This is a genomic window from Salinimicrobium oceani (assembly GCF_012037645.1).
Map to the genome: position 1 here is coordinate 403700 of NZ_JAAVJR010000003.1, position 57671 is coordinate 461370.

A 57671-nucleotide genomic window follows, 5' to 3' on the forward strand; every position below is an offset into this window, starting at 1 on the left:
ATGATCAAAGACAATCCAAATCTCGCCTATATTGGCGGCGGTGAGGAGAGCTTCGGCTTCATGGTGGGAGATTTTGTACGTGATAAGGACGCTACTACCTCTACCCTCCTCGCCTGTGAGATTGCAGCACAAATGAAGGCTAAAGGGATTTCCTTTTATGGCAAACTGCTTGAACTCTACTCACAATATGGTCTTTATAAGGAAGAGCTGGTCTCCCTTGTCAAAAAAGGCATTGATGGAGCTGAACAAATTAAGAACATGATGATAAGCCTGCGTGACAATCCGCTGGCCGAAATTGGAGGTGAAAAAGTGGTTCTTGTTGAAGATTATGAAAGCTCCAAAGCATTTCATTACGGCCTTACCGAAACCACTGTTGAAACTTTAGACATTCCAGGATCAAATGTTTTGATCTATTACACTGAAAATGGTACTAAAGTAGCTGCCAGGCCCAGCGGAACAGAACCAAAAATTAAATTTTACATCAGTGTAAATGCTCCATTAGAAGATGTGCAGAATTTTAAGGAAGTTGAACAGCAGCTTTCAGAAAAAATTGCAGGAATTAAATCTGAGCTAAAACTGGCATAAGCCGCCATTAATGAATTATTTTAAGAAGATCTTACAGTTCGCAATTCCTTATAAGCGTTTTGCGATCCTCAACATAATTTGTAACATTTTTTACGCGCTCTTCAGCACCCTGTCTTTTCTGGCGTTGATCCCCGTGATCCAGATCCTTTTTGACAAGACCAAAAGAGTTGCAGAAGAGCCGGTCTATATGGGTCTTGGCAGCCTAAAGGATTATGTTGTAGATGCCTTTAACTATGAGATCACACAACGCATTAATGCAGATGAGGTTTCTGCCCTCTTATTTGTATGTGCAGTTGTGGTGGTCCTGTTTTTTCTAAAGAACCTGTTCGGATATCTGGCAGCCTTTTTTATTACCTTTTTGAGAAATGGAGTGCTGCGGGATGTTCGTAATGCGATCTATGATAAGATCCTTGCCCTGCCGGTCTCCTATTTTTCTGAAAAGCGGAAAGGAGATACGATTTCAAGAATAACTGCCGATGTTAATGAAGTACAGACCTCCTTTTTATCCATCCTCGAACTGGTAGTAAAGGAACCACTAACGATTATTTTTACGATCACCTTCATGTTGATCATGAGTCCCACGCTCACACTGTTCGTTTTCGTATTTCTTCCCATATCAGGATTTATCATTTCACTAATTGGAAAAAAACTTAAAAGTCAGTCAAACCTGGCGCAGGAGGAGAATGGATATTTTCTGTCATTAGTGGAAGAAACCCTTTCGAGTTTAAAGATTGTCAAAGGTTTCAATGCTGAAGATAAGTTCCGTAAGAAATTTGGAGCATCCACGCACAGGTTAAAGAGAATTCTGGATAGTCTTCTCAACAGGCAAAACCTTGCCTCTCCTACCAGCGAATTTCTTGGCATCTTTGTGATTGTCATTATCCTATGGTTTGGCGGAAATATGGTTCTGGTTCAGGGAACACTGGATGGCGCTACCTTTATTGCTTTTATGGGCCTGGCGTACAATATACTTACTCCGGCGAAGCAAATAAGCAAGGCGACTTACAGTGTCAAAAAAGGAGATGCAGCTGCAGAAAGGATATTCCAGATCCTCGAAACTCAAAGTACTATTGTAGATGCTCCCAATGCCATTGAAAAGGAAAATTTTGAGGAAAAGATCGAAATAAAGAATATTTCCTTTAAATACGAGGAGGAAAATGTGCTTAAAAATTTTAGTATTGATGTCCCTAAAGGGGCAACTGTAGCTCTTGTGGGTCAATCTGGAAGCGGTAAATCGACAATCGCCAACCTGGTCACCAGGTTTTATGATGTCAATGAAGGCGCCATTTTGGTTGATGGAATTGACATAAGGAAGATCACCAAGAAATCTCTTCGTCATCTTATGGGGCTCGTGACTCAGGATTCAATTCTGTTCAATGACACTATAAGAAACAATGTTGGCCTCGGAAAAGATGGTGCTACAGATGCAGAGATCATTGATGCTTTAAAAATTGCCAACGCATGGGAATTTGTAAAGGACCTGCCCCTGGGGCTGGAGACAAATATTGGAGACAGCGGAAACAAGCTCAGCGGTGGCCAGAAGCAAAGACTTTCTATTGCCCGTGCCGTTCTTAAGAATCCGCCGATCATGATCCTTGACGAAGCCACTTCTGCCCTTGATACAGAAAGTGAAAGACTGGTGCAGAAAGCACTTGAGAATATGATGAAGAACAGAACCTCAATTGTAATTGCCCATAGACTATCTACTATTCAAAATGCCGATATGATCGTGGTGATGCAAAGAGGACAAATAGTAGAGCAAGGGAGACACGAGGAATTGCTGGCAAGAAAATCTACTTACCAGAAGCTCGTGGAAATGCAATCTTTCGAATAAAGATCCAGAGAACAAATTTCAAAGGGTTCCAAAAATGTCATTTTTGGAACCCTTTCTTATTACAAATAAAATCTTAATAAAGGAACAGGCTGCTTATAAATGAAAAAAATGGATGAAGTAGGTTCACCCATTTTTCCTAATCCTGACACCGTTTTTGGGGCCAACGGAGACAAGATCTCCAACATTTGGAGCAAAAAAGATAACTTTTTCACAATGTGAAGATACTACAAAAATCTTCATTTCCAAATTTTTTGTGCATTTTATCCTAAAAATATGTATTTCATCGATATTTCTCCTGAATATACCTTCTCCTTCGGCTTGTAATTTCTCCGTAAATCCTGCTATCTTTATCGGCTTTGAAAAATGAATTTCCAGTAGTGAATCCTTCCGAAGAGAAATTAGTGCAGCTTTTACAGGATCCAGCCTCACGCAATGAGGCTTTCAGGGAACTCCTGCACCTTTACCAGGAACGGCTATACTGGCAAATAAGAAATATTCTGAAAAATCACGAGGACAGTGATGATGTACTTCAGAATACCTTTATCAAGATCTTTAGGAATATCGAGAAATTCAAAGGTGAGAGCCAGCTTTTTTCCTGGATGTACCGCATTGCCACCAATGAAGCCATCACTTTCCTCAACAATAGATCGAAGAAATTACAAATAAGTTCAGAAGAACTGCAGCAGCAAATTATAGATAATCTGGAAAATGATGTTTACTTCGAGGGCAATGAAATTCAGCTAAAGCTGCAAAAAGCGATTGCCAGGCTTCCGCAAAAGCAACAGCAGGTTTTTAACATGAAGTACTTTCAGGAATTGAAATATAAAGAAATTTCAGATATCTTGGGAACTTCAGAAGGGGCATTGAAAGCTTCTTATCATCACGCGACTAAAAAAATTGAAGAATTTTTAAAACAGGGTTAAACCAATTATAGAAATTCCAGTCAAATAAATAAATGAAAAAGAACGGGTTACCATATAGATCAGATTCAGGAATGAAGGTTCCGGAAAATTATTTCCAGGACTTTGAATCCCGTATGATGACACGTCTCAACATTTCAAAAGGAGAGGCAGTAGAAAATCCGTTTAAGGTACCTGCGGCATATTTTGAAGACCTGGAGAAAAAGGTGTTCGTTAAACTGGAGCAGGAAGCTTCAGAAAAAGGAAAGGTCATTCCTCTCTTTAACCGTCGCCTGCTCTCATATGTTGCGAGCATTGCTGCGGTCCTGGCAATTTTACTGGCTTCAGTAGTTTTCAACAGCTCCAGGGAGATTGGTTTTGAGGATCTGGACATGGTTGCCGTCGAAAATTACCTTTTGGAGTCGCTTGACCTTGAAAATCCCAATGAGTCACCCATTGATGAATACAATTATACAGCTTCGGCTAACCCCAATATTGATAAAGAAGCCCTGCTCGAATATCTGAATGATCACATTGAAGAGCCGGCACTCCTACTTAATGAAGATTAAAATGAAAAATGTTTTTACGTTCCTTGTCCTGCTTCTGAGTTTAAATTTATTTGCACAGGACAGATCTGAACATCGTGAAAAAATACGGGCCCTTAAAACGGCTTATATTACTGAAGGTTTGAAGCTTACACCAAAGGAGGCCCAGCAATTTTGGCCTATTTACAACGAATACGATGATAAGCGAAGAAATCTCTATCGTCGGGAAAGAGCCAAATTAGAGAATATTGAGTGCATGACCGAAGATAAAGCAAACTCACAACTCGAGGAATACGTGGAAATAGAACGTGAGGATTATCTTCTGAAAAAGAGATATTTCCAGGATCTTAGAAAAATTTTTACAGCCCGAAGAATTATGCAGCTCAAAAAGGTAGAAGATGAATTTAATGAGAAAATGATGCGTGAATATAAGGCACGCCAGGCTTCAAACAAATAGAAATTGAGTTTTTGGTTGGTTAGTTAGTAGGGATCCGGCAGCAGCAATGCGCCGGATCTTCTATTTGAAATACAGTTTTGCCAGCTTGTTCTTTCCGGCAGCATAAGCAACCGTATCATTGACGAATCGCAGCGTATAGAATCCCTCATCTGAGATCTGTTTCCAGCTCGCTCCCGCATCGGCCGAATAGCTGATCCCTGTGAACCCAACAGCCAGGATCTTGTCTCCATTTCCATTTGGGAAATACCTGATACTGCTCTTATAACCAGGATTCTGGTTGTCGGCAATTAAGGTCCAGGTTCTTCCGCCATCTGTAGTTCGGGCTTTATTACCACTGTTTTCTACGGGTGCAGTATAATCTCCCCCAATAATTACTCCTTGCTGTTCATCGTAAAAATCCAGTGAGTAGCCACCCTGCGTACTCTTCCCCTGTACCACCGGAGTATTGAAAACCTCCCAGCTTCTGCCTTTGTTTGGCGTAAAGAAAATCCTGGATTTCACACCACCAGATAGTATCCAGGCCTTGTCACCCTCTACTGCAATGTTAGAATTGCTCGCAGCAAAAGCCGCTTCACCTTCAGCTGCTTTGGGCAGATCATTACAGGAGATCTTTTTCCAGCTCTTTCCTCCATCCCGCGTGATTATAATAGAAAGACAATCTTCCACGGGATCCCCCATGGCAATACCTTCCTGATCATTCCAGAAGGTCATGGCATCATAAAAAACCTTTTCATGCGCTTCGGTATAGACCAATTCCAGTCCGTCATTTCCCGTCTTGTACAACAGAGCCGGATTTCCTACGCTTAGCAGAAAAATGTCATTAGAGGTCGCTGCTACGGCCCTGAATTCGGGATAAACAGTATCGTACTGCTGCCTGTCGACCCGCATTTCATCATTAGCCGAATTATAAATTCCGTAAGCTCCGTTAGAGCCTGCGAAAACCACATCTTCACCAACCACCTCTATTGCACGAATGCTAATGGAGTCTTCCAGCAGCATATCTATTTCAACTGTAGAAATTGCCTTTGGAGCCAGGTTCCTTTCGGCCTCCTGTTTATCTTGTTTTGAATCTGATTTACAGCCCATTACCAGGCAGCAAAGTATAATAGCAAATCGTTTCATCTCTCTAATTTGGGTTTAAAGATAGAATTTTTGGAAGTTTAAAAACCGTACCTTTGCAGCTTTAAATAAATTATATGCGCTTACACAGAAATTTGGTTTTTGCAACCGTCGATGCCCTCGGAAAGATCTTTAATGAAGGAGAATACGCCGATAAGGTTATTGAGAAAACGCTGAAATTCGATAAACGCTGGGGAGCTCGCGATCGTAGTTTTATTGCTGAAACCACTTATGACATAGTACGTTGGAAGCGTCTTTATTCTGAAATTGCTGAAGTTAAGGCTCCATATTCCCGTGAAAATCTTTTTCGTCTGTTTGCCGTTTGGGCTACCCTTCGCGGCATTGAATTGCCCGACTGGAAACAGTTGGAACCCACTCCCACCCGCCGTATCAAAGGAAAGTTCGACGAATTGAGCAGGATAAGAAAGTACAGGGAATCTGTACCCGACTGGCTTGATGAGCTGGGGGTAAAGGAACTTGGAGAGGAGACCTGGGAAAAAGAGATTCACGCTCTTAACCAGCAGGCCCCGGTGATCTTAAGAACCAATACTTTAAAGACCAACAAAACAAAACTCCAGCAGGAGCTTCAAAAAGAGGGAATAGAAACCGAATTTTTAGATACCTATCCCGATGCTCTTCAGTTGAAGGAAAGAGCGAATGTCTTTAGAACAGAAGCCTTCAAAAATGGCTTTTTTGAAGTACAGGATGCCTCCTCTCAAAGAGTGGCCGAATTCCTAGAAGTAGAACCTGGAATGAGAGTCATTGACACCTGTGCCGGTGCCGGTGGTAAATCTCTCCATCTGGCTGCACTTATGGAGAATAAGGGCCAGTTAATTGCCACAGATATTTACGAAAATAAGCTTAAGGAATTGAAGCGCCGTGCCCGCCGTGCCGGGGCGCACAACATAGAACCGCGAGTGATCGATTCTTCTAAAGTAGTGAAGAAACTTTACAGTAGTGCCGACAGGGTATTGATCGATGCCCCTTGTAGCGGACTTGGAGTTCTAAGCCGAAATCCCGATGCAAAATGGAAACTGCAGCCAGAATTTTTGGAAACTATAAAACAGACTCAGCAGGAGATCCTGAAACAGTATTCAAAAATGGTAAAAGAAGGCGGAAAACTGGTGTATGCCACCTGTTCGGTCTTACCTTCAGAAAATGGGGAGCAGGTAAAGAATTTCCTGGAAACAGATGAAGGAAAAGAATTCAGCCTTGCAAAAGAACAGAAGATCCTTTCGAGCGAAACCGGATTTGATGGTTTTTACATGGCGCTGCTGGAAAAGAAAAAATAAGGATTGGGCTAAAGCCCCAGTCAAGATTCACCTGTTGCCTCCGGATAAATCCGGAGGCAATTCATTTTAATCCAATCTCAATATTCCTCACCTCCTCAAAAAAACCTTAGCTAAATTCCCTCCGCGTTCTACCCTTCCGAAGGAAAAAATCATGAATTCCCTCCGCCTTCAGGCGGAGGATTATAAACCAATTGCTCCGGGCTTTAGCCCAAAGGAACGTCCGCAGAAAAAGTGTCTCAAAAATGTCATTTCTGAATGGAAATATTCTCGAGTTGATTCAAAACTTGTTCTGCACTATTGAAGAAAACAGCATGAATTCCCTACGCCTTCAGGCGGAGGATTATGAAACCAATTTCTCCGGGCTTCAGCCCAAAGGAACGCCCGCAGAAAAAGAGTCTCAAAAATGTCATTTTTAAAAGGAAATATTCTCGCGTTATCTTAAAACCCGTTCTACCCTTCCGAAGGAAAAAATCATGAATTCCCTCCGCCTTCAGGCGGAGGATTATGAAACCAATTGCTCCGGGCTTCAGCCCAAAGGAACGTCCGCAGCGCAAGAGTCTCAAAAATGTCATTTTTAAAAGGAAATATTCTCGCGTTATCTTAAAACCCGTTCTACCCTTCCGAAGGAAAACAGCATAAATTCCCTCCGCCTTCAGGCAGAGGATTATGAAACCAATTGCTCAGGGCTTTAGCCCAAATAAACGTCCGTAGAAAAAGGGTCTCAAAAATGTCATTTTTGAAAGGAAATATTCTCGTGTTATCTTAAAACCCGTTCTACCCTTCCGAAGGAAAACAGCATAAATTCCCTCCGCCTTCAGGCGGAGGATTGAAAATCATTTGCTCCGGGCTTCAGCCCAATTGAACTTCCGCAGAAAAAGGGTCCCAAAAATGTCTTTTTTGGGAAGTAATTATTCTCCAGTTATCTAAAAATCTCCTTCTACCCTTCCGATGAAAAAATCATAAATTCCCTCCGCCTTCAGGCGGAGGATTATGAAACCAATTGCTCAGGGCTTCAGCCCAAAGGAACGTCCGCAGCAAAAGAGTCTCAAAAATGTCATTTTTGAGAAGTAATTATTCTCCAGTTATCCCGAAATCTCCTGCTGCACTTCCGAAGGAAAACAGCATAAATTCCCTCCGCCTTCAGGCGGAGGATTATGAAACCAATTTCTCCGGGCTTTAGCCCAATTGAACGTCCGCAGAAAAAGGGTCCCAAAAATGTCATTTTTGGGAAGTAATTATTCTCCAGTTATCTGAAAATCTCCTTCTACCCTTCCGAAGGAAAACAGCATGAATTCCCTCCGCCTTCAGGCGGAGGATTATGAAACCAATTTGCTCCGGACTTTAGCCCAAAGGAACGCCCGCAGCGAAAGAGTCTCAAAAGTGTCATTTTTGAAAGGAAATATTCTCGCGTTATTTTAAAACCCGTTCTGCACTATTAAAGAGAACAGCATAAATTCCCTCCGCCTTCAGGCGGAGGATTGAAAATCATTTGCTCCGGGCTTCAGCCCAATGGAACCTCCGCAGTAAACGGGCTTCAAAAATGTCATTTTTGAAGGAAATATTCTCGCGTTGTCTTGGAACCCGTTCTACCCTTCCGAAGGAAAAAATCATGAATTCCCTCAGCCTTCAGGCGGAGGATTATGAAACCAAGTGCTCCGGGCTTCAGCCCAAAGGAACGCCCGCAGAAAAAGAGTTTGAAAAATGTCATTTTTGAAAGGAAATATTCTCAAATTATCTCAAAACCCGTTCTGCTTTTTCGAAGAGAACATGAATTCCCTCCGCCTTCAGGCGGAGGATTATGAAACCAATTGCTCCGGGCTTCAGCCCAAAGGAACGTCTGTAGAAAAAGTGTCTCAAAAATGTCATTTAAAAGGAAATATTCTCGCGTTATCTTAAAACCCGTTCTGCACTATTGAAGAGAACAGCATAAATTCCCTCCGCCTTCAGGCAGAGGATTATGAAACCAATTGCTCCGGGCTTCAGCCCAAAGGAACGTCCGCAGCAAAAGGGTCTCAAAATGTCATTTTTGAAAGGAAATATTCTCGCGTTATCTTAAAACCCGTTCTACCCTTCCGAAGGAAAAAATCATGAATTCCCTCCGCCTTCAGGCGGTGGATTATGAAACCAATTGCTCCGGGCTTCAGCCCAAAGGAGCGCCCGCAGAAAAAGAGTCTCAAAAATGTCATTTTTAAAAGGAAATATTTTTCTTTCCTTTTTGGTTTGAGGCCAAAGGAGTTCTGTCAAAAAATGTAAATTTGTCTCCTACAGCAACACACTAAAACACAACGAATGATCCTGTTCTTCGGAAACAAGCCAAATAAGGTGTACGCGGTTCAAACCCACAAAACACTTTCGGCTGAAAACATCGTCAAATTAAACTGGCTTTTTGGAAACGCACAACACTTAGATAAATCTGCCCTGGCAGATTTTTTTGTTGGCCCCCGTGCCGCCATGATCACCCCCTGGAGCACCAATGCCGTAGAGATCACTCAGAACATGGGAATCGAGGGCATCATGCGAATCGAGGAATTCATTGAGGTGGATGAGCATTATGATGGCTTTGATCCTATGCTTCTCCAAAAGTACAACGGACTAAACCAGGACATTTTCACAATTAATATTGAACCCGAACCCATACTCGAGGTTGAGAACATTGCCGCTTTCAATGAAAAGGAAGGTCTTGCTCTTAACGATGAGGAAGTAAAATACCTTGAAGAGCTTTCGGAAAGGATTGAAAGAAAGCTGACAGATTCAGAAGTATTTGGGTTTTCGCAGGTAAATTCAGAACACTGTCGCCACAAGATCTTCAACGGGATCTTTGAAATAGATGGAAAAGAAAAACCTTTTTCCCTGTTCAAACTCATCAGAAAAACTTCCGAAGAAAATCCGAACGAAATAGTTTCGGCATATAAAGACAATGTTGCTTTTATAAAGGGACCACGGGTAGAGCAATTCGCACCAAAGTCGGCTGATAAACCAGATTATTATCAGAAAAAAGACTTCGAATCTGTTATTTCCTTAAAGGCCGAAACCCACAATTTCCCAACAACCGTAGAGCCATTTAATGGTGCTGCAACAGGAAGTGGCGGCGAAATTCGGGACAGGCTGGCTGGCGGTAAAGGCTCACTGCCTCTCGCTGGAACGGCCGTATATATGACCTCCTACTCAAGGCTGGAGAAGAACAGGCCCTGGGAAGATGCCTTTCCGGCCCGCCCATGGCTCTATCAAACGCCGATGGACATTCTTATCAAAGCGTCCAACGGGGCTTCTGACTTCGGAAATAAATTCGGGCAGCCGCTTATTGCAGGTTCGGTACTTACTTTTGAACATTCTGAAGATCGAAGAGCTTTGGGTTACGACAAGGTGATCATGCTCGCCGGCGGAATTGGATATGGCAAGGCAGACCAAGCCATCAAAGGAGCTCCAAAAAAGGGAGATCAGATCGTAGTTCTTGGAGGTGAAAATTACCGGATAGGAATGGGCGGTGCAGCTGTATCTTCGGCAGACACAGGAGAATTCAGCAGCGGAATAGAATTAAACGCGGTGCAAAGATCAAATCCCGAAATGCAGAAACGGGCCGCCAACACTATTCGTGCAATGGTGGAAGCAGAACATAATCCTATTGTTTCCATTCACGACCACGGCGCGGGCGGACATTTAAACTGCTTAAGTGAACTCGTGGAAGACACTGGCGGAAAAATTGATTTGGATAAACTACCTGTTGGCGACCCTACACTTTCCGCCAAGGAGATCATTGGAAATGAATCTCAGGAAAGAATGGGACTTATTATTTCTGAAGAAGATCTACAGCAAATGAAGAAGATCGCAGAGCGGGAAAGAACTCCGCTTTACGCAGTTGGTGAGGTCACAGAAGACAGAAAGTTTACTTTCCAAAGTGAAAAATCGGGTGCAAAACCTATGGATCTTGCTCTAGGTGATATGTTCGGAAGTTCTCCAAAAACGGTGATGAAAGACAGAACTGTGAACCGTACCTATGCAGACGTTGCCTATTCCCCAAAGCAGTTCCATAAATACCTGGAACAGGTGCTGCAGCTGGAAGCGGTAGGTTCAAAAGACTGGCTTACCAATAAAGTTGACCGCTGCGTAACAGGAAGAGTGGCGAAACAGCAAACCGCGGGGCCATTACAGCTGCCTCTTAACAACTGCGGGGTTATGGCACTGGATTTTAAAGGCAAGGAAGGAGTAGCGACATCCATTGGCCACTCCCCTGTCTCGGCTTTGATCGATCCAGTGGCTGGATCGCGGAATTCAATTGCAGAGGCACTTACCAACATCGTTTGGGCACCTCTTGAAAAAGGCTTAAGATCTGTGTCGCTTTCGGCTAACTGGATGTGGCCGTGTAATAATGACGGAGAAGATGCGAGGCTGTATGAGGCTGTGCAGGGAGTTTCAGATTTTGCTATTGCCCTGGGGATCAACGTTCCTACTGGGAAAGATTCCCTTTCCATGAAACAGCGGTATGAAGACGGCAATGTGCTTGCTCCGGGAACAGTGATCATTTCGGCAGCAGGACATTGTGATGACATTCGAAAAGTGGTGGAGCCGGTACTTCAAAAGAATGGCGGTGACATTTATTACCTCAACCTTTCCCAGGACGAGTTTAAACTTGGGGGTTCTTCCTTTGCACAGATCCACAATAAAGTTGGAGCTCAAGCCCCTACTATAAAAAATGATCAGCAATTTGCTGCAGCTTTTAATGCAGTTCAGAAATTGATAAGAAAAGATCTTATTCTTGCGGGCCATGACGTCGCTTCGGGCGGGCTTATCACCAGCCTTCTCGAAATGTGTTTCGCAGATGTTGATCTTTCGGCAAGTTTTGATCTTTCGGCTCTAGGAGAAAATGATACGATTAAACTGCTTTTTTCAGAGAACTGCGGAATTATCCTTCAGGCCAAGAATGATTCGATTGAGGAAATCTTAGAAGGAAAAGGAATAGAATTCTTTAAGATTGGACGTGTGACTGAAGGTAAAACGCTTCATATCAAAAATGGAGATGAAAACTTAGAACTGGATATTCCCGCCCTGCGTGATACCTGGTCAAGAACATCATTTTTGCTGGATCAAAAGCAAAGCGGAAGAGACAATGCTGCCGAACGGTTTAAAAATTACTCAAAACAACCGCTGCATTTCAAATTTCCTGAAGGATTCACCGGGAAATTACCAGGTTTCTCTGGTACCGGGAATAAACCAAAGATCAAGGCAGCGATCATAAGGGAAAAAGGATCAAATTCAGAAAGAGAAATGGCCTACGCTATGGATCTTGCAGGTTTTGATGTAAAGGACGTCCATATGACCGATCTTATTTCGGGTAGAGAAACTCTGGAAGACATACAATTCATAGCAGCAGTAGGAGGATTTTCAAATTCTGATGTTCTTGGTAGCGCCAAGGGTTGGGCCGGTGCTTTTCTGTACAATGAAAAAGCCAAGGCTGCATTAGACAACTTTTTTGCAAGAGAAGATACGCTCTCGCTTGGGGTTTGTAATGGCTGCCAATTGTTCATTGAGCTGGGTCTTTTACATGCAGACCATGAAGATAAGCCCAGGATGCTGCACAATGAATCGCACAAGTTCGAGTGCAATTTTACCTCAATGGAGATCGCAGAAAACAAGTCGGTCATGATGCATTCTCTTTCGGGAACACGACTTGGAATTTGGGCTGCTCACGGCGAAGGAAAGTTCAGTTTCCCATACGAATTGGAGCGATACAACATCATAGGCACCTACGGCTATGAGACCTATCCTTCCAATCCTAACGGCTCCCATTACAACACCGCCATGATAGTAAGTGACGATGGCCGTCACCTGGCAATGATGCCCCACCTTGAAAGATCTACTTTCCCGTGGAACTGGGCGCATTATCCTAAAGACCGAAGCGATGAGATCACTCCCTGGATCGAAGCCTTTGTCAATGCCAGGAAGTGGCTAGAGCAGCAGAAATAAGTAATACAAGTTGAGATTTAAGAGCTCCTGTTGAAAAACAGGAGCTTTTTTTTTCACTCTTTTCTAACAAGCTCTCCAGGTTTAATTTTTTATCTTCTGCAGAAAGTACGTTATGAACAACAAAGAAAGAGATGAAAAATTTTTTGGACGGGGAAATCCTTCCATGGACCTTGAAGTGGTCAAAGCAGAGGGCAGCTACGTCTATGGTGCAAATGGTAAAAAATATGTAGATTTTTTAGGAGGAGCCGGGGTGGGCAATCTTGGCTGGAATGTAAAGGAGATCGAAGATGCTATTAGAAAAAGTCAAAGACCAGCATACGTCTATCCCAACTTTTACTACGGAAAATGGGCAGAACTCGCCGAGATCCTGGCCGATCTCGCTCCAGGAAATCTTCAGAAATCCTACCGAATGACAGGGGGATCTGAAGCTGTAGAGGCAGCTTTGGAAATGGCCACCTTAAATACCGGAAGAAGTAAAATACTTTCTGTAGAAGGCAGCTACCACGGAAATACCTTAGGCGCCTTAAGCATAGGTGCTTCAAAAAAGAATAAAAAGTTTCCTAATCTTCTTCAGGGTTGCGAGAAAATAGATCTCCCGCTCAATAAAAGCAGACTACCAGAAGTAGAAAGGCTCTTATCAGGAAAAGATGTGGCTGCGATCATCATGGAGCCTGTGATCATCAATTTGGGCGTAGTGATCCCAGAAGCCGAATTTATGGCTGGATTAAGTGAGATCTGCAAAAAAACAGGCACGCTGCTTATCATGGATGAAGCCATTACAGGTTTTGGCCGCACTGGAAAAATGTTCGCTTCTGAGCATTTTAATATTCAATCCGATATTTTATGCATGGCAAAGGCAATTACAGCGGGGCATGCTCCAATGGGAGCTGTGATCACAACTAACGAGATCGATAAAAAAGTGGGAGAAGAAATTGGTTTGTATTCCTCCTATGGCTGGCATCCCATAGCTGTAGATGCTTCCCTTGCTGCACTTAATTTTCTAAAAACGAATCGGGAAATGTTATTTGGTAACATCGAAGCCATTGCAGAGTACTTCAAAAAGGCCATTTCTGAAGTCAATTTTAAAAAGGAGCCGGAGGTGAGGATCCTTGGAGCAGCCATTGGAATCGAGTTGCATGATGAGGATTACGCTTCCCAAATTAAAGACAAAGCCCTGAAAGAAGGCCTGTTAATGAATACAGAAGGCTCTGCCCTACTTTTTCTTCCTAATTTCCAGATGACGAAAGATACGATCCAGGAAGGGATTAATTTATTAAAGAAGGCGGTATAACTGACTATTTGTAAAAAAAATTTGAAATAGATGCTGCTTTTCCTATTTTGCATGGACTATTGTAACAATTCAATAAATGATTGAAATTAAAAGATTGTTTGATTTTCCATATTTCCAGTTGGAAAATGCACCACTTGAGAAATCTCTTGTTAGCAAACGTAATGGTAAATGGGAAGCCCTGTCAACACAGGAATATATAGACAAGGCAAACGCCGTGAGCAGGGGGCTGTTGCGTCTGGGCATTCAGCCTAATGACAAGATCGCGGTGATCTCTACAAACAATCGTACAGAATGGAATGTCCTCGACATAGGGATTTTACAGATCGGCGCGCAGAATGTGCCTATATACCCCACAGTCTCTGAGGAAGATTATGAATACGTGATCAACCACAGTGAATCCATTTATTGCTTTGTGTCTGACAAGGAAATTCTGGATAAGCTGAATACCGTACGCGGAAATACGAACCTTAAAGGCGTTTACACGTTCGATGAGATCGCAGGGGCCGATAATTGGAGTGAAGTTTTAAAATTAGGAAAGGATGAATCCAATCAAGATGAGGTAGAGGCCAGGAAAAATGCCGTCAAAGAGAACGACCTCGCCACGCTTATCTATACTTCTGGTACTACAGGAAGACCTAAAGGGGTGATGTTAAGTCATAAGAATATTGTGAGTGATGTGCTTTTAAGTTCTGAGCGAGTACCTTTTGACTTCGGAAGTTATGTGGCACTGAGCTTTCTGCCGGTTTGCCACATTTTTGAGCGAATGATCCTTTATCTCTACCAGTATTACAGTGTTTCCATCCATTTTGCCGAATCCATCGAAATGATAAGCGATAACCTGAAGGAGGTGAAACCTCATGTCATTTCGGCTGTACCCCGCTTACTCGAAAAAGTGTATGATAAGATCATCGCAAAGGGCTCTACAGTTGGAGGGATCAAACAAAAGCTTTTCTTCTGGGCTGTGGAACTTGGATTAAAATATGAGCCATATGGCGCGAATGGCTGGTGGTATGAAACCAGACTTAGCCTGGCCAGAAAAATAATCTTTTCAAAATGGAAAGAAGGTTTGGGCGGGCGCATTGAACTTATTGTGTCTGGAAGTGCCGCCTTGCAGCCAAGACTCGCAAGAGTGTTTGCTGCTGCAGGAATTCCGGTAATGGAAGGCTATGGATTAACAGAAACATCTCCGGTGATCTCGGTGAATGACCAGCGTAACGGCGGCTTTAAGATTGGCACAGTAGGCCGGGTGCTGAAGGATGTCGATGTAAAGATTGCTGAAGACGGTGAGATCTTGTGCAAAGGCCCTAACGTGATGCAGGGATATTTTAAAGAGCCAGAAAAAACTAAAGAAGTAATCAACGAAGATGGCTACTTCCACACAGGTGACATTGGGGAACTTGACAATGACGGATTTTTAAAGATCACCGACCGGAAAAAGGAAATGTTCAAAACCTCTGGCGGGAAATATGTAGCTCCTCAGATCATTGAAAACCAAATGAAGCAGTCTCGTTTCATTACCGAGATCATGGTCATTGGCGAAGGTGAAAAAATGCCAGCTGCCCTTATCCAGCCCGATTTCGAATTTGTGAGGGAATGGGCAAAGAGAAAGCACATTGAGGTTGGCCCGAGCAATGCAGATCTTATTGCAAATGAGCAGGTAAAGGCAAGGATCCAGGAAGAGGTTGATTTCTACAACCAGAAATTTGGAAGCTGGGAAAAGGTTAAAACCTTTGAACTAACGCCCGATGTTTGGAGCATCGAAGGGGAACATCTTACTCCTACCATGAAACTGAAACGTAGAAATATCATCAAATTGTATCAAAAGCTTTATGATGGTATTTACGAAAAATAGAATTCCATAAAATGCAGACAGGTCCGGCAAGAAATTGTCGGACTTTTTTTTTGCTGATAATTCTCAAAAATCTCTAAAAGCATCTAAGGGAAAGCTGTAAATTAGGGTCTCAAAAAGGCCAATCCATGCGTCCATTTTTTTTCCTAGCGCTGCTTTCTCTCTTGATAAGCTGCAAATCTGAACAAGCACCCCAGGATCAATTCTTTGAAGATGAGAATGACCAGTTTATTTATTCGGGTCGCATTCTGAAAACTGCAGAAGGTACTAAATTGATCACATCAGCTTCTTCTGTAAAAAGCAACGTTTATGGCGACACAGTTACCGTATTTCTTCAAAGCGATAACGAACAACAACATTACGTGGCTATAGAGCTAAATCAGGAGTATATAGGGCGCTTCAGGATCCTGAAAGACACTTTGAAATTTCCGCTTCCGAAGAAAGACTCGGCAAATACGCTTGTCATCTACAAGGAAACAGAGGCTGCCAATGGTGCCGTGATCTTTAATGGAATTCGGGCTGGTAAAATCGGAAATCTGACATTTCAAAAGCGTCAAAAGATCGAATTTATTGGAGATTCCATAACCTGTGGTATGGGAGCCGATACTACAGAAGTGGGGTGCGAAGATGGGGAATGGTTCGATCATCACAGCGCATACATGGCTTATGGACCCCGGGTGGCAAGAGCCCTCGAGGTAGACTTTGAAGTTAATTGCGTATCTGGAATGGGGATGTACCGCAACTGGAACGATGAGGACCAACCGGTGATGCCCGATGTTTATCCGTACTTACATCTAAACGGTAACCACGGAAAAAGAGCAGAAATCGACAAGAAAAATCCTCCAGATGTTGTAAGTATTGCCCTTGGCACCAATGATTTCTCGTTAGGCGATGGCGACAACATTCGACCTGACTTTGATGCTGAAAAATTTAAGGATAATTATGTCAAATTCGTGGAAGCAATCTTTAAGAAGTATCCAGAAACGCAGGTCGCCCTGCTCTCCAGCCCAATGACAGGCGAAGCTGAAGGCCTTGCCCTTTCTAAGATTCTCCACGAAGTAAAAGCAGAATTGCCGGAACGGGCAATTTCCATTTTTGAATTTGAAAAATTTAATGGGCGTGGATGTACTAACCATCCCAGTGTAGACGATCATAAAATCATGGCAGATAGACTCACTCCTTTTTACAAAGACCTGCTCCAAAAAAACCAATAAAATGAAATCATACGTCGCGGCTGAAGACCGCTATGAAAAGATCCAGTACCGCCGATGCGGAAAAAGTGGCTTACAACTTCCCCTGCTTTCCCTTGGCCTGTGGCACAACTTTGGAAATACCACCAGTTTTGAAAATTCCCGACAGCTCCTTCGAACTGCCTTTGATCATGGGATCACTCATTTTGACCTGGCGAATAACTACGGACCGCCATACGGTTCGGCAGAAAAGAATTTTGGAAAGATCTATAAAGAAGATTTCCAGTCCTATCGCGATGAACTTCTCATATCTACCAAGGCAGGATGGGACATGTGGCCTGGCCCTTATGGAAATTTTGGTTCCCGGAAATACCTTATCGCAAGTTTGGATCAATCCCTTAAAAGAATGGGATTGGAATATGTTGACATTTTTTACCACCACAGGCCAGATCCCGACACTCCTTTGGAAGAGACCATGGGTGCTTTAGACCAGATTGTAAGACAAGGAAAGGCACTGTATGTTGGGATTTCTCAATACACGGCCGATCAAACTGCAAGAGCTGCCCTCATCCTTAAAAAGTTGGGAACACCTTTTATCATTCACCAGCCTCGCTACAATATGTTCGACCGGTGGGTAGAAAATGGACTTCTGGATACACTTCAACAAGAAGGACTGGGAAGTATTGTGTTTTCACCTCTGGAGCAGGGAATTCTAACTTCCAAATACCTGCAGGGTATTCCTGCCGATTCTCGTGCCGCAATAGAAGGTGGCTACCTCGATAAGAATAAAATAACACCCCGGGTGCTCGAGCAGGTGAAAGCTTTGAACAAAATAGCGGAATCGCGCGGCCAAGCTCTTGCACAAATGGCCATTGCATGGCTGCTAAAAGACCAAAGAGTTACCTCAGTGCTAATTGGTGTAAGCAAGGTTTCTCAATTGCACGACAATATTGCTGCCTTAGACCATCTGGAATTTAGCAGGGAAGAACTTTTAGCAATAGCAGCAATTTTGAAGCAGGAAGAACAGTAATCTGGGAGAACGATGTCAAAATCACCTGTCAAAAATGACATTTTTGACAGGTATTTATACTTGGGATTTTTGAGAGAGCATTCAGGAAATCCTTATCTTTTGATCAAAATTGAACACCTATGAAGTTACCTGCTACCCTGTTTATATTCACTATTTTTTTTAACGCTTCAGCAAATGCGCAGGAGACGCCTTTAATTGCTGAAGGTGCTGAGCTGCAGTTGATTTCCGACGGTTTTGAATTTACCGAAGGCCCTGCTGCCGATGCAAATGGCAACGTATATTTCACCGATCAGCCAAACAACCGCATTCATAAATGGTCTGTGGAGACCAATGAAGTGTCGGTTTTTATGGAAGAAGCAGGAAGAGCAAACGGGCTCTATTTTGATGCCGAAGAAAATCTTTATGCCGCAGCCGATAAACATTCCGAACTCTGGAAAATCAGTCCGAAGCAGGAAGTTTCAGTGCTCCTGGATAATTTCAGAGGGCTGCGCTTCAACGGACCTAATGACCTGTGGATCGCTCCCGATGGTGGTATCTTTTTCACAGATCCATTCTACAAAAGACCCTATTGGAATCACAGCGAAAAACCCATTAAGGAGCAGCGGGTATATTACCTCACGCCAAATAGAAAAGGCCTTTTCATTGCTGCTGAAGGCCTGGTGAAACCCAATGGGATCATTGGAACGCCAGATGGAAAACACCTTTTTGTTGCCGATATTGAGGACAACAAAACCTGGAAATATGAGATTGGAAAAGATGGCAAGTTGGAAAATAAAACTCTTTTTACAGCAATGGGATCAGATGGGATGACTTTAGATGCAAAGGGAAATCTTTATCTCACTGGCAATGGTGTCACCGTTTTTAATAGCCTTGGAGAACAGGTACTTCATATTCCTGTAGATAAGGAATGGACTGCGAATGTCACCTTTGGAGGCAAAGATGGCAAGACTCTTTTCATTACGGCAATGGATTCTGTATTTGGACTTGAAATGAATGTAAGCGGAAAATAATACCTGAAAAAAGAGCAGCTTCAAAAATGCCATTTTTGAAGCTGCTCTTTTTTTGATATTGAAATCAGGATACGAAAATTTCAAGAAGTTCGGCTCCTTCAGAAGTTATTTGCACCTTTTTATTTTCTGCCGGGATCAGCAGCGTCTGCCCCACCGCTATTCTTTCAGAATTATGGTTGATCTCAATTTCAGCTTCACCGCTTACGCACATGTAAATCACAAAAGAATCTAAGGCGGAATGGTCCTGAATGACCTTCCCACTTACAGGAAGAAAACGGGTGGTAAAATATTCACAGCTAGCTATCGTATTCGCCCTATTTTCTGTGGTTGAATATTCCAGTTTAAAGTCGTCCTTCCTCTCAAAATCAATAGCGTCTAAAGCCAGCTCTGTGTGCAGCTCTCTGGAATTTCCTTCAGCATCAACCCTATCCCAATCATAAATGCGATAAGTAATATCGGAAGTCTGCTGAATCTCGGCCAATAATACTCCGGCACCAATGGCATGCACTTTTCCCGTGTTGATGAAAAAAGAATCTCCTTTCCTCACTTTTTCGAAATTAAGTAATTCGGTAATTTTTCCGGAATTCAGGTGTTCAAGATATTCGGCTTTAGAAATGCTGTTTTTGAACCCTACATTGATCTCTGCCCCCTCATCGGCTTGCATGATATACCACATTTCAGTCTTTCCGAAGGAATCATGGCGCTCCTTCGCAATACGATCATGCGGATGCAGCTGCACCGAAAGCTCGGTTTTCGCATCTATATATTTTATGAGCAAAGGGAATTCTGCTCCAAATTTTTGATAATTACCTCTTCCTAAAAGCTGCTCCCTATACGCTTCTAAAAGGTCATTTAAAGTGCTTCCTTTTAAGGAACCATTTTCAACAACAGAAATATCCCCTTTTACGCCTGAAATCTCCCAACTTTCCCCCAGATCCTCAGCATCTGAAGACTTTTGAAGGAGTTCTTTTAATTTCCGGCCACCCCAGATCTTTTGTTTTAAAATGGGTTCAAATCTTATTGGATAGTTCAGCATGTTGTAAAGTTAGCCCGCAAAGTTAAGAAATGACAGGGTTTCTGGGTACTGCAACTCCGGGCAGATCAAAAATATTCCAAATATTAACCCTTCAAAAATGTCATTTTTGAAACCTCTTAAACTTTAATGTTTTAAATTTCCTCAGAATTTTCTGTACTATGAAATACTTCCTCTTTGGCATTCTCTCTTTTTTCCTGGTTCAGCTTCAGGCTCAGGAAAGAACCTTGATTAAAGGCCTTGTGAGAAATGATTCCATAGGTTTAGATAACGTGCATGTAAGAAATATTTCGACAGGCAAATATTCTGTATCTGGTGAAAATGGAAATTTTCAGCTTAACTTAATGCTTGGAGACACTCTTCTCCTTACTCATGTTGGAATGCAGGATCTTATTGCGTATGTAAAACCAGAGGATCTAAAGGCTGGAAGGATGGTCTTTACCATGAGAGAAGTATCGAACGAACTGCGGGAGGTATTGGTCAATGAAACATCGGAGATCAATGCTGTGAGTCTTGGTATTATTCCGAAGAAGATCGAAAAACTTACCCTCAATGAACGCCGTTTAAGAACTGCTGGAGATTTCAAGCCAAAACACGTGCTGGGAATACTTGGTGGCGGTGTTTCCATTGATGCCATTCTGAATGCCATAAACGGCAGGACCAAAAGATTAAAGCGCAATATTACCTATGAAGAAAAGGAAAGGCATATTACCTATCTTGAGCTTCATTTTTGGGATTATATGCGGCAGGAGCTGGCGCTATCTGAACAAGAAGCGAGACTTTTGATCAATCTTGTTATTGAAGACGATGATTTGAAACTTGTCATCACCAGACGGAATGAAGCCGAAATGGAATTCTTCCTTCTTGATCGCTGGTTAAAGATCCAGAACGAACTTAAGGAGCAGCAGAAATAGCAACCTCCTTTTTCTAAATTTCTTGTTAAACTCCTCTCTTAAAGGGAGTTTTTTTATGTATTTCAAATAAATTTAAGAGTGGCTATTCAAAGTCGGAAGAATTTCTATATTTGCTATGCGTGCATAATAAATTTTTCTTAACTTTGAGATCCTATGAAAGAAAAGACCATTGATTACGTCCTTCGGGCCACCTGGATTTCAATTGCCAAAATGTATAATGAAGAGGCTAGTAAGGAAGGAAGTACAATGGCTACCGGCTTTGCCCTTTTAAGCATCGATCCTGAGAACGGCACCCCCTCCACTTCGCTGGGTCCTAAGATGGGCATGGAAGCCACGAGTTTATCCCGAACGTTAAAAACGATGGAGGACAAAGGACTCATTAAGAGAAAAAAGAATCCTGAAGACGGCCGGAGTGTTCTCATTTACCTTACAGATTTTGGAAAAGAGATGAGAGATTACTCCAAAAAAGTGGTGCTAACTTTTGACGAGGCGGTGAGGAAGAACATTCCTGAAAAAGACCTGGAAACTTTTATTGAGGTTGCACATAAGATCATGGATCTCGTGGCTTCAAGAAAAATATATAATGAATAGTAAAGATTGTTTTGCGATCATCAAAAATTAACAACATGAAAAGACGAATTAATAAAGTTGCAATAATAGGCTCGGGTATTATGGGCAGCGGGATTGCTTGCCACTTCGCAAACATTGGCGTAGAGGTTCTCTTGCTTGACATCGTCCCCAGAGAATTGAATGAAAAGGAAAAAAAACAGGGCCTTAGCCTGGAAGATAAGCAGGTGAGAAATCGCATTGTAAATTCTGCTTTACAGGATGCTTTAAGATCCAAACCTTCACCTATATACCACAAAGACTTTGCTAATCGCATCAAAACCGGAAACCTCGAGGATGACATTTCAAAGGTTTCTGAAGTTGACTGGATCATGGAGGTTGTGGTAGAGCGGCTTGACATCAAGAAACAGGTTTTTGATAACCTTGAAAAATATAGAAAACCGGGTACGCTTATTACCTCAAACACCTCCGGAATTCCAATTCAGCAAATGAGCGAAGGCCGCAGCGAAGATTTTCAGAAGCATTTCTGCGGAACCCACTTTTTCAATCCGCCGCGTTACCTGCGGTTGTTTGAGATCATTCCGGGGCCAAAAACCTCGCCTGAAGTTCTTGAATTTCTAAACGAATACGGAGAAAAATTCCTCGGCAAGAAATCTGTAGTCGCAAAGGATACGCCTGCATTTATTGGAAACCGAATTGGAACTTACAGTATTATGAGCCTGTTCCACATGGTTCGGGAACTGGACCTCACCGTTGAAGAAGTTGACAAACTTACGGGGCCGGTAATAGGAAGACAAAAATCTGCCACTTTTCGAACCGTAGATCTTGTTGGACTTGACACGTTAAACCACGTTGCCGAAGGTTTACACAAGGGAGTTCCTACAGATGAGGAGCATGACCTTTTCGCCATGCCCGATTATATTGGAACCATGGTAGAGAATGAATGGTTTGGAAGCAAAAGCGGACAGGGTTTTTACAAAAAGATCAAAAAAGACGATGGTTCCAGCGAGATCCATTCGCTTGATTTAAAGACTTTAGAATATAGACCTCAGAAAAAGGCAAATTTCGCTACTCTTGAATTAACGAAAACGATTGACAAGGTAGAAGAGCGATTTAAAGTTCTGGTCAACGGAAAGGACAAAGCCGGCGAGTTCTATCGAAAGAATTTTGCAGCTATTCTTGCCTATTCTTCCAACCGCATTCCTGAAATCACAGAAGAACTCTATAAGATCGATGATGCCATGAAGGCCGGTTATGGCTGGGAACATGGGCCTTTCCAGATCTGGGATGCCATAGGTGTAGAGAAAGGGCTGGAGATCATGAAAGCCGAAGGTCGTAAACCTGCCACCTGGGTCAACGAAATGCTTGAAAAAGGCAATACATCTTTTTATAAAGTAAAGGATGGGAACACCTGGTTCTATGACATTAATGCTAAGGAATACAAGAAAATTCCGGGGCAGGATGCATTTATCATCCTGGATAACATCAGGGAGTTCAAAAAAATTTTCAGCAACAGCGGCGTTGTGGTTGAAGATCTTGGCGACGGGATCCTGAATGTTGAATTCCGAAGCAAAATGAACTCTATTGGCGGTGATGTTCTTGATGGCCTAAACAAGGCCATTGATCTAGCTGAAAAAGAATATCAGGGACTGGTAGTTGCCAACACCGGAAAGAACTTTTCTGTAGGTGCCAATATTGGGATGATCTTTATGATGGCTGTTGAACAGGAATACGATGAGCTCAATATGGCCATCAAATATTTCCAGGATACCATGATGAGGATGCGTTATTCTTCAATTCCAACTGTGGCCGCCCCACATGCGATGACTTTAGGTGGCGGTTGTGAGCTTTCCTTACACGCAGATAAAGTCGTCGCTGCAGCAGAAACTTATATAGGACTTGTGGAATTTGGAGTTGGAGTAATTCCCGGCGGAGGTGGCTCTAAAGAAATGACCCTTCGTGCTGCGGAAACCTTCCAGAAAGATGATGTAGAACTGAACCGACTTCGCGAGCACTTCCTTACCATTGGAATGGCAAAAGTTTCGACCTCAGCCTATGAAGCTTATGACCTGAACATCCTTCAAAAAGGGAAAGATATCGTGGTAATAAATCCAGACCGGCAACTTGCCATCGCAAAACAACATGCTTTACTTATGGCCGAAAACGGTTACACCAAGCCCATCATGAAAACCGACATCAAGGTTCTCGGGCGTCAGGCGCTAGGAGCTTTCTATGTAGGAACAGACCAGATGGTTGCAGGAAAATACATCAGCGAACACGACAAAAAGATCGCCAATAAACTCGCCTATGTAATGGCCGGCGGTGATCTTTCAGAAAACTCGTATGTAAGCGAACAATACCTGCTGGATCTGGAAAGAGAAGCCTTCCTATCACTTACGGGCGAAAGAAAGACTTTGGAAAGACTGCAGCATATGCTGCAGAAGGGGAAGCCTCTAAGAAACTAGACGAGAGATCTGAGACTTGAGATTTAAGATAAACTAAAAGGAAGAATATGCACAACTTTCAAAATTTAAAGATTTGGCAAAAAGCAATGGACGTTGCAGAAGAGACATATCTAATTTCTTCTGAATTTCCGAAGGAGGAGAAGTATGGATTGATCAGTCAAATTAGAAGAAGTGCAGTTTCAATTCCATCTAATATTGCAGAAGGAGCCGGAAGAAATACTGACGGAGAATTTAAAAATTTTCTAGGTATTGCAAGTGGATCGTCTAACGAACTATTGACTCAACTAATCCTTTCTCATCGTCTTAACCTTATTGCAGAAGAAAAAATAACAACACTTTTAAAAGATTTGATTGAAGTTCAGAAAATGAACTACACGTTGATAAAGAAATTCACGAAGTGAAATCTTTGTCTCACATCTCAAATCTAATATCTAAAATCTAAGAAAATGAAAACAGCTTACATCGTAAAAGGATACCGAACTGCAGTGGGAAAAGCACCGCGGGGGGTATTCAGATTTAAAAGGCCAGATGAATTAGCGGCAGAGACTATAGAATATTTGATAGATAAGCTGCCCGATTTTGATAAAAAACGAATTGATGACGTCATTGTGGGTAATGCCATGCCTGAAGCCGAACAGGGCTTGAATGTGGGGAGATTTATTTCCCTTATGGGTCTAAAAACAGAAGACGTTCCAGGAATGACCGTTAACCGCTATTGTGCCTCTGGATTGGAAACTATTGCAATTGCGACAGCAAAGATACAGAGCGGAATGGCCAACTGTATCATTGCCGGAGGTGCCGAAAGCATGAGCTATATTCCAATGGGCGGTTACAAACCTGTCCCTAATTACGAACTGGCAAAAGCAGGACGGGAAGATTACTACTGGGGAATGGGCCTAACCGCCGAGGCAGTTGCGAAAAAGTATAAGGTATCCAGGGAAGCACAGGATGAATTTGCTTACAACTCACATCAAAAAGCACTTAAAGCACAACAGGAAGATCGTTTTCAGGAGCAGATAGTGCCTATCACGATCGATCAAACCTACGTTGATGAGAACGGCAAGAAAAAAACGCGATCCTATACCATCAATAAAGATGAAGGCCCTCGTGCAGATACTTCCAGGGAAGTTCTGGCGAAACTACGACCAGTGTTTGAAGAAGGTGGCAGTGTAACTGCCGGAAATTCTTCTCAAATGAGTGACGGAGCCGCTTTTGTGATGGTAATGAGCGAAGAAATGGTGAAGGAGCTGAATCTGGAACCTGTTGCCCGACTGGTAAGCTACGCCGCTGTTGGTGTAGAACCAAGGATCATGGGAATTGGGCCGGTTTATGCTATTCCCAAGGCAGCAAAACAAGCCGGAATTTCGATTCAGGATCTGGAGCTCATTGAACTGAATGAAGCTTTTGCTTCCCAATCTATAGCCGTGATCAATGAACTGGGTCTAGACATGCAAAGGATGAATCCTAATGGCGGTGCCATTTCTATGGGCCATCCGCTGGGATGTACCGGAGGAAAGCTTACCGTGCAGCTTCTTGATGAAATGAGAAAACGCAACCTGCAGAACAAATACGGTATGGTAACAATGTGTGTTGGAACTGGCCAGGGAGCTGCGGGAGTGTTTGAATTTCTTTCTTGATAGATTGGAGATATGAGATCTGAGATATCAGATATAAAAAATAAAAATAATGAGCTTGGGAAGATTCTAATATCTAATATCTCAAGTCTAATATCTATAAAACATGAGCATACAAACAGATAGCAACAAAAAAGACCTTCTTCGCGGAGGGCAGTTCCTGGTAAAGGAAACAAGTGCAGAAAACGTTTTTACTCCCGAAGACTTTTCGGAAGAACAGAAGATGATGCGTGAAAGCGTTCAGGAGTTCGTGGATCGTGAGATCATGCCAAAAAGGGAGGAGTTCGAAAAGAAGAATTATGAGCTCACTGAAGAACTCATGAGAAAAGCGGGAGAAATGGGCTTTTTGGGAGTCTCTGTACCCGAAGAATATGAAGGCCTGGGAATGGGGTTTGTGACCACCATGCTTGTGGTTGATTACATTTCGGGAGCTACGGGATCTTTCTCCACAGCCTTTGGAGCCCATTCAGGTATTGGAACGCTGCCAATTACCCTCTATGGAAATGAGGAACAAAAGAAAAAATACCTGCCGAAGCTGGCAACCGGAGAATGGTTTGGAGCTTACGCTCTTACAGAACCAGGCGCAGGTAGTGATGCAAATTCCGGAAAAACAAAAGCAGTACTCTCTGAAGACAAAAAATACTACAGCATCACCGGACAAAAGATGTGGATCTCTAACGCCGGATTCTGTAACATGATGATCGTCTTTGCGAGAATTGAAGATGACAAAAACATCACCGGCTTCATAGTTGAATACGATCCTGAAGATCCAAACGGCATCTCTCTTGGAGAGGAAGAAAAGAAGCTGGGGATCCACTCCTCCTCTACCCGTCAGGTTTTCTTTAACGATACCAAGGTGCCGGTTGAGAATATGCTCTCAGAAAGAGGGAATGGATTCAAGATCGCTATGAATGCGCTTAATGTGGGCCGTATTAAACTTGCGGGTGCCTGTCTTGATGCGCAGCGTCGCACTATCAATGCTGCAGTGAAATATGCAAATGACCGGGTTCAGTTTAAAACTCCTATTGCAAATTTTGGAGCGGTAAGATCAAAGCTTGCTGAGATGGCTACTTCGGCTTATGCCGGAGAATCTGCTTCCTATAGAGCTGCAAAAGACATTGAAGACAGAATTGCCATTCGGCAGGAAGAAGGAAATTCTCACCAGGAGGCCGAATTAAAAGGTGTGGAAGAATACGCTATAGAATGTTCCATTTTAAAGGTTGCGGCTTCCGAAGACCTTCAGAATTGTACAGATGAAGGCATTCAGATCTTTGGAGGAATGGGCTTCTCGGCAGATGCTCCTATGGAATCTGCCTGGAGAGATGCCAGGATCACTCGTATCTACGAAGGTACTAATGAGATCAATAGAATGTTGTGCGTGGGAATGCTCATCAAAAAAGCCATGAAAGGTCACGTAGACCTTTTAGGCCCTGCAACCAAAGTGGGAGAAGAACTCACTGGAATTCCTTCTTTTGACAAACCAGATTATTCAGATCTTTTTGCTGAAGAGAAAGAGATGATCAAAAAACTGAAAAAGGTATTCCTCATGGTTTCGGGGAGCGCTGTACAGAAATTTGGCCCTCAACTGGAAGACCATCAGCAGCTGCTTCTTGCTTCAGCAGATATTCTTATAGAAATATATATGGCTGAATCTGCCATTTTAAGAACCGAAAAGAATGCCAAGAGATTTGGAGCTAATACCCAGAAGGAACAGATAGCGATGGCGAAATTATATTTATATCACGCAGTTGATATCATCAACACTCGTGCAAAAGAGGGAATTGTTTCTTTTGCTGAAGGCGATGAGCAAAGAATGATGTTGATGGGACTAAAGAGGTTTACCAAATATGACAATCATCCAAATGTTGTGGAATTGAGAAATGTCATAGCCGAAAAGGTAGTTTCCGAAAATCGCTATCCTTTTTAGGAAACTACAATATTCAAGTTATTAAAGAGGCTGTCTGACAAGCAAATCATACGTCATCCTGATTTTTTTTCAGCATTCTTACCAATTATAGTCAAAAGAAGATTGGAAGCTGAAAACATGTTCAGCTTGACGGAATATGGTGCTTTCAGACCGCCTCTTTTTATTTTTTAAACTAATTTAACAGGCATTTTCCTTATCATTATTTAGTTTGTGAAAAAGCAAACGGAGATATGGAAGATAATACTACTTACATCCTCATTTTCCTGGTAGGGTTGGTCGCAGTATATTTTGCTGTACATTTTTTCCTTAGGAGACTGGGAAAAGATCCGGGAAATATCCTCCCTCATAACCTTGCGAGCCGCTTAAAAATTCCGATCATCATCCTCCTTCTGGCCGTTGGCATACAGGCGGGATTGATCAACCGGGAGATCATTACAGAACCCGGGCAGGTCGCATTTTTCCAACAGCTGCGGTCTCTACTTCTTATTTTAAGCTTTACCTGGTTCATAGTTGTGGGTATAAGAATTGCTAAAAACCAATTTTTAAAGCAGTTCGATGTCAACACCTCCAATAACCTGAGGGCCAGAAAAATTTACACGCAATTCAACATTATTGAGAGAATAGCGATTTTTGTAGTTGTTTTGTTTGGTGCCGGAATTGCCCTGCTCACATTTGATGGTATTGAAGAAATTGGGATGAGTATCCTCACCTCTGCCGGGATTGCCGGAATTGTTCTTGGTCTTTCAGCACAAAAGGTGTTCGGAACCATTTTCGCGGGAATACAGATCGCCATTGCCCAGCCCATACGGATAGATGATGTCGTCATTGTAGAAGGGGAATGGGGCCGTATAGAGGAGATCAAGCTTACTTATGTGGTAGTAAAAATATGGGACAAACGCAGGTTAGTTCTGCCCACCACCTATTTCATTGAGAAACCATTTCAAAACTGGACGCGCAATTCTTCAGATATTCTTGGGACCGTATACATCTATACCGATTATGATCTTCCCATCGATAAATTAAGAGCCGAACTAACGAGGCTTCTTAATGCCACCGACCTCTGGGACCGGAAGGTAAATGTCATACAGGTCACCGACGCCACAGAAAGGACCATGGAATTACGCGCCCTTATGAGCGCTAAAGATGCTCCCACTGCATGGGATCTTCGCGTGTACGCCAGGGAAAACCTCTTGAAGTACATCAGGGAAAACTATCCCCAGAGTTTGCCAAGAACCCGAGTTGAAGTTAAAGAAGGTCCTCCTCGCCCAGAAAAGCTTTGAGTTGCGCCTCGGAAGTCATTCCCTTTGAAAAATTCATCGCAGTTTCTATAAGTGCAAGATGAGAGTAGGCCTGCGGAAAATTTCCAAGCAGTCGTTTTGTCTCAAAATCAAGATCTTCACTAAAAAGGCCCAGGTGATTACTGTAAGACAACAGCTCATCGAATAAGCGGACTGCTTTTTCCCGCTCACCAATTTTAAATAAGCTGTTGATAAACCAAAAAGTACAAATAGTAAAAGAGGATGAGGGAAGTCCAAAATCATCTTTGTTTTTATACCTGAACAGGAGTCCGTTATAACAGAGTTCCTTTTCGGTAGCTTTAACCGTACTAATAAACCTGGGATCTTTGGCCTTTATAAAGCCATAAGTTTCCATTAACAAGGTAGAAGCGTCCAGATCTTTGGAACCATAAGATTGCGTGTAGGCCTGCATTTCTTCATTCCATCCTTTTTCATAGATGTCATCATAGATCTCCTGCCTCAGGTCCTTCCACTTTTTGTCGTTGATCCCGTTCCTTAAGATCTCTCCAATCTTTACAGCCCTGTCTACTGCTACCCAACAGAGAAGTTTGGAGAAGGTAAAATGACGCTCTTCTGTTCTAAATTCCCATATACCTTTGTCTGGCTGCTGCCAGTGTTCTTCCACGATCCTTACAATTCCGCGAACGATGGTCCATAGCTCTTAACTATTCTCAAGGGTTGTTTCGAACTGCAGGAATTGCTGATAGATGACCTCCATAAGAATGCCATAGATATCATTCTGCTTTTGTATATAAGCTGCATTTCCTATTCTTACAGGCTTGGAATCCTCGTAACCTGCAAGATGATCCAGAATGTGTTCGGTAAGTTCCTTTTCACCATTAATTCCATACATGATTTGCAGTTTTTCATCCTTATGCGGAATAAGATGGATGATGAACTGTAAAAAACTTTGAGCAGATTCCTTGTGGCCCAGGCTGTTCATTACTTTAATGACCATCGAAGCATCCCGAATCCAGCAAAAACGATAATCCCAGTTACGTACTTCTCCAATGGTCTCGGGCAAAGAAGTAGTCACTGCTGCCAGTACTGCACCCGTTTTTTGATAGCTCATCGCCTTGAGCACCAGGGCACTTCTGGCTATTTCCTCTCCATAATGAGGAAACTTGGTGGTTTGTTCACTCCAGTTCATCCAATAGGTCTTGGTGCGCTGAAATTTGAGATACGCCCGCTCAAGATTCTGTTCTCTTAATTTTTCATGGTAACCTAAAAGAAAATATTCATTTTGCGTAAGACTAATCTCCTTTCCTTCCAGCACAGTATCCAGATCCAGGCTGGTATAGAGATATAGGGAATCATATTTCCCCTTACGGGTGAAGCTTTTTAAATAATGCCGATGATTTTCAGTAAAGGTTTCCTCCCGGGCATAATCGAGTTTAGGCTGGTAGTTCACCCTTACCTTTGGCGTGCCTTTTAGAAGATAAACAAACCTCACAATATCTGGCGGGGCATAAAAACTTCCGTTTTCTTCCCTGTAACGCGGCATAAAATCTATAACCTGAAAAGCTGCATCTTCAGAAGTAAAGGTGGTGCACAGAATATTGGTCTTCCAGAGATATTTCTGGCTTATATTGTAGTGACTGGCAACTTCAAAGGAGAAGCTGCCACCAATGTTCTTATCGAGTAGTTTGGCAAAGACTGAAGCGGAGTTAAAATTGGGCAGACAACACCAGTCCAGCGAGCCCGTTTTAGAGATCAATGCGGCACTATTACAGTTCCCGATCAACCCGTAATCCAGTGTATTCATTAGTCTTAAAGTTCTTTTAAAATAGTAGGGTCCTTCTTTTAATTTTCGGAAATTTAAGCAAAATGAATTAGATAGAACGACCTGAAAAATTATTATGGGTAAAACAATTATTGTCTCTAACCGCCTACCCTTACAAATAAATATTACAGAAAATAATGAACTGGAAGTCACTCCTAGTGTGGGTGGCCTGGCAACAGGATTAAAAAGCTTTCACCAGGAAGGTGATAGTATTTGGATTGGTTGGACAGGAATCGCGGAGGAAGACATTCCAGATGCACTTGAGAAAGAAGTCATTCAGGAGGTGAAAAACCAGGATTGCATCCCTGTCTCTCTTACTTCCGATGAAATTGAGAAATTCTACTATGGGTTCAGTAACAGGACCATTTGGCCACTATTCCATTATTTCATGGAATTTACTGAATTTGATCCAGATCATTGGGAGGCCTACAAAGCGGTGAATAAAAAATATGCCGAAGCTGTTATAGAGCGCCTTGACGACGACGATGTAGTTTGGGTTCACGATTACCAGCTCCTCCTTTTACCTGAATATATTAGAAGAAAGAAACCCAATGTTACGATCGGGTTCTTTAATCATATCCCTTTTCCTTCTTCGGAAGTCTTTCGAACGCTTCCCTGGAGAGAGGAAGTGTTAAGAGGAATGCTGGGTGCAGACCTTATTGGGTTTCACACCTATGATTATGAACGACATTTTTTACGATCGGTTAATCGCATTCTGCGATATGATATCAACTTCAACAGCGTGAATATTGGTAATAGGATCGTAAGGTCTGATTCCTTCCCAATGGGAATAGATTATAAGAAATTCCATAAAGCTGCCAAGGAACATAAGGATCAGCCAAGAAGTGAGAATTCAGACATTCAGAAAAAACTGGATTACCATAAATACGTCACCCGTAATACGAAACTTATCCTCTCGATAGATCGTCTGGATTATACAAAGGGAATTGCCAACCGCATCAGAGCGTTTGGATACTTTTTAGAAAAATATCCTGAATATCAGGAAAAAGTGCGGCTTATTATGCTTGCTGTGCCTTCGCGCACCAATGTTCCGCAGTATCAGCTGCTTAAGAAGGAGATAGATGAGCTGGTAGGACGCATCAATGGAAAGTTCGCTACGATAAACTGGACCCCCATTTGGTATTTCTACAGAGCCATGCCTTTTGAAAATCTCATAGACCTATATGCTTCAAGCGATGTCGCGCTCATCACACCTACTCGTGACGGAATGAATCTGGTAGCAAAGGAATACATCGCCACCAGAACAGATCAAACCGGGGTATTAATTCTGAGTGAAATGGCAGGTGCAGCTCATGAGCTTAATGAAGCGCTGATCATTAATCCCAACAATTTTGAACAGATCGTCGACACCATGAAAATGGCCCTTGAAATGCCAGAGGAAGAACAAATAAGGCGTAACAAGATCCTTCAGAAGAGATTAAAAAGATATAATGTAGAGCGTTGGGCAAGTGATTTTATGAAGAGCCTGCGAGAGACTAAAGATTCCAGAAAAGCCTTTAAAAGTATTCAGCTTAACGACAATATTAAAAAAGACCTTTTTGACAAGTATAGCGCGGCACAGCATCGCATCCTGTTTTTAGACTACGATGGTACACTGCGAAAGTTTGTAGACAAGCCAGACGAAGCCCATCCCGATGCCGATTTACTAGACCTTATTGGCAGACTGGGAGAACAAAAGAACACCCGGGTGGTCATTATAAGTGGCCGGGACAAGGAAACCCTTGGTAACTGGTGGAAGAACCTGCCGATAGAACTCATTTCTGAACATGGTGTTTGGAACCGACCCGTAGACAAGGAGTGGCAATTGACCGAGAACCTCAACAATAGCTGGATGAGCACGGTAAGACCGGTACTTGAAACCTTTGTTGACCGCACTCCAGGTACCTTCATTGAGGAAAAGAATTTCTCGCTGGCCTGGCATTACAGAAAAGCAAATCCTGAACTGGGAGAGGTTCGGGCTAATGAACTTTCGGCCGTATTAAAAGATATGATCTCTAATCATGGGTTAAGTGTTTTGCAGGGAAATAAGGTGCTGGAGATCAAGAACAGTGGAGTGAACAAAGGAAAAGCAGCAAACAAGCTTCTCGTGGAAAAATATGATTTCATTTTTGCAATTGGTGATGACTGGACAGATGAATATCTCTTTACAGAACTACCCGATCATACTGTCTCTGTCAAGGTGGGCAGAAACAAGACCGAAGCTAAATATTTTATTGATGATGTAGACGAAGTAAGGGCCCTGCTCAGCGAGTTTGCCAGTCTTACGAGGTAGCACAAAATGAGTGTTAAATTATCGCTAAAAAATTTTGAAGTTTTAAAGCAACCTTAACTAGGTATTCTCTTACACCCCACCATTTTAGAAGTATATTAGCCAAAGTATTTAAAATAAATCAATCACAGTAAACTGTAAGACATGAAAGCAGGAAAATTTATAGCAGGAATAATTTCAGGTGCCGCAATTGGTGCAATTGCAGGAATTTTATTTGCACCTAAGAAAGGTACAGAAACACGTAAAAATATCACCGACAAGAGCAATGAATATATGTACGGTGCTAAAAACAAATACAATGATCTGGCCGATAATCTTTCTCACAGATATGACTCTGTAAAATCTAAGATTAGAGGAAAATCAAGACAGGTGGAAAACAGTATGGATGGTGATGACAAGATCATCTACTAGAAAAACCACTTCAATCTATAAAAGCTGCATTCGTGCAGCTTTTTTTATGTCCAAATTTTAGTATTTTGGGAAACGAAAATTAAAAAAATAATTATGTTTAAAAATGCCTTTTTTGCCACCTTAGTTTTCTGCGGCTTTATTGCAGGCGCGCAAACGAATTCAGCACCGCCACAAGTAGATTTGAGGATCTATGATATTATTGAAGCAGTCTCTGCCGACAGTATTGAACAAGATATTCGCACGCTGGCTAATTTTGGCACCCGTAATACTTTTAGCGACACCGTTTCCAACACCAGGGGTATTGGAGCAGCCCGAAGGTTTATTAAATCAGATTTTGAGAAAATTTCTAAAAAATGCGGAAATTGCCTGGAAGTCTTCTACCAGAAGGATTTTGTCACTAAAGATGAAGGAAACCGCGTACCTAAAGATGCCTGGGTAGTAAATGTAGTCGCAGTACAAAAAGGAACTAAGTATCCTAATCGCTACGTTATTATGACTGGCGACATTGATTCAAGAGCCAGCAACACGATGGATTTTACTACAGATGCTCCGGGAGCAAATGACAACGCCAGCGGAATGGCGGGAGTAATGGAGGCGGCCAGAGTGCTTTCCAGGTACAGTTTTGAGAGTAGTATTATCTACCTGGGTCTTTCGGGCGAAGAACAAGGACTTTTTGGCGGACAGGGCTTCGCAAAGATGGCTAAGGAAAAGGGCTGGAACATTATTGGTGTATTCAACAACGATATGATTGGAAACATTCAAGGAGTTGACGGAGTGATCGATAACCGAACTTTCAGAATATTTTCTGAACCTGTACCTCCTACAGAGACCGAACGCGAAAGAAATATGAGAAGGTTCTATGGCGGAGAAGTGGACGGAATTTCCAGGCAGCTGGCAAGGTATGTTCATAAAACCACAGAGACCTACATGCCTGAAATGAACCCTATGATGATTTACAGGCTTGATCGATTTGGGAGAGGAGGCCATCACAGACCGTTCAACGATCTAGGTTTCCCCGGAATCCGCATCATGGAGGCCCATGAAAATTACAATCAGCAACACCAGGATATACGTACTGAAAATGGCATAGCTTATGGAGATGTCATTGAGCACGTGAACTTTGATTATGCTGCTAAGCTAACTGCTGTTAATGCTATCAATCTTGCGAGCCTCGCCTGGGCTCCTCCTGCTCCAGAAGAGGTTGCCATTGGGGGCATTGTAGAACCTTCAGCAAAACTACGCTGGAAAAAAGTAAATGGTGATGAGGTAGCTGGCTACAAAATATATTGGAGATCTACTACGGCACCACAATGGGAACATTCAAGATTTGTTGGAGATGTAGATAGTTTCACCTTAGAAGGAATTGTGATCGACAATTTTTTCTTTGGTGTTGCTGCCGTAGGCAAAAACGGAAATGAAAGCGTAGTGGTTTTTCCATCTACTACATTCCGAGAATAGAATATTCTATATAGAACTTGAAGATAGGGATCTTTAAACGATCCCTATTTTTTTGGAATGCGCAATAGCAGTAGTACTATCTTTAAAATAGCAGGTTGCCACTCCCAGATCTTCAATATTTTCAAGGGTGCTTTTCACTTTTGGCTTTTGCTTCCGTGAGGTTTGCCTAATATAAATAGCTCTTACATTCATGGGGAAGATCTTTGCAACCCGCTCATACAGGTGAGGGTCCTGTTGTGAATCATCTCCAAGCAACACATATTGCAACTGAGGATAAAAGGAAATTATATCTTTTATTTTTATGAATTTATGATCGTGGCCACCGCGGCCAGTGAAGAGGAAGTCTCCCAAACCTGTTTTTATGCTCTTCAACTTTATTACTGCTTTCGGTAGTTTGTGCTTTCGGGTTAACTGCAAAATAAACTCATACAGGTTCCACTCGCTGCTCGACACGTAAAAAAAGGAATTGAACTGTCCGTTTTCCTCCTGCCCTGCCCTGCTCAAGGCCTGGTAATGGGGAACAACATCATTAAAGATTTCGCGGTTATTAATGTTTTGGGTGAGAATCACATAGAGCTTCTTAAAAAAGTTATTTGTGTGGGAGATTAGAAAAGTGTCGTCAATATCAGATATGATACCTAGTTTACTTTTAAAAGGCTTCAGCACTTCCCCTTTTTCTATGATACCCATTTCACCAATCTTACAGGAGACGGTATAGGGGTGCCATCCACTGTCCAGAAATTTGTTATAGGGCAAATTAAATCTGAAATATCCGTCATCTGTGGTCTTAGTTTCCACTTCGAGATCTTTGAACTTCAATTTTACTCTGGCATTGGTAATAGGATTGATGGTAAACATCTTATATACTGATTTAGCGTGCCTGTAGCCTTTCCTGTCAATCTCATATTTATCTGGTGCCCAGGAGTCGAAAACGTGACCAAACACTACCAGTTCCTGGTCATTAACATAGCCTCTGTACAATTTGATGTCCAATTTCATATTTAATATAATTTTACAGGCAATCCTTTCCAAATTAATTAATTTTAGCCACAAGCTCAATGAAAATGACCGAATTTAGCAGGGTTTTAATGGTTGTGAATCCTATTTCGGGAGGCCGGGAGAAATCGGGCCTTTTAGAAGAGGTAAAGGAAATTCTCGAGACCAGAGGTCTTGAAAGTCATACATTTTTCACTTCGGGAGAAGGAGACAAGCAGGCACTTCAGCAGGAGATCGCCAGCTTCGACCCTCAGCGCATAATTTCCATGGGAGGTGATGGCACCATCAAGCTTATTGCAGAGATCCTGCAAGACAATTCCATTCCCGTGGGGGTATTCCCTGCCGGTTCAGCTAATGGTTTGGCAGAAAACCTTGATCTCCCAACCGAAGTACCTGCCCTGGTAGATGTCTGCCTCGGAAATAAATTTATTGACCTGGACACCATTATCATCAATGGTGAGCTCTGTTTGCACATTAGTGACATAGGACTAAATGCAGCGCTTATAAAAAATTATCACGAAGGAAATATCCGCGGAAAGCTGGGTTACCTCATTCAATCTATTCCCACGCTCATTCAAAGTGATTTCCCCTTTCAGTTTGAAATTGAGATCAATGGAAAGACGATCTCCAGGAAGGCAGTTCTCATTGCCATAGCGAATGCGAAGAAATATGGAACAGGAGCGAACATTAATCCCAATGGTCGCTTCGATGATGGAAAGTTCGAGATCTTGATCTTCAAAGAATTCAACATTCCGCAAATACTTGAGACATTTAAGGAAAACGTGGAGCTCAATGAAGACTTTCTGGAGATCATTCCAGGAGTGGAAGCCAAAATTAGAAGTTACAAAAACATTCCCTTTCAGATAGATGGGGAATACAGAGGTGATATTAAAGAGGTAGTAGCCAGGATCGCCCCTGTAAAAATGAAAATTGCGGTTCCGTAAAAATTTCTGCGATTCTTTCTTAAACCACTAAGATTACTTCGATCGATTCCCCCTTTTAATGCTTAATTAACAATAATTTAGGCTGCTCTTAATTAAAAAGGGTCGCTAAATCTGTAATTTAGGGAATCAATAATCTAACTAAAAAAAAGAAAAATTATGGCAGAGATTAAGATCGAAAAAAAGAAACCAATTTGGCCGTGGATCATTCTGGCTCTGGTAATATTGGCGCTCTTATACTTTTTAGTATTTGCAGACGACGATAACGATGATATGGATGACGCAAACACCGAACAGGTTGAAGAAGGAACGGTATGGGAAGATGATACCGACACTACCACCTGGGACACTGAAACGGACACCACTAATTGGAATGCTCAGGGAGATTCATTATCTGCCACTGGCCAGGGAGTTGAAGGCTACCTAACCTATATTTCAGACAGCAATCGTATGGGTGTTGATCACCAGTACACCAACAACGCGATAATAAGCCTTATGAATGCGGTTCAGGCAAAGGCCAATGAACTTAATGTAGATGTAAGCGCAGACATGCAGGCTGTAAGACAGGATGCACAGCAAATTCAACGAGATCCTTCAGCAACTACACATGCAAACAAAATTAAAGACGCAGGTACTAAGCTGGCTAATGTCATTGAAAAAATGCAGAAGGAGAAATTTCCTAATCTGGCATCAGATGCTCAGGAAGTAAAAACTGCGGCTCAGAATATCAACGCTTCTACCCAGACCCTTCAGCAAAAAGATCAGATAAAGAAGTTCTTCGATGAGGCAGGGGATGTCTTAAAGAAAATGAGCTAATCAAATAATATTAAAACAAGAGAGAATTATGACAGATAGAAAAGAACATAGAAAACATTTGTACTATTTACACGAACTTTCAGATTTCAAAGTAGATAGTCATGACCCAGATGTAAGGGGATGGCCAGTGAAAGATGTGGACAACAGAGTCATTGGAAAGGTCGACAATCTTCTGGTAAATAAAGAAAAGAAACGCGTTGTCTACCTTGATGTAGAAGTAGAAAAATCTATTATTGATGCAAACCACGATCCATACGGTAGCTCGGCTTCTGGAGATGTGCATGAATTCATCAATAAAGATGGCGAGAATCACCTCATCTTGCCCATAGGCCTCGCAAGGCTTAATGAAGATGAAAAATTTGTCTATACAGACAGGATCAATCACCGAACTTTTGCCGAAACCAAAAGAATGGAAAAGGGATATGATGTTGACAGGGATTATGAGATCGTAGTTCTCGAATCTTATAACAGAGACCTGGACAGAGATTACAGCAGAGAAAGCGATATAGATGCTGAAAGAAGAAGAATGCAGGAGGCAGACAGGGATCAACTTACCGACAGAGACCGTACCTCAACCGATTTTGATCGTTCAGATCGCGACAGGGACAGCCTAACCGGCAGAGATACAGGTAGACCAAGCGACCGCAGAGATAGCGGTAGAATACCTGATGATGATTCCTTCTATGACAGAGGAGAATTTGACCGCTCAAAATTCCGCAATAACAGGTAAAACTGTTAATGCCCTTTACGGCCATTTAAGAAGCAGAACTTTTCTGAAATTTAAAGGGATCCATAACAGGATCTCCTCTGAATGAAGAATTCTCCTTCTTAAATGGCTTTTTTATTTCATCCTAAATATGGCCTAATGAATTATTCCAAGATCAGCTTTCCAAATGCCGAAGGACACGAACTTTCTGGCTATCTGGATCTACCGTTGAACGAGAAACCGCATAGTTTTGTGCTTTTTGCCCACTGCTTTACATGCAACAAAAATTACTTTGCAGTCAAGAATGTCTCACAGGCACTTTCTCAAAGAGGCTATGGAGTTCTTCGTTTTGATTTTTCTGGATTAGGCGATAGTGAAGGAGATTTCGCCGATACCACTTTTTCGGGTAACGTAGCAGATCTCTTAGCCGCCGCCGATTTCCTGGAGAAGAATTACGAAGCACCTGCCATGCTGGTGGGTCACTCCCTTGGCGGTGCTGCAGTGATCTTCGCCGCAAAAGAACTTCAATCGGTAAAAGCCATTGTTACCATAGGTGCACCTTCATCTCCGGTACATGTCAAGCACCTGCTTAAATCAAACATAGAGGAAATAAAGGAGAAAGGAATAGCTGAAGTGAATGTTGGCGGAAGAAATTTCAGTATAAAGGAAGATTTCCTTAATGACATCAATTCTCATGACATGGGATCATTTGCCAGAGATCTGAAAAAGGCCTTTTTGATCATGCATTCGCCGCAGGATACTGTAGTAGAGATTAGCAATGCAGAAGAACTTTATAAGGCTGTGAAACATCCTAAAAGTTTTATCTCTCTAGATGGAGCAGATCACCTGCTTACAGATCCAGATTATTCCAGATACACAGGTGATCTCATTGCAACCTGGGCTTCCCGCTATCTTTCCATTCCCGAAAAGGAGGAACTGGAAACAGAGCATATGGTGGTAGCTAATCTTGGTGCAACAGGATATACTACCCAAATGAAGGCGGGTCATCATTATTTCACAGTAGATGAACCAAAGAGTTTTGGAGGAGAAGACCTGGGACCCTCACCCTATGAATTACTGTCGGGAGCCCTGGCAGCCTGTACTTCCATGACCATACAAATGTATGCCCGCCGAAAGAAGTGGGTCCTCAAAAATGTAGAGACCCATGTTGATCATAAAAAGAGACATGCTGAAGATTGTGAGAACTGCGAAAAAAGTTCAGCTAAAATTGACATTTTTGAAAGGGAGATCGTTCTGGATGGAGATCTTGATGAACAACAGCGACAGAAGATCCTGGAAATAGCCGACAAATGTCCCGTTCATAAAACCCTTCACAACAAAATAACGATCAGCACTACCCTAAGAATTTAGGGGCCAGAAAATAGCTTTCCTTATGTACAGCAGGTGTTAAGCTCTCCTTAATTTTTTGCACAAAGAAGGCTTTTGGCATAATTTAGATTTTCTAATCACAAAATAACCATCAGAATGAAACGAATTGGACTTACTTTATTATTTTCTGCAGCCCTGGTCTTTACAGGTTGTAAAAATGAAAATCAAACTGCTGCAGATCGGGTAGATGAACAGACCAATATGACACAGGGAAAAGATGATGCAGGAGCTGACGATACAAGCATGGAAAACCGTGAACTTACGGTTAATATAGAACCCCGAAGTGGAAGCAACGTTTCCGGAACGGTGACTTTTCAGGAAGAAAATGGAGAAGTGACGATGACCGCAGAAGTTTCTGGTCTGGCTGAAGGAATGCACGCCATTCACCTTCATGAAAATGCAGACTGTTCTGCCGAAGACGGATCTTCAGCCGGAGGCCACTGGAATCCTACTTTTGAAGATCATGGAGAATGGGGCGATGCAAACGGTTACCACAGAGGAGACATTGGAAATTTTGATGTCAATTCCGAAGGAAAAGGAAGCATCACCTTCACAACCGATAAATGGTGTATAGGATGTGAGGATAAAACCAGGAATATTCTTAACAAGGCAGTGATCGTTCACGACGGAGTAGATGACTACACTTCTCAACCCAGTGGAAATGCGGGAACCAGAGTGGGATGTGCAGAGATCAAAGAATAATCAAGATTTTGAAATAAAATTTAATAGCGGCCTTTGAGCCGCTATTTTTTTTAGCCTAAGTGAATCTTCAGAGAGACCTGCGTTAGAATACCCTTCAAAAATGGCATTTTTGGAAGCTGATCCTTAGACCTTCTTCTGGTCTGCTTCCAGGTTTTTCTTATTGCTTTTAAAAGGCCGTATAATAAGGCGGGAAGCCTTGTCAAAATTTACGTAATTATAAACCCAGTTAAAGAAAGTGACCAGCCTGTTCCTAAATCCTACCAGGAAGTAAAGATGAATGAACATCCAAATAAACCAGGCAAAAAAACCGCCGAATTTTAACTTTCCCAGGTCGACCACAGCCTTGTTTCTTCCCACTGTGGCCATTGTTCCTTTATCATTATACTCAAAGGGAATCATTTTCTCTCCCTTTAAGATCCGTTTCAGGTTTTTAGCCAAATGTTTTCCTTGTTGAATGGCAGGTTGAGCCACCATAGGATGCCCCTTTGGAAAATCTTCAGTTTGCATTAGCGCAATATCTCCTATTGCAAAAACATTTTCATAACCCTTTACCTGGTTAAAAACATTGACCTCATACCTTGCAGCTTTTTCTATTAATGCCGAAGCATTCAGGCCTTTTACAGGAGCCCCCGAAACACCGGCTGCCCAAATAAAAGTGGAAGTGTGAAAAACAAGTTCATCCTTATTGGTAGTTACAGTTTCACCATCAAATTGCTGTACCATGGTATTCAGGTGGATCTTCACCCCCAGTTCCTTTAGAAACTTCTCTGCCTTACGGGAGGCCTTTTCGCTCATTGGAGGCAGTACCCGGTCCAAACCCTCCACAAGGTGAATTTCCATTTCTGAAGGGTCGAGGTCTCTAAAATCTTTTGGGACAATATGATTTCGCACTTCAGCAATTGCCCCGCATAGTTCCACTCCTGTGGGGCCTGCTCCTGCGATCACAAAATTGAGCAGCGCTTTTCGTTTTTCCGCATCTTCTGTTATTACCGCCTGTTCCAGATTTTCCAGGATGAGACTTCTTATATTCAATGCCTGCGGAATGGTCTTCATCCACATCGCATTTTCTTCAATGCTTTTATTTCCGAAGAAATTGGTTCGGGAACCTGTAGCGAGTACCAGATAATCAAAAGCTAACGCTCCAATGGAAGTTTCAAGTCTATTTTCTTCAGGCACGATCTGTTGTACCTCGGCCAGCCTGAAATAGCCGTCCTTGCTCTTGCGAGTGATCTTTCTAAGCGGATAAGCAATAGAATCGGGTTCAAGTCCAGAGGTGGAAACCTGATACAACAGAGGTTGAAAAGTGTGATAGTTGTGCCTGTCAAGAAGAACGACCTGCAGTTTTTCCTTTAATAGATGTTTTGCAATGGAAATACCAGCAAAACCTCCACCAACTATCACTATTCTTGGATAAGCAGAAATAGGAATGTTCATAAAACATCTCGGTTTCTTTCAAAGTTATAGCTTTCTTCAAAGAAACACGAACAGAAAGAAATTTTAAGCTAATTGTAACAAGAAGGCTAAATTCGTTACCTATAAGAGCATAAACATTATTGTGGAAAACCACCTGGAACATGAATTTGTAACGAATCTTGAGAAGCACCAAAATATTGTGCACAAGATTTGCCGTATGTATACCAATGACAGGGAGTCTCACAATGATCTCTTTCAGGAAATCACCATTCAGCTGTGGAAAGCATACCCCAAATTCAGGGGAGACGCGAAATTCAGTACCTGGATGTACAGAGTGGCCTTGAATACAGCAATTACCCTCTATAGAAAATCTAAGAAGGACATTCGCACTCAGGATTATGATGAAGTTAGCTTTAAAATAAAGGCCGATGTCTACAATGACGAGATAGAGCAGCAATTAATGCTCATGTATAAAGCAGTAAAAGAATTAAATGACATAGATAAAGCCCTGGTTTTTTTATACCTGGAAGATCAATCATATAAGGAAATTTCAGATACTCTGGGAATTTCTGAAGTTAATGCACGCGTAAAGATGAACAGGATAAAAAAGACCCTTAGAAACATTTTAAATCCGTAGTACCTACCCAATGGATGAACTTGAATTTTTAAAACAAAACTGGAAAAAGCAGGAAGAAAATCTTCCGAAGCTTTCCTATGACGAGATCTACAAAATGATCTGGAAGAGGTCTTCTTCTATCGTAAAATGGATCTTTGTCATAAGTGTGGTAGAGCTGCTGCTTTCTACCCTTCTGAGTATCTATATGGCCGATGCTAATTACTGGGAGCAAATGGATGAGCTGCACCTTAAGCAAACCACCATTTTTGTATATATAGTAAGCTATCTCATCACCTTCTACTTTATTTATTGTTTTTACAGAAATTACCAGAGAATTTCGAGTACCGACGATGCCGCTACCTTAATGAAGAACATCCTTAGAACAAGAAGGACGGTAAAAATCTATATCGCTTATATCCTTATTTCCACTGGCCTTTACTCTATCCTCATTGCTTATTTCTCTATTCAAAATCACCAAATGGTCCAGGATGTTCAGGATGTAGAGAAATATACTTTTGATGCCATGGACTGGGTGAAATTTACCGTTGCAGGAATCATTATTCTGGGAGTTTTCTTACTTGCCCTATGGCTTTTTTACAGACTTATTTATGGAATTCTCCTGCGAAGGCTTAAACGCAATTACAAAGAACTTAAACGACTGGACCTTTGATCATGCTGAAGAAAATTGAACACAGGGATATCTGGAAGGAAGATGAGGCAAATGAACTTAATTCCTTGCTCGAGCACCTAAAAAGTCGGGACTTACCAACTAGTACAATAGATTTTGTTAACACAAAAGTGGAGGTGTTCAATGAATTTTCCGGAACACCTGGCGCTGTAAAGAAAGAACTTAGCCGCACCAAAACTGACCTCCTGAAATTCCTTGAGAAGGAACATGAACTTGTTCCAGAGAAATATTACACTACGTACTGGATGACTCTGGGCATGAGCGCTTTTGGTCTTCCCTTTGGAGTTGTCCTTTACGCCATTACGAATAACCCGGCTTTTATTGCTTTAGGTCTTCCCATAGGTCTGGCAATTGGCAGCCAGTATGGTGCACGCCTGGATAAAAAAGCAGCTGAAACTGGGAAAGTACTTAAGTTTTAAAATTCTGTTGTGGGTGAATTGGAGAGATTATTAATGGTCTTCTTCCTTGTAATCCCAGCTTCGGGTTTTATTGAGCTCCTCAATGGCTTCAAGTTCTTCCTTGGAAAGCACTTTTAAAAAGGATGGATGCTGTTCAATGGCGTATTCCAGCTTTTCCACAATCTCTTCTATCGTATCGTTCTCATAATCAATAGCCAATGGCTTCTTGATCTGAAATGTTTGAAGGATTCCCTTTTTCCTGATCCTAAGTCCTTTTTTGTCAAAGGATCTTCTAAAGCCATCAATAACTATAGGAATGACTATAGGTTTGTATTGTTTGATGATATGCGCTGTTCCTTTTCTAATAGGTTTAAAAGGTTTGGTAGTGCCTTGTGGAAAAGTAATGACCCAGCCATCGTTGAGGGCGGTTCCAATATTCTTATGGTCATCTGGATTGACCTCTCTCTGTACCTCCTTACCCTTTTCTCTCCAGGTTCTTTCTACAGAAACTGCACCGGCATACGCCATGACTCGCGTTAAGAAACCTGCATTCATGGTTTCCTTAGCCGCAACATAGTAAATATTGAGTTTCGGCTGCCAAAGGTATCCCACATTTTTTATGGAATCTACCCGCCCGCTCAAGGCCGCATTAAAGACGTGGAACATGGCCGTGACATCGGCGAAATAAGTTTGATGGTTGGAGACGAACAGCACATTATTATCTGGCAGATTCTTAATGATCTCAGAGCCTTCGATCTTTAATTCATTAAAACCCCTGTAGCGTCGATGGGACAATAATCCAAAGATCCGGATAAGCCATTTTTTAATGAAAAGATAATGTCCAAAAGGATTCTTCTTCAATATCCCCATTTGTTCCCTCACATTTTAAGAACGACAAAGATACTTATTTAAATTCACAGCACCTGCTTGAGAATATCTTTCATTTCACTCAGCATCATCGCGGTAGCGCCCCACACGACGTGACCATTTAGAAAAAAAGCAGGCACTTCTATTTCTTTTGCGTAAGAGGTACTTAGAGTTTGTGTAGTTAGACAGGAGTCACTTAGAAATTCATTCAGCTCGATCTCCAGTACTGCTTCTACTTCCTCCTCCTGAGGAATGAGCACCGGAGTTCTTTTCATAATTCCCATAAATGGGTAAACCCAAAAATTGCTCGGTGGAATGTACAACCTGGAAAGTTCCCGAAGCACTTCCACCTCCTCCCGTGGTATGCCCACCTCCTCCTGAGTCTCCCTGAGAGCGGTATGCATAAGGTTCAGGTCTTCTGGTTCTACCCTGCCGCCTGGGAATCCAACCTGGTTTGAATGTACCCCTCTGTAGGTCTTTCTAAGGATTAACACAAACCTGGTTTCATTTGAAGGACCGGGGTAAAAGACAGCAAGAACTGCCGCTTCATTTGGTTTCTGTTCCTCAATATTTATACGCTCCAGGTCCTTTAACCTCATCATGGGTGCCAATTTAAAATGTGACTCTTCTCCCGGAAGCGTAATTTTCCTTAATTTCGGACTAACATTTAAAAAATCCTGGAAATTCATGAGATACTTTTTGCTGATATTCCTCGGTATGATCACCGTTTTTGCAAGTTGTGAAGATAAACAAACTTCAAGACAAAATAGCACAACCCCTACTCTCGAAAAGCCTGTGCAACCCGATACAAACGCAAGAGATAACACAGAAGTAGAAAAGGTGGTCGAAGCTGAAGAAGAGAAAAAAGAAAGACGGGAGGGACCTTTACTGGTCCAGGAAGAATTGATCCCATTTTATACGGCATATGCCCAGAAAAACAATTCAAACAGGGTTCGAATTAAAACTCGCTTTGGTAATATAGATGTGGAACTGTTTCGAGACACTCCCCTGCATCGGGCTAACTTCCTGTATCTTGTAAAACAGGATTATTTTGACAACACTTTTTTCCACAGAGTGACAGAAGGTTTTGTGATTCAGGGAGGAAATTCAGACAACCCCGATACCAACAAAAAACGGCATCGCATTGGAGACTTTTTAATTCCCAGCGAATTTGAAGCCGGCCATCGCCACGTTCGCGGGGCACTTGCTGCTGCCAAATATGCAGAGCAAAACGTGAGCAAGGCCTCTTCTCCCTTTGAATTTTATATTGTACAGGATCCTAATGGCGCTCATCACCTTGATAACGACCATACGGTATTTGGCCGGGTTATCTCCGGAATGGATGTTGTTGACAAGATCAACAAAGTCGAAACAGATCAAAGTGACTGGCCCTTAACCAATATTCACATCCTTGAAACTGAGATCCTTGACTAATTATTGCTGAGTATAAAAGCTATAATCTGTAAGCACAGTTTTTATAAACTGCATAGGTCTTTCCTTTGGAGTCACCTGTAATAATTCAGACACCTTGGTGGAAAGGCTGTCAATCACCCGGAAGTTGGAATTTTCCAGGGAGTTGCGGTAAATTTCCTTTATTTCCTGCACATCTTTATCAGAAAGCACAGTAACTTGTGGGTACACGGGCTTATAATGAGCAGGCACCGTTGTGAGGATAGATCGATCAAGGCCTACTTTTAGCTTTTCTGAAATAACGGTAGTTCCGGCAGCAAGATCTCCCAGTCGCTGCCCTTTTCCCGAAAGGAGAATACTAACTACTGCTACACTGCCACTGGTAATGGTAATATCCACAATTCGCAGCAACCAGCGGACAATGTAATTGGAGAAGGCTGGTTTGGAACCGTCTAATTTGACCACTCGTAGCTCTAAAGCAGCTTTTCCAGGAGAGCGGCCATTCCAGAAGGTTTCCCACAATAAGAAATACAGCATCAATGGAAGAATCAGCACAGATACAAATAAGAATTCCTGCCCTGTTCCCACACCTAGTCCTCCCAGCAGCATTAAAGAAATTACAATATAGGCCAGCATAATTAACCCATCAATGAGATAGGCCAGTATTCGCTCTCCAATTCCCGCCACATTTTGTGTAATGCTAACATTTTGGGCGGTTTCAATTTGAAAATTATCCATTTAATATGTTTCTTTGAGACAAACTAACAAAGAATGCGTGAGGCTGCTTTCGTAAAGCAAAATAAGGATAAATGGCAAAGATTTGAAAGCGCCCTGCAAAATAATGCCCTGGTTCCTCCCAAAGAACTTTCTGAACTTTACCTTGAGATCACAGATCATTTGAGCTACGCTCAAACCTTTTATGCTGGCAGCAACACCAGCATTTATCTTAATAACCTGGCTTCCAGAGCTCATCAAAGCATTTATCGCAACAAAAAAGAATCACGTAACAGGATCATCAGTTTTTTTACTGAAGAATTTCCGAAGGAATTTTACGCTTACCAGAAGCAGTTATTACTGGCATTCTTAGTTTTTGCACTATTTACAGCTGCAGGAAGTTTTTCAGCAGCAAGTGATGGGGCCTTTGTTCGTTCGATTCTTGGAGATGCTTATGTGAACATGACACTTGAGAACATTGAGAACAATGATCCTATGGCCGTTTATAAGAAAATGGGGGAAATGGAAATGTTCCTGGGAATTACGATCAACAACGTTCGGGTAGCACTCATGGCGTTTGTCTTCGGTATCTTTGCCGGTTTGGGTACTTTGTTCATCGTAATGCAAAATGCGATCATGCTCGGGTCCTTCCAGTATTTCTTTTATGAAAAAGGCCTGCTCTGGGAATCTGTGAGAACCATATGGATCCATGGAACCATTGAGATCTCGGTCATAATAGTTGCGGCATGCGCAGGCCTGGTTGTGGGGAAAGGCATCCTTTTTCCAGGCACCTACAGCCGGCTTACATCCTTTGTTAAAGGGATTAAAGCTGGTTTAAAAATCGTGATCAGTACTGTTCCATTCTTTATTCTCGCCGGCTTCCTGGAAGGTTTTGTTACCCGGCAAACTCAGATGCCCGACTGGCTGGCGGTGGTCATAATCGCCTCTTCCCTCGCACTTATTGTTTTTTACTACGTATATTATCCCATCTATTTAAACAGGCCATCCATAAATGTCAACACCACCAATTGAATTCCGTCGCCAAAGAGAACTGGGCGATATCATCACCGACACCTTTAAATTTCTAAGACAAAATTTTAAGCCTCTGTTTAAAACCATTTTTAAGATCACGGGACCTGTTTTTGTGATCCTGCTTTTTGCTATTGGCTACTATTCCTATCTGGGTATGGATTTCCTCGAAAATCCGCTGTTTTCCGATACTGCAGAAATTGAGATTGAAGTTTACCTCATTTCTATTTTCATACTTTTATGTTCTATGCTGGCTTTTTACGTTTTGCTCTACAACACCGTACTTCACTACATAAAAAGTTACATTAACAATGCAGGTGTGGTAAGCAATTCGGAAGTGGCAAAAGGAGTAAAAAGAGATTTTGCGCCCATGCTTGGAATCCTACTGCTAGCGGGACTTATTTCGGGATTTGGATTGATGCTGTGTGTGCTTCCGGGAATATATCTCTGGGTGCCCATGGCCCTTACCCCGGCTATTCTCATCTTTGGCCGCAGCTCGGTAATGGACAGTATTGGATATGCTTTCGATCTTATCAAGAATAACTGGTGGAGTACCTTTTTTACGCTTTTTGTAATGACTTTGCTCGTTTATATTATCAGCATGATCTTTCAGTTTCCGCTAATGATCTACTATTTTATCAAAACCCTTACCATGGCCAGAGAAGGTAGCGTGGCAAATCCTGCCGAACTTATAGACTGGGTATATGTGTTTTTCAACGTGCTGTCCTCTCTTTTTCAGTACCTGCTCACTGCCGTTGTTATTATAGCTACAGCTTTTATTTATTATAGCCTGGATGAGAGAAAAAACGCTACAGGATCTTATGATCGCATCTCTAACCTGGGGTCTTAAAAATGGCAAAACTGTTTCTCATTTTTTTTCTTGGCTTTAGCTTCTTCGGAATCTCTTCGGAAGCTTTTGCTGTGGCACAAACTGCGGAAACAGATCTTAAACCCCTCGAATTTTCTGAAAAAACGCTGAAGCGGTTTAAAGAAGATCCAGCTTTCAATTATACTGAAGTCACGGCTGAAGACAACTGGTGGACCAAGTTCAAACGTTATGTGCGATTACATTGGCAGCGGTTCCTAGACTGGATGTTTGGCGACTATGAAGCTCCGCTGCTCCTTGCGATCTTCCTTGATATCCTGCCTTACCTATTACTGGGTTTGCTGCTTGCATTGATATTGTACCTTTTTACAAAGATCAACCCCGGAAATCACTTTTTTGGAACCCCTGCAGAAGTGGAAGTACATTTTGAGGAAGAGGAAAAGATCATCAGGAACAGGAATATTAAAAAATTGATCGAAAATGCCCTGGCCAAAGAAAATTACAGGCTTGCCGTCCGGTATCATTTTCTCTACGCTTTACAGCAACTTTCCCGCCAGGAGATCGTGATCTACGACAGTTCAAAGACCGATGAGGAATACGTGAAGGAAATACAGCTTCCTGCCTTACAAGCTCAGTTCAAGAAGGTGAACAGGATCTATGATTTCGTGTGGTATGGAAATTTTGCTCCTACCTCCGAAAATTATCAGAAGATCAGGAAAGAATTTGAAAAAGCAGAACTACTAATACAGCCCCGGTATGAGCAAAGCTTATAAAATAACGCTCACATTACTGGTTCTGTTCCTGGCATTGCTTACCTGGCTGGAAGCAAATGAACCCCAGCCAGTAAACTGGACTCCGAGTTATGCAGCTTCAGATGAGATTCCGTTAGGCACAAAAGTTTTGTTCGAAAGCCTAAAAGAGCAGGAGATACAATTTGAGCAGGTGAATGTACCGCCGTATGAATTTCTTCAGGACAGTACCAGGACCGGCACTTATCTCTTTCTGAATGATCAACTTTCCATAGATCAGAATGAACTAAAAAAGTTGCTGGCATGGGTAGAAAAAGGAAATACCGTTTTCTTCATTGCCGAAAGCCTCAGTGAAAATCTTCTGGATACCTTCAATCTTAAGACCACAAGCCTGGTACCAGAGGCCGGGATCTCCTCCAGACCTTTGATCAATCTCACCCATCCAAATTTAAAAAGTAAGGAACCTTTCCTCTATGACAGGGAAACCTACCAGGTCGGGTTTATAAATAACGACAGTTTGTCTGGAGAGATCCTGGGAATGACGCAACTCCAGGAAAATCCTGAAGTAGTAAAAAGACCCGAAGCTAATTTTCTGAGAGATTCTCTTGGTAAGGGTGTGGTCTATATTCATTTAATGCCCAAAGCTTTCAGTAATTACTTCCTGCTGGATAAGAATAATCACGAGTATGCAGAAAGAGTTCTTGCATATATACCCTCTCAAAAAAGGCTTTTTTGGGACCACTATTATAAGACCGGAAAAACCTTCAACACCTCGCCTCTCTACATCATCCTAAACAGCAAACCTTTGAGATGGGCATATTATTTCGTCATTATAGGGAGCATTATTTTTATCATTTTTGAAGGGAAACGAAAGCAAAGAAGTATTCCTGTCATTACGCCCCTGCGCAATCATACGCTCGATTTTACCCGCACCATTGCAGGTTTGTACCTTGACCGCAAAGACTACAAAGCCATAAGTTCCAGGAAGATTGCCTTATTTTTGGATCATGTTCGCAACCATTTCAGGATTTCTACAGAGCAGATCAATGATGGTTTCTATCAACGGCTGGCCACAATTAGTGAAAACTCTGTTGAAGACGTTAAAGCATTATGGCAGCTTATGGAAAGGCTGGAAAAGAAGAATACAGTTACCCGCGAGGAGTTGCTGCAGTTAAACAAAGCCATTAAGGCTTTTAAAAAAACATAAATGGAAAACGAAGAACTACATAACGAGGAACTCACTTTTGAGAATCGAATTCCCTTAGAGGAACTAAAACTTGCTGTAGAAAACCTGAAGTCTCAACTCTCCAGGATCATCATTGGACAGGAAAAATTTATTGATCTTTTGATCATTGGTCTCTTAGCCGACGGGCATGTACTCATTGAAGGAGTACCAGGAGTCGCCAAGACCATCACCGCTAAGCTCTTTGCCAGAACTTTGAAAACAGATTTCAGCAGGATACAGTTCACACCAGATCTTATGCCTAGCGATGTGTTGGGTACATCTGTTCTCAACCCAAAGACCTCCGACTTTGAATTCAGACCCGGGCCGGTCTTTTCAAATATCGTGCTTATTGATGAGATCAATCGTGCTCCGGCTAAGACCCAGTCGGCGCTTTTTGAAGTGATGGAAGAAAGACAGATCACCATTGATGGCAAACAACATGTGATGCATCCGCCGTTCATGGTACTGGCTACTCAAAATCCCATTGAACAGGAAGGCACCTACGCACTACCCGAAGCCCAGCTGGACCGTTTTCTTTTTAAGATCAATGTAGGTTATCCCAATATGGACGAAGAAATCATGATCCTGCAAACTCACCATGACAGGCAAGGCGCTGCGCCACAAACACAGATTGAGGCGGTGCTTGACCCGGAAAAACTGCAGACCCTAAGAACACAGATCCAGGGAATAAGGATCGAGAAAAAATTGCTTATCTATATTGCCGAAATTGTAAGCAAAACAAGAAATCATCCCCACTTGTACCTTGGTGCTTCTCCCCGCGCTTCTATTGCCATCATGAACGCATCAAAAGCTGTAGCTGCAGTTGACGGCAGAGATTTTGTAATTCCCGAAGATATTAAAAAGGTGCTTGAGCCTGTTTTAGGGCATCGCATCATTCTGTCTCCCGAAAGAGAAATGGAAGGCAGCTCCACGGCCGGGGTAATTGAAATGATCACTCACTCTGTAGAAATTCCGAGATAAGGTGATCAATTTCTTCAAGTCTTTATACCTGCATCAGCGTTTCTTCGTTGCCATCTACTTTTTGGCGGCAGGTTTTCTTTTTTCCTATTGGCTTGAATGGTTGTATCCAATTCTCTGGCTCCTTGCCCTCCTGTTTTTTCTTGTTTTTCTTACCGATGTGATCATGCTCTTTAAAAGCAGAGGAATAACTGCGGAAAGAATCTTACCCGAAAAGTTTTCGAACAGTGATGAAAACAAGGTACATGTTCATCTTAATAATAACTATGGCTTCAAGATCACCTGTGAGATCATAGATGAGATTCCCGTACAGTTCCAAAAAAGGGATTTTTCGCACCTCCTTAAAATTGGAGCTCACAGCGCTTCTAACTTCAGCTATAGTTTAAGACCCGTGGAGCGCGGAGAATATTACTTCGGAAATCTGAACGTTTTTGCATCTACACCTTTACACCTCGCCCGCCGAAGAAAGAAATTTGGAAAGGAACAAATGCTGAAAGTTTATCCGTCGTTCATCCAGATGAAGAAGTACGACTTCATGGCCATAGATCGAAAGATCTCTCAACCCGGATTAAAAAAGATAAGGAAGATTGGCCATACCATGGAGTTTGAGCAAATTAAAGATTATGTGCCGGGAGATGATATTCGCAGCATCAACTGGAAGGCAACAGCCAAACAAGGCGGGCTTATGGTAAACCAGTATCAGGATGAGCGTTCGCAGCCGGTCTATTCTGTTCTTGACTGCGGCCGAACAATGAAAATGCCATTCAATCACCTCAAGTTGCTTGATTACGCTATTAATTCTGCCCTTGCATTTTCTAACATTGCCCTTAAAAAAAAGGATAAAGCCGGCCTTATCAGCTTTTCAAACAAACTGGAGCATCTGGTTCCTGCCAGTTCAAAAAAGACGCATTTAAACCTGTTGCTGGACAAGCTTTATAATATCAACACGCAGTTCAAAGATTCAGACTTCGGTTTGCTTTATGCCCATATCAACCGAAAACTACCGCAACGTAGCCTTTTACTGTTGTACACCAATTTTGAACATCTAAGTGCGTTACATCGGCAGCTGCCTTATCTGCTGGCGCTGTCCAGAAAACATCTGCTCGTGGTAATTTTCTTTCAGAATACAGAACTAGAGCATTTCATTGATCAGGAATCGAAGAAACCGGAAGAGATCTTTGAACAGACCATTGCAGAACAGTTTAGTTATGACAAACGTCTTATGGCCAAAGAACTTCAGAAGCATGGCATTCAAACCATTTTGACCAAACCAGAAGATCTAACGGTCAATACCATTAATAAATACCTGGAGATCAAAAAGCGCGGAATTCTCTAGTGCCAGAATTTTTCCGACGCCCACGTGGAATTTAGTTCAATGCTTTTTTATAGGTTTCGAGTGCCCGGGCTCTTGCGAATTTGTGATCAACAATAGGATTCAGATAGCCCGCTCTAAAATCCTTTATCCATGTCCTCACGTATTCCAGGTCTGGATCAAACTTCTTCAGCTGACTCTCAGGATTGAAGACCCTGAAGTACGGCGCCGCATCACAACCGGTCCCCGCGGCCCACTGCCAGTTCCCGTTGTTGGAAGCCAGCTCATAATCCAGCAACTTTCCGGCGAAATAGGCTTCTCCCCATCGCCAGTCGATCAAAAGATGCTTACACAGAAAACCTGCCACCACCATTCGTACGCGATTATGCATCCATCCCGTTTCATTTAGTTGTCGCATCCCGGCATCTACAAGCGGAAAACCAGTTTCTCCCCGGCACCATAATTCGAATTCAGATTCATTGTTGCGCCATGGAATTCGGTCGTATTTACTTCGGAAATTCTGGTGTTCCACATGAGGAAAATGCCATAGGATCATCATGAAAAAATCTCTCCAAATGAGTTCGTTGAGCCAGGTCTCGTTCTGTTCGAGCGCCTGTTTCACAAGCTGCCGCACACTTACCGTTCCGAATCTTAGATGGACTCCTGCCATACTTGTGCCGCTCACTGCCGGCAGGTTCCTGGTGTTGTGGTAGTTTCTTATTACTCCTTCTGAAAGTTCAATTTCGGGAATTTGTGCTCTAACAGGTTCAAAGCCTATCTGTTCCAGGGAAAGCACCTCCTTTTTTGGCATTTTCAAGAGGTTAGTTAATAATTCTTCTGAAGGGAAAGCTGGTATTCCCTCCTGCTGAAGTCTGTTTTTCCATTGCTTCGAATATGGCGTAAAGACCGTATAAGGTGTAGCATCTGCCTTCAGGATCTCGTCCTTTTCAAAGATTACCTGATCCTTAAAGCTTCTCAAACTGATTCCCTGTTCCTTTAGGAAATCTTTGATCTCCAGATCTCTATCTCGGGCATATGGTTCGTAATCCTGATTAGTATACACTTCTTTTACAGGATAGTCTAAAATGAGCTTTTGAAATGCCTTTTTTGGAAGGTCATGAAGTACCAGAAGAGAGGACTCCTGCTGCGCCAAAGCCTCATTAAGCAATTCCAGCTGCTGCTGAATGAACGCCACTCTTCGATCTTTCGAATCGGGGAGGGTTTTAAGGATTTCAGGATCAAAAATAAAGACAACCACTACCTTAAAGCCACTTTGCAAAGCATGGTACAACGCTGCATTATCAAACAAGCGCAGATCGCGACGTAACCAGCACAACGCTACTTCCTGTTCTACAACTTTTTCCACGGAGCCTGTTCTTTGTTCATATATCCGTGAATTCCACTGCTTAAAATCAGAATTCCTGCAGCTATTATGGAAGTAAAGAAAATAGTTTCATGCTCCATCCTGTTCGCAATCCCAACAGCTATTAAACCCCAGGCACCTACTAGGGCAAACTCTCTCATATTGCGTCTCCAGGTGATCATGAGATTCAGAATTAAGGCGACAAGGACCATAATCACTGTCCAGGCAACTTCCGAGAATCCAAATGGCTCCCAACCTACCGCCGTAAACCAGGCTGCGGTGTTTGCAATAAGTGCAACCGAGATCCAACCGGAATAAAAAGAGAAAGGCCACCACACAAACGCAATTATTGAAAGTGGTTCATCATCAAGTTCCATTCTGGTCTTGAAAATGATCACGATCAAAGCAACGAGCAACAGGACCATAAGGAATAGAGAAAGTCCAATAAGGTGATGGAGCCAGGCAAACACCCATGCAATATTTAAACCACAGGTAATTACAAACCACCAACCTATCTTTCCAGCAGTTTCCCGCCCTCTGGAAGTTGAGATCTGGAAAATCACAAACCCGGCAAGGGCAAGATAAATCACCCCCCATATAGAAAAGGCATAACCCGCAGGCGTAAATAAATTCTGATATTCTGCAGAAATGCTGGCCATGGTCTCAGCATTAATGACTCCTGTATTTGAAATATAATTTACAGCCAACATGACAAGGAAGGCTACAATATTTGATATGTATAGGATTTTTTTCATGTAGCTGAGGCTTTATACGCTCTAGAATCTTCCTGTCTTTTATATCGAAGCAAAGCTTTGTAGATCAACAGGTTGAGAAGGATCAATTCCGCCCCATAAAAGGCATCTTCAACAGGAATAGTTCCTATTCTGAAATTCATAAATTCAGTAGTATTATACCACACCACCTCCTCCTCGATCCAGCTTCCGGTGAGTACACCATTTACAAGGAAAAAAGGTATCAGCAGTACAGTATAGATAAGATAGAATCTTAGGAGCCAATTGATTTTCAAAAAAAATTCGGCATAGAGCAAAAGCAGAGAAAAGCTAAGAAAGGTAGTGACGGTGTAACTTCTATCATAATTTATTGTGCCAAAGATCACCAGCCCGGCTACTAAAAATAGGGTTATGAATTTTTGCATTTTTGGAGCCCCGGTTTCCCTCATGAACAGATCCAGACAATGAAAGGTGAAGACGCAGGCATATGGAATGCAAAAGAAAAAAAGTACTTCCTCTACTGGCAAATTTCCAATTTCAAGACCGGTGAGATAGCGGTGATTAAAGCCCCATACCCCTTGTTGGGTAAAGTACATATCCCAAAGTACAAAGATGAAACCTGTAATAAATACTGCAGGAAAAAATGAGCTCCAGGTCCTGTGAAATTTCAGCTTCGGGTGAAAGGAGAACAGGAATGGGATAATGATCGTAAAGAAATTGACCAGCAGGTAAGTGTATTGCATCAGGCTCTCGATCTTTGCTCCCTGAAATACTTCATTGGCACCCAAAGCATTCCGAAGCATTCCCCGTCTTCCTTTCCAAGGTGTTTGTGATGCATTTTATGAGCCCGGCGAATCGCCTTAAAATAGGAGTTATCGATTTTTCTTAGCAGCTTAAAGCGCTGGTGAATAAAGATATCATGCACCAGAAAATAACAAAGTCCATAGATTGTAATGCCTAAACCTATCCAAAAAAGGTAATTATAGCCTGCCTCCATCCCTATGTAAAGAGAGATAATACCTGGAATGGCAAAAATGAGGAAGAAAAAATCGTTATGTTCGAAAAAACCAGAAGATTCTTTCTTGTGATGATCTTTATGAAGACTCCACAACAGGCCATGCATCAGGTATTTATGGGTGAACCAGGCCACGGCTTCCATGGCAAGAAAAGATGCCAGCACAATTATAAAATTCATAGCTATAGCTTCCATATACTCAATTCTCTATTCTAAATTACTGAAATAAATTCTCTTATAAATTTTCTTTTTCTGAATCACTTAAAGCACTCGAAGTAACCAGGTAGGCAAGGATCATTTGCTCAAGCTCGGTATCTTTCAAATTACGGGTCTTCGCCAGAAGTACTTTCTTGTCTTCCTCCAGATTCTGCTTATAATTCAGAAAACCCGGTGTCTCTGCCTGCACTGCAAACCTCAGGAACCTAAGCTCCAAATTATTTGGTGCTGCGGCAATGGCTTCAGTGAAAACTTCTTTACCCTTATTAAAATACGAAAACTTTTTAAACGGGTTTCCCACGTGTTTGGCCATCATCATATGAGAAACACCAAAATAACCCAAAGTAACAGGTTGGGCAGAGGTTGCTCCATCTGTGAGCTCCAATAATTTTCTGGCTGCGGTTTCCTCTTCCGCTGCCCTCTTGTACAGGCTACGGAGCTCAGATACTGAAGTATTTTGATCTGTGACCGACAAAAGAAGGAATATGATAGTTAGTGCAAATCTCATCATACAATTCTCATCTTACATTCCACCAGGCTGTTGATCATAAGCCCAACTTTCCTGCCGTTGTTTATTCTTATTCTTCCTGAAAGAATTCTTTGAGCCGGTAATCGCTTGATCTTCTTAAAGAGAGACTGGTAATATACGTAAGCCAGATAAACTCCGCCTTTAGCCGAAGTGGGCAGCATTTTAATGCCTTCAAGGGCAATTTTGAAATCCTCTTCGATTTCCCGTTCTATTTGTTTTTTGGCCTGAGGAGAAAAATTTTCCATATCCACTCCTGGGAAATAAGTTCTGCCCAATACATGATAATCATCCTTAAGATCTCTCAAAAAATTCACTTTTTGGAAGGCAGCCCCCAGCTTCATTGCATAAGGTTTTAGTTCCTCGAACTGCTGCTTGTTCCCATCTGTGAAAATATGAAGACACATAAGCCCTACCACTTCTGCCGAACCCAAAATGTATTGCTGATATTTTTCGTCGTTATAATCAACCTTTTGAAGATCCATTTCCATACTGTCTAAAAATGTCTCAATAAGTCTGTAATCAATGTCGAACTGGTGTACCACTTCCTGAAAGGCATTGAGAATAGGATTGGCCGAAATTCTCTGTTCGAGAGCTTCGAAGGTATCACTCCTGAACTTTTGCAACAGGTACTCCTGATTGTAACCTTCAAAGCTGTCGACTATTTCATCGGCTACGCGAACGAAACCATAAACCGAATATACGGGATCGCGGAGTTTTTCATGGAGGAAATAGATTCCCAGGGAAAAGCTTGTGCTATAGGATTTTGTGGTGAGCCGACTAACCTCGACAGATAAATTATCAAACAGGGACTTCATACTTCTTTTTATTTAGTTCTTTAATTACTTGCTCGGCAGCAATTTTTCCCGAAATAAGGGATGGAGGGACACCTGGTCCCGGCACGGTAAGCTGACCCGCGTAAAAAAGGTTGTTCAGTTTTTTATTTCTGATCTTTGGTTTCAGGATAGCTGTTTGCTTCAGCGTATTGGCCAAGCCATATGCATTGCCTTTGTAGGAATTATAATCTGAAATGAAATCTGAAACGCAGTAGCTTTTTTTATAATCAATAAATCGGGTAATACTTCTTCCTATTTGTTTTTCAAGCCGCTGCATCATCAAATTAAAAAATTGCTCTCTTACGTGCTCCTCGTCCTTTAATCCTGGTGCCAGCGGCATAAGCAAAAACAGGTTTTCATGACCTTC

The 57671-nt window shown here is 42.2% G+C and carries 52 protein-coding genes and 1 pseudogene (2 of these 53 running past the window's edge); 37 read left to right on the top strand and 16 right to left on the bottom strand.

Annotated elements, in window-relative coordinates:
- On the top strand, window positions 1-585 hold the 3' end of the coding sequence (locus tag HC175_RS07605; RefSeq protein ID WP_168137884.1) for a phospho-sugar mutase. The gene continues 1146 nt to the left of window position 1, outside the view; only the last 585 of its 1731 coding nucleotides appear in the window; its start codon lies beyond the left edge, outside the window; it ends in the stop codon at window positions 583-585.
- A gap of 10 nt (window positions 586-595) precedes the next feature.
- Entirely contained in the window at window positions 596-2419 is a 1824-nt protein-coding gene (locus tag HC175_RS07610) for an ABC transporter ATP-binding protein (RefSeq protein ID WP_168137885.1), read from the top strand.
- Window positions 2420-2542: 123 nt separating this feature from the next.
- Here HC175_RS07610 and HC175_RS07615 read toward each other — a convergent pair whose 3' ends face one another.
- Window positions 2543-2848, bottom strand: a complete 306-nt coding sequence (locus HC175_RS07615) for a hypothetical protein (RefSeq protein WP_168137556.1) — start codon at window positions 2846-2848, stop codon at window positions 2543-2545.
- Between HC175_RS07615 and HC175_RS07620 the strand changes: the two genes are divergently transcribed.
- The 3 genes from HC175_RS07620 to HC175_RS07630 are packed head-to-tail and all read left to right on the top strand — an operon-like array spanning window position 2821 to window position 4320.
- Window positions 2821-3342: an RNA polymerase sigma factor gene (locus tag HC175_RS07620; protein ID WP_438865918.1), complete on the top strand. Its 522-nt coding sequence runs from the start codon at window positions 2821-2823 to the stop codon at window positions 3340-3342. The genes HC175_RS07615 and HC175_RS07620 overlap by 28 nt on opposite strands.
- 32 nt (window positions 3343-3374) lie before the next feature.
- Window positions 3375-3887 carry a hypothetical protein gene (locus HC175_RS07625; protein ID WP_168137886.1) on the top strand — a complete coding sequence of 171 codons (513 nt, stop codon included), beginning with the start codon at window positions 3375-3377 and terminating at the stop codon, window positions 3885-3887.
- A 1-nt stretch (window position 3888) separates the two neighbouring features.
- Window positions 3889-4320 (top strand): hypothetical protein, encoded by a 432-nt coding sequence (locus HC175_RS07630; protein ID WP_168137887.1) that lies wholly within the window; start codon window positions 3889-3891, stop codon window positions 4318-4320.
- Between the two features lie 60 nt (window positions 4321-4380).
- Here the strand turns inward: HC175_RS07630 and HC175_RS07635 are convergent, their stop codons facing one another.
- On the bottom strand, window positions 4381-5442 hold the full coding sequence (locus HC175_RS07635; protein WP_168137888.1) for a WD40/YVTN/BNR-like repeat-containing protein: 1062 nt from the start codon (window positions 5440-5442) through the stop codon (window positions 4381-4383).
- Window positions 5443-5516: 74 nt separating this feature from the next.
- Between HC175_RS07635 and HC175_RS07640 the strand changes: the two genes are divergently transcribed.
- From HC175_RS07640 to HC175_RS07670, 7 genes are all read left to right on the top strand, one after another.
- Entirely contained in the window at window positions 5517-6731 is a 1215-nt protein-coding gene (locus HC175_RS07640; RefSeq protein ID WP_168137889.1) for an RsmB/NOP family class I SAM-dependent RNA methyltransferase, read from the top strand.
- Window positions 6732-9020: 2289 nt separating this feature from the next.
- Window positions 9021-12692, top strand: coding sequence for a phosphoribosylformylglycinamidine synthase (gene purL, locus HC175_RS07645; protein WP_168137890.1), 3672 nt, complete (start codon window positions 9021-9023; stop codon window positions 12690-12692).
- Window positions 12693-12804: 112 nt separating this feature from the next.
- On the top strand, window positions 12805-13983 hold the full coding sequence (locus HC175_RS07650; RefSeq protein WP_168137891.1) for a class-III pyridoxal-phosphate-dependent aminotransferase: 1179 nt from the start codon (window positions 12805-12807) through the stop codon (window positions 13981-13983).
- Between the two features lie 76 nt (window positions 13984-14059).
- Window positions 14060-15835: an AMP-dependent synthetase/ligase gene (locus HC175_RS07655; RefSeq protein ID WP_168137892.1), complete on the top strand. Its 1776-nt coding sequence runs from the start codon at window positions 14060-14062 to the stop codon at window positions 15833-15835.
- A gap of 125 nt (window positions 15836-15960) precedes the next feature.
- Window positions 15961-17046, top strand: a complete 1086-nt coding sequence (locus HC175_RS07660; protein WP_168137893.1) for an SGNH/GDSL hydrolase family protein — start codon at window positions 15961-15963, stop codon at window positions 17044-17046.
- Between the two features lies 1 nt (window position 17047).
- Window positions 17048-18052, top strand: coding sequence for an L-glyceraldehyde 3-phosphate reductase (mgrA, locus tag HC175_RS07665; protein ID WP_168137894.1), 1005 nt, complete (start codon window positions 17048-17050; stop codon window positions 18050-18052).
- A 119-nt stretch (window positions 18053-18171) separates the two neighbouring features.
- Window positions 18172-19062 (top strand): SMP-30/gluconolactonase/LRE family protein, encoded by an 891-nt coding sequence (locus HC175_RS07670; protein ID WP_168137895.1) that lies wholly within the window; start codon window positions 18172-18174, stop codon window positions 19060-19062.
- A gap of 64 nt (window positions 19063-19126) precedes the next feature.
- Here HC175_RS07670 and HC175_RS07675 read toward each other — a convergent pair whose 3' ends face one another.
- A complete protein-coding gene (locus HC175_RS07675) occupies window positions 19127-20098 on the bottom strand; it encodes a type I phosphomannose isomerase catalytic subunit (protein ID WP_168137896.1) in 972 nt (323 codons plus the stop codon).
- A gap of 158 nt (window positions 20099-20256) precedes the next feature.
- Here HC175_RS07675 and HC175_RS07680 point away from each other — a divergent pair, with 158 nt between their 5' ends.
- The 7 genes from HC175_RS07680 (at window position 20257) to HC175_RS07710 (ending at window position 28882) form a co-directional block, all read left to right on the top strand.
- The gene (locus HC175_RS07680) at window positions 20257-21009 is read left to right on the top strand and encodes a peptidase associated/transthyretin-like domain-containing protein (protein WP_168137897.1); all 753 of its coding nucleotides are present in this window, start codon (window positions 20257-20259) and stop codon (window positions 21007-21009) included.
- A gap of 153 nt (window positions 21010-21162) precedes the next feature.
- Complete coding sequence (locus HC175_RS07685) at window positions 21163-21600, top strand: MarR family winged helix-turn-helix transcriptional regulator (RefSeq protein WP_168137898.1); 438 nt, start codon at window positions 21163-21165, stop codon at window positions 21598-21600.
- A 35-nt stretch (window positions 21601-21635) separates the two neighbouring features.
- A complete protein-coding gene (locus tag HC175_RS07690) occupies window positions 21636-24041 on the top strand; it encodes a 3-hydroxyacyl-CoA dehydrogenase/enoyl-CoA hydratase family protein (protein ID WP_168137899.1) in 2406 nt (801 codons plus the stop codon).
- A 47-nt stretch (window positions 24042-24088) separates the two neighbouring features.
- A complete protein-coding gene (locus HC175_RS07695) occupies window positions 24089-24442 on the top strand; it encodes a four helix bundle protein (RefSeq protein ID WP_168137900.1) in 354 nt (117 codons plus the stop codon).
- Window positions 24443-24487: 45 nt separating this feature from the next.
- On the top strand, window positions 24488-25678 hold the full coding sequence (locus HC175_RS07700) for an acetyl-CoA C-acyltransferase (protein WP_168137901.1): 1191 nt from the start codon (window positions 24488-24490) through the stop codon (window positions 25676-25678).
- 103 nt (window positions 25679-25781) lie between these two features.
- A complete protein-coding gene (locus tag HC175_RS07705) occupies window positions 25782-27602 on the top strand; it encodes an acyl-CoA dehydrogenase family protein (RefSeq protein WP_168137902.1) in 1821 nt (606 codons plus the stop codon).
- Between the two features lie 230 nt (window positions 27603-27832).
- Window positions 27833-28882: a mechanosensitive ion channel family protein gene (locus HC175_RS07710; RefSeq protein ID WP_168137903.1), complete on the top strand. Its 1050-nt coding sequence runs from the start codon at window positions 27833-27835 to the stop codon at window positions 28880-28882.
- On the opposite strand, the pseudogene HC175_RS07715 reads toward HC175_RS07710, so the two are convergent.
- Window positions 28848-30665: pseudogene (locus HC175_RS07715) on the bottom strand (glycoside hydrolase family 15 protein). The gene HC175_RS07710 and the pseudogene HC175_RS07715 sit on opposite strands and share 35 nt — an antisense overlap.
- A gap of 94 nt (window positions 30666-30759) precedes the next feature.
- On the opposite strand from HC175_RS07715, the gene HC175_RS07720 reads away from it, so the two are divergent.
- The 3 genes from HC175_RS07720 (at window position 30760) to HC175_RS07730 (ending at window position 34842) form a co-directional block, all read left to right on the top strand.
- Window positions 30760-32976, top strand: coding sequence for a bifunctional alpha,alpha-trehalose-phosphate synthase (UDP-forming)/trehalose-phosphatase (locus HC175_RS07720; protein ID WP_168137904.1), 2217 nt, complete (start codon window positions 30760-30762; stop codon window positions 32974-32976).
- A gap of 141 nt (window positions 32977-33117) precedes the next feature.
- A complete protein-coding gene (locus HC175_RS07725; RefSeq protein WP_168137905.1) occupies window positions 33118-33384 on the top strand; it encodes a YtxH domain-containing protein in 267 nt (88 codons plus the stop codon).
- Window positions 33385-33477: 93 nt separating this feature from the next.
- Window positions 33478-34842: a M28 family peptidase gene (locus HC175_RS07730; protein WP_168137906.1), complete on the top strand. Its 1365-nt coding sequence runs from the start codon at window positions 33478-33480 to the stop codon at window positions 34840-34842.
- Window positions 34843-34875: 33 nt separating this feature from the next.
- Here HC175_RS07730 and HC175_RS07735 read toward each other — a convergent pair whose 3' ends face one another.
- Window positions 34876-35841: an App1 family protein gene (locus HC175_RS07735; protein ID WP_168137907.1), complete on the bottom strand. Its 966-nt coding sequence runs from the start codon at window positions 35839-35841 to the stop codon at window positions 34876-34878.
- Between the two features lie 65 nt (window positions 35842-35906).
- On the opposite strand from HC175_RS07735, the gene HC175_RS07740 reads away from it, so the two are divergent.
- From HC175_RS07740 to HC175_RS07760, 5 genes are all read left to right on the top strand, one after another.
- On the top strand, window positions 35907-36782 hold the full coding sequence (locus HC175_RS07740) for a diacylglycerol/lipid kinase family protein (RefSeq protein ID WP_168137908.1): 876 nt from the start codon (window positions 35907-35909) through the stop codon (window positions 36780-36782).
- Between the two features lie 156 nt (window positions 36783-36938).
- Entirely contained in the window at window positions 36939-37595 is a 657-nt protein-coding gene (locus tag HC175_RS07745) for a hypothetical protein (protein WP_168137557.1), read from the top strand.
- Between the two features lie 28 nt (window positions 37596-37623).
- Window positions 37624-38325 (top strand): PRC-barrel domain-containing protein, encoded by a 702-nt coding sequence (locus HC175_RS23850; RefSeq protein ID WP_209309949.1) that lies wholly within the window; start codon window positions 37624-37626, stop codon window positions 38323-38325.
- Window positions 38326-38460: 135 nt separating this feature from the next.
- Window positions 38461-39672 carry a bifunctional alpha/beta hydrolase/OsmC family protein gene (locus HC175_RS07755; RefSeq protein WP_168137909.1) on the top strand — a complete coding sequence of 404 codons (1212 nt, stop codon included), beginning with the start codon at window positions 38461-38463 and terminating at the stop codon, window positions 39670-39672.
- A gap of 114 nt (window positions 39673-39786) precedes the next feature.
- Complete coding sequence (locus HC175_RS07760; RefSeq protein ID WP_168137910.1) at window positions 39787-40392, top strand: superoxide dismutase family protein; 606 nt, start codon at window positions 39787-39789, stop codon at window positions 40390-40392.
- A gap of 123 nt (window positions 40393-40515) precedes the next feature.
- On the opposite strand, the gene HC175_RS07765 is transcribed toward HC175_RS07760, so the two are convergent.
- Window positions 40516-41826 carry an NAD(P)/FAD-dependent oxidoreductase gene (locus HC175_RS07765; RefSeq protein ID WP_168137911.1) on the bottom strand — a complete coding sequence of 437 codons (1311 nt, stop codon included), beginning with the start codon at window positions 41824-41826 and terminating at the stop codon, window positions 40516-40518.
- Window positions 41827-41947: 121 nt separating this feature from the next.
- Here HC175_RS07765 and HC175_RS07770 point away from each other — a divergent pair, with 121 nt between their 5' ends.
- Genes HC175_RS07770 through HC175_RS07780 form a run of 3 tightly spaced genes read left to right on the top strand, consistent with a single transcriptional unit; the run spans window position 41948 to window position 43528 of the window.
- Complete coding sequence (locus HC175_RS07770; protein WP_168137912.1) at window positions 41948-42442, top strand: RNA polymerase sigma factor; 495 nt, start codon at window positions 41948-41950, stop codon at window positions 42440-42442.
- A 10-nt stretch (window positions 42443-42452) separates the two neighbouring features.
- A complete protein-coding gene (locus tag HC175_RS07775; RefSeq protein WP_168137913.1) occupies window positions 42453-43091 on the top strand; it encodes a hypothetical protein in 639 nt (212 codons plus the stop codon).
- Between the two features lie 2 nt (window positions 43092-43093).
- Window positions 43094-43528, top strand: a complete 435-nt coding sequence (locus tag HC175_RS07780; RefSeq protein WP_168137914.1) for a hypothetical protein — start codon at window positions 43094-43096, stop codon at window positions 43526-43528.
- 30 nt (window positions 43529-43558) lie between these two features.
- Here the strand turns inward: HC175_RS07780 and HC175_RS07785 are convergent, their stop codons facing one another.
- Window positions 43559-44377 carry a lysophospholipid acyltransferase family protein gene (locus HC175_RS07785; protein ID WP_168137915.1) on the bottom strand — a complete coding sequence of 273 codons (819 nt, stop codon included), beginning with the start codon at window positions 44375-44377 and terminating at the stop codon, window positions 43559-43561.
- A gap of 44 nt (window positions 44378-44421) precedes the next feature.
- Window positions 44422-45063: an NUDIX hydrolase gene (locus HC175_RS07790; protein WP_168137916.1), complete on the bottom strand. Its 642-nt coding sequence runs from the start codon at window positions 45061-45063 to the stop codon at window positions 44422-44424.
- A gap of 28 nt (window positions 45064-45091) precedes the next feature.
- On the opposite strand from HC175_RS07790, the gene HC175_RS07795 reads away from it, so the two are divergent.
- Window positions 45092-45808, top strand: a complete 717-nt coding sequence (locus tag HC175_RS07795) for a peptidylprolyl isomerase (protein WP_235942552.1) — start codon at window positions 45092-45094, stop codon at window positions 45806-45808.
- Here HC175_RS07795 and HC175_RS07800 read toward each other — a convergent pair whose 3' ends face one another.
- Window positions 45809-46522, bottom strand: coding sequence for an RDD family protein (locus tag HC175_RS07800; protein WP_168137918.1), 714 nt, complete (start codon window positions 46520-46522; stop codon window positions 45809-45811). It abuts the gene before it with no gap.
- Between the two features lie 33 nt (window positions 46523-46555).
- On the opposite strand from HC175_RS07800, the gene HC175_RS07805 reads away from it, so the two are divergent.
- The 6 genes from HC175_RS07805 to HC175_RS07830 are packed head-to-tail and all read left to right on the top strand — an operon-like array spanning window position 46556 to window position 52641.
- Window positions 46556-47530 carry a stage II sporulation protein M gene (locus HC175_RS07805; protein ID WP_168137919.1) on the top strand — a complete coding sequence of 325 codons (975 nt, stop codon included), beginning with the start codon at window positions 46556-46558 and terminating at the stop codon, window positions 47528-47530.
- Complete coding sequence (locus HC175_RS07810; protein ID WP_168137920.1) at window positions 47511-48377, top strand: hypothetical protein; 867 nt, start codon at window positions 47511-47513, stop codon at window positions 48375-48377. Before HC175_RS07805 ends, HC175_RS07810 begins: the two co-directional genes overlap by 20 nt.
- 2 nt (window positions 48378-48379) lie before the next feature.
- Complete coding sequence (locus tag HC175_RS07815; RefSeq protein WP_168137921.1) at window positions 48380-49126, top strand: DUF4129 domain-containing protein; 747 nt, start codon at window positions 48380-48382, stop codon at window positions 49124-49126.
- Entirely contained in the window at window positions 49110-50309 is a 1200-nt protein-coding gene (locus tag HC175_RS07820) for a DUF4350 domain-containing protein (protein WP_168137922.1), read from the top strand. Before HC175_RS07815 ends, HC175_RS07820 begins: the two co-directional genes overlap by 17 nt.
- Window positions 50310-51308, top strand: coding sequence for an AAA family ATPase (locus tag HC175_RS07825; RefSeq protein WP_168137923.1), 999 nt, complete (start codon window positions 50310-50312; stop codon window positions 51306-51308).
- 4 nt (window positions 51309-51312) lie between these two features.
- On the top strand, window positions 51313-52641 hold the full coding sequence (locus HC175_RS07830) for a DUF58 domain-containing protein (RefSeq protein WP_168137952.1): 1329 nt from the start codon (window positions 51313-51315) through the stop codon (window positions 52639-52641).
- 31 nt (window positions 52642-52672) lie between these two features.
- Here the strand turns inward: HC175_RS07830 and HC175_RS07835 are convergent, their stop codons facing one another.
- The 7 genes in view from HC175_RS07835 to HC175_RS07865 are tightly spaced (at most 40 nt apart) and all read right to left on the bottom strand, a layout consistent with a single transcriptional unit that may run on beyond the window.
- Window positions 52673-53983, bottom strand: coding sequence for a cryptochrome/photolyase family protein (locus tag HC175_RS07835; protein WP_168137924.1), 1311 nt, complete (start codon window positions 53981-53983; stop codon window positions 52673-52675).
- Window positions 53968-54735 carry a tryptophan-rich sensory protein gene (locus tag HC175_RS07840; protein ID WP_168137925.1) on the bottom strand — a complete coding sequence of 256 codons (768 nt, stop codon included), beginning with the start codon at window positions 54733-54735 and terminating at the stop codon, window positions 53968-53970. The genes HC175_RS07835 and HC175_RS07840 overlap by 16 nt, the downstream gene beginning before the upstream one ends.
- Window positions 54732-55514, bottom strand: coding sequence for a lycopene cyclase domain-containing protein (locus HC175_RS07845; protein WP_168137926.1), 783 nt, complete (start codon window positions 55512-55514; stop codon window positions 54732-54734). The genes HC175_RS07840 and HC175_RS07845 overlap by 4 nt, the downstream gene beginning before the upstream one ends.
- Window positions 55454-55921, bottom strand: coding sequence for a sterol desaturase family protein (locus HC175_RS07850; RefSeq protein WP_235942553.1), 468 nt, complete (start codon window positions 55919-55921; stop codon window positions 55454-55456). Before HC175_RS07850 ends, HC175_RS07845 begins: the two co-directional genes overlap by 61 nt.
- 40 nt (window positions 55922-55961) lie before the next feature.
- Window positions 55962-56453, bottom strand: coding sequence for a hypothetical protein (locus tag HC175_RS07855; RefSeq protein ID WP_168137927.1), 492 nt, complete (start codon window positions 56451-56453; stop codon window positions 55962-55964).
- A complete protein-coding gene (locus tag HC175_RS07860) occupies window positions 56450-57286 on the bottom strand; it encodes a phytoene/squalene synthase family protein (RefSeq protein WP_168137928.1) in 837 nt (278 codons plus the stop codon). Before HC175_RS07860 ends, HC175_RS07855 begins: the two co-directional genes overlap by 4 nt.
- Window positions 57270-57671 carry the final stretch of a phytoene desaturase family protein gene (locus HC175_RS07865; RefSeq protein ID WP_168137929.1) on the bottom strand. Its footprint extends 1092 nt past the window's final position, so the window shows 402 of its 1494 coding nt (coding positions 1093-1494); the start codon falls outside the window, past its right edge; the stop codon is at window positions 57270-57272. The genes HC175_RS07860 and HC175_RS07865 overlap by 17 nt, the downstream gene beginning before the upstream one ends.

Coding starts and splice junctions, on each gene's coding strand:
- HC175_RS07840 (WP_168137925.1), bottom strand. CDS start 54,735: ATGAAAAAAATCCTATACATATCAAATATTGTAGCCTTCCTTGTCATG.
- HC175_RS07825 (WP_168137923.1), top strand. CDS start 50,310: ATGGAAAACGAAGAACTACATAACGAGGAACTCACTTTTGAGAATCGA.
- HC175_RS07610 (WP_168137885.1), top strand. CDS start 596: ATGAATTATTTTAAGAAGATCTTACAGTTCGCAATTCCTTATAAGCGT.
- HC175_RS07780 (WP_168137914.1), top strand. CDS start 43,094: ATGCTGAAGAAAATTGAACACAGGGATATCTGGAAGGAAGATGAGGCA.
- HC175_RS07695 (WP_168137900.1), top strand. CDS start 24,089: ATGCACAACTTTCAAAATTTAAAGATTTGGCAAAAAGCAATGGACGTT.
- HC175_RS07815 (WP_168137921.1), top strand. CDS start 48,380: ATGGCAAAACTGTTTCTCATTTTTTTTCTTGGCTTTAGCTTCTTCGGA.
- HC175_RS07705 (WP_168137902.1), top strand. CDS start 25,782: ATGAGCATACAAACAGATAGCAACAAAAAAGACCTTCTTCGCGGAGGG.
- HC175_RS07635 (WP_168137888.1), bottom strand. CDS start 5,442: ATGAAACGATTTGCTATTATACTTTGCTGCCTGGTAATGGGCTGTAAA.
- HC175_RS07730 (WP_168137906.1), top strand. CDS start 33,478: ATGTTTAAAAATGCCTTTTTTGCCACCTTAGTTTTCTGCGGCTTTATT.
- HC175_RS07685 (WP_168137898.1), top strand. CDS start 21,163: ATGAAAGAAAAGACCATTGATTACGTCCTTCGGGCCACCTGGATTTCA.
- mgrA (WP_168137894.1), top strand. CDS start 17,048: ATGAAATCATACGTCGCGGCTGAAGACCGCTATGAAAAGATCCAGTAC.
- HC175_RS07795 (WP_235942552.1), top strand. CDS start 45,092: ATGATCACCGTTTTTGCAAGTTGTGAAGATAAACAAACTTCAAGACAA.
- HC175_RS07820 (WP_168137922.1), top strand. CDS start 49,110: ATGAGCAAAGCTTATAAAATAACGCTCACATTACTGGTTCTGTTCCTG.
- HC175_RS07660 (WP_168137893.1), top strand. CDS start 15,961: ATGCGTCCATTTTTTTTCCTAGCGCTGCTTTCTCTCTTGATAAGCTGC.
- HC175_RS23850 (WP_209309949.1), top strand. CDS start 37,624: ATGACAGATAGAAAAGAACATAGAAAACATTTGTACTATTTACACGAA.
- HC175_RS07690 (WP_168137899.1), top strand. CDS start 21,636: ATGAAAAGACGAATTAATAAAGTTGCAATAATAGGCTCGGGTATTATG.
- HC175_RS07675 (WP_168137896.1), bottom strand. CDS start 20,098: ATGCTGAACTATCCAATAAGATTTGAACCCATTTTAAAACAAAAGATC.
- HC175_RS07680 (WP_168137897.1), top strand. CDS start 20,257: ATGAAATACTTCCTCTTTGGCATTCTCTCTTTTTTCCTGGTTCAGCTT.
- HC175_RS07785 (WP_168137915.1), bottom strand. CDS start 44,377: ATGGGGATATTGAAGAAGAATCCTTTTGGACATTATCTTTTCATTAAA.
- HC175_RS07655 (WP_168137892.1), top strand. CDS start 14,060: ATGATTGAAATTAAAAGATTGTTTGATTTTCCATATTTCCAGTTGGAA.
- HC175_RS07700 (WP_168137901.1), top strand. CDS start 24,488: ATGAAAACAGCTTACATCGTAAAAGGATACCGAACTGCAGTGGGAAAA.
- HC175_RS07625 (WP_168137886.1), top strand. CDS start 3,375: ATGAAAAAGAACGGGTTACCATATAGATCAGATTCAGGAATGAAGGTT.
- HC175_RS07720 (WP_168137904.1), top strand. CDS start 30,760: ATGGGTAAAACAATTATTGTCTCTAACCGCCTACCCTTACAAATAAAT.
- HC175_RS07800 (WP_168137918.1), bottom strand. CDS start 46,522: ATGGATAATTTTCAAATTGAAACCGCCCAAAATGTTAGCATTACACAA.
- HC175_RS07740 (WP_168137908.1), top strand. CDS start 35,907: ATGACCGAATTTAGCAGGGTTTTAATGGTTGTGAATCCTATTTCGGGA.
- HC175_RS07670 (WP_168137895.1), top strand. CDS start 18,172: ATGAAGTTACCTGCTACCCTGTTTATATTCACTATTTTTTTTAACGCT.
- purL (WP_168137890.1), top strand. CDS start 9,021: ATGATCCTGTTCTTCGGAAACAAGCCAAATAAGGTGTACGCGGTTCAA.
- HC175_RS07845 (WP_168137926.1), bottom strand. CDS start 55,514: ATGCTTCGGAATGCTTTGGGTGCCAATGAAGTATTTCAGGGAGCAAAG.
- HC175_RS07810 (WP_168137920.1), top strand. CDS start 47,511: ATGTCAACACCACCAATTGAATTCCGTCGCCAAAGAGAACTGGGCGAT.
- HC175_RS07755 (WP_168137909.1), top strand. CDS start 38,461: ATGAATTATTCCAAGATCAGCTTTCCAAATGCCGAAGGACACGAACTT.
- HC175_RS07760 (WP_168137910.1), top strand. CDS start 39,787: ATGAAACGAATTGGACTTACTTTATTATTTTCTGCAGCCCTGGTCTTT.
- HC175_RS07630 (WP_168137887.1), top strand. CDS start 3,889: ATGAAAAATGTTTTTACGTTCCTTGTCCTGCTTCTGAGTTTAAATTTA.
- HC175_RS07790 (WP_168137916.1), bottom strand. CDS start 45,063: ATGAATTTCCAGGATTTTTTAAATGTTAGTCCGAAATTAAGGAAAATT.
- HC175_RS07640 (WP_168137889.1), top strand. CDS start 5,517: ATGCGCTTACACAGAAATTTGGTTTTTGCAACCGTCGATGCCCTCGGA.
- HC175_RS07745 (WP_168137557.1), top strand. CDS start 36,939: ATGGCAGAGATTAAGATCGAAAAAAAGAAACCAATTTGGCCGTGGATC.
- HC175_RS07735 (WP_168137907.1), bottom strand. CDS start 35,841: ATGAAATTGGACATCAAATTGTACAGAGGCTATGTTAATGACCAGGAA.
- HC175_RS07725 (WP_168137905.1), top strand. CDS start 33,118: ATGAAAGCAGGAAAATTTATAGCAGGAATAATTTCAGGTGCCGCAATT.
- HC175_RS07650 (WP_168137891.1), top strand. CDS start 12,805: ATGAACAACAAAGAAAGAGATGAAAAATTTTTTGGACGGGGAAATCCT.
- HC175_RS07775 (WP_168137913.1), top strand. CDS start 42,453: ATGGATGAACTTGAATTTTTAAAACAAAACTGGAAAAAGCAGGAAGAA.
- HC175_RS07860 (WP_168137928.1), bottom strand. CDS start 57,286: ATGAAGTCCCTGTTTGATAATTTATCTGTCGAGGTTAGTCGGCTCACC.
- HC175_RS07850 (WP_235942553.1), bottom strand. CDS start 55,921: ATGGAAGCTATAGCTATGAATTTTATAATTGTGCTGGCATCTTTTCTT.
- HC175_RS07855 (WP_168137927.1), bottom strand. CDS start 56,453: ATGATGAGATTTGCACTAACTATCATATTCCTTCTTTTGTCGGTCACA.
- HC175_RS07710 (WP_168137903.1), top strand. CDS start 27,833: ATGGAAGATAATACTACTTACATCCTCATTTTCCTGGTAGGGTTGGTC.
- HC175_RS07765 (WP_168137911.1), bottom strand. CDS start 41,826: ATGAACATTCCTATTTCTGCTTATCCAAGAATAGTGATAGTTGGTGGA.
- HC175_RS07805 (WP_168137919.1), top strand. CDS start 46,556: ATGCGTGAGGCTGCTTTCGTAAAGCAAAATAAGGATAAATGGCAAAGA.